48 protein-coding genes (1 of these 48 running past the window's edge) are annotated in these 57,671 nt (G+C 52.3%); 21 read left to right on the top strand and 27 right to left on the bottom strand.

The genetic code is table 11. From position 1 onward, the window contains the following. Window positions 1–422 carry the 3' portion of a hypothetical protein gene (locus tag HUF18_RS12170; RefSeq protein ID WP_145470668.1) on the top strand. Its footprint begins 208 nt before the window's first position, so the window shows 422 of its 630 coding nt (coding positions 209–630); its start codon lies beyond the left edge, outside the window; the stop codon is at window positions 420–422. Window positions 423–478: 56 nt separating this feature from the next. Beyond that, window positions 479–2,029, top strand: coding sequence for a Dyp-type peroxidase (locus tag HUF18_RS12165; protein WP_225692387.1), 1,551 nt, complete (start codon window positions 479–481; stop codon window positions 2,027–2,029). Between the two features lie 556 nt (window positions 2,030–2,585). On the opposite strand, the gene HUF18_RS12160 is transcribed toward HUF18_RS12165, so the two are convergent. The 6 genes from HUF18_RS12160 to HUF18_RS12135 all read right to left on the bottom strand — a co-directional run bounded on the left by HUF18_RS12160 (window position 2,586) and on the right by HUF18_RS12135 (window position 6,441). Next, the gene (locus HUF18_RS12160) at window positions 2,586–2,849 is read right to left on the bottom strand and encodes a hypothetical protein (protein WP_225692386.1); all 264 of its coding nucleotides are present in this window, start codon (window positions 2,847–2,849) and stop codon (window positions 2,586–2,588) included. A 64-nt stretch (window positions 2,850–2,913) separates the two neighbouring features. After that, complete coding sequence (locus tag HUF18_RS12155) at window positions 2,914–3,297, bottom strand: YciI family protein (protein ID WP_145470663.1); 384 nt, start codon at window positions 3,295–3,297, stop codon at window positions 2,914–2,916. A 55-nt stretch (window positions 3,298–3,352) separates the two neighbouring features. Next, window positions 3,353–4,216 (bottom strand): YciI family protein, encoded by an 864-nt coding sequence (locus tag HUF18_RS12150; RefSeq protein ID WP_225692385.1) that lies wholly within the window; start codon window positions 4,214–4,216, stop codon window positions 3,353–3,355. A gap of 86 nt (window positions 4,217–4,302) precedes the next feature. Next, complete coding sequence (locus HUF18_RS12145) at window positions 4,303–5,565, bottom strand: RNA polymerase sigma factor (protein ID WP_225692384.1); 1,263 nt, start codon at window positions 5,563–5,565, stop codon at window positions 4,303–4,305. 41 nt (window positions 5,566–5,606) lie between these two features. Next, on the bottom strand, window positions 5,607–5,825 hold the full coding sequence (locus tag HUF18_RS12140; RefSeq protein ID WP_225692383.1) for a DUF6500 family protein: 219 nt from the start codon (window positions 5,823–5,825) through the stop codon (window positions 5,607–5,609). A gap of 19 nt (window positions 5,826–5,844) precedes the next feature. Continuing rightward, window positions 5,845–6,441: a TetR/AcrR family transcriptional regulator gene (locus HUF18_RS12135; protein ID WP_186436024.1), complete on the bottom strand. Its 597-nt coding sequence runs from the start codon at window positions 6,439–6,441 to the stop codon at window positions 5,845–5,847. Between the two features lie 147 nt (window positions 6,442–6,588). Here HUF18_RS12135 and HUF18_RS12130 point away from each other — a divergent pair, with 147 nt between their 5' ends. The 11 genes from HUF18_RS12130 to HUF18_RS12080 all read left to right on the top strand — a co-directional run bounded on the left by HUF18_RS12130 (window position 6,589) and on the right by HUF18_RS12080 (window position 20,870). Continuing rightward, complete coding sequence (locus HUF18_RS12130; protein ID WP_225692382.1) at window positions 6,589–8,397, top strand: acyclic terpene utilization AtuA family protein; 1,809 nt, start codon at window positions 6,589–6,591, stop codon at window positions 8,395–8,397. A gap of 9 nt (window positions 8,398–8,406) precedes the next feature. After that, window positions 8,407–10,023: an acyl-CoA carboxylase subunit beta gene (locus HUF18_RS12125; RefSeq protein ID WP_225692381.1), complete on the top strand. Its 1,617-nt coding sequence runs from the start codon at window positions 8,407–8,409 to the stop codon at window positions 10,021–10,023. A gap of 24 nt (window positions 10,024–10,047) precedes the next feature. Continuing rightward, entirely contained in the window at window positions 10,048–11,208 is a 1,161-nt protein-coding gene (locus HUF18_RS12120) for an acyl-CoA dehydrogenase family protein (protein WP_145470655.1), read from the top strand. An 11-nt stretch (window positions 11,209–11,219) separates the two neighbouring features. After that, window positions 11,220–12,026 carry an enoyl-CoA hydratase/isomerase family protein gene (locus HUF18_RS12115; RefSeq protein ID WP_225692380.1) on the top strand — a complete coding sequence of 269 codons (807 nt, stop codon included), beginning with the start codon at window positions 11,220–11,222 and terminating at the stop codon, window positions 12,024–12,026. Then, window positions 12,023–13,972: an acetyl/propionyl/methylcrotonyl-CoA carboxylase subunit alpha gene (locus HUF18_RS12110; protein ID WP_225692379.1), complete on the top strand. Its 1,950-nt coding sequence runs from the start codon at window positions 12,023–12,025 to the stop codon at window positions 13,970–13,972. The genes HUF18_RS12115 and HUF18_RS12110 overlap by 4 nt, the downstream gene beginning before the upstream one ends. A gap of 33 nt (window positions 13,973–14,005) precedes the next feature. Continuing rightward, window positions 14,006–14,890, top strand: coding sequence for an SDR family oxidoreductase (locus tag HUF18_RS12105; RefSeq protein ID WP_225692378.1), 885 nt, complete (start codon window positions 14,006–14,008; stop codon window positions 14,888–14,890). A 12-nt stretch (window positions 14,891–14,902) separates the two neighbouring features. Continuing rightward, window positions 14,903–15,622, top strand: a complete 720-nt coding sequence (locus tag HUF18_RS12100) for an enoyl-CoA hydratase/isomerase family protein (RefSeq protein ID WP_145470649.1) — start codon at window positions 14,903–14,905, stop codon at window positions 15,620–15,622. Window positions 15,623–15,864: 242 nt separating this feature from the next. Then, the gene (locus HUF18_RS12095; RefSeq protein ID WP_145470648.1) at window positions 15,865–17,580 is read left to right on the top strand and encodes a peptidase inhibitor family I36 protein; all 1,716 of its coding nucleotides are present in this window, start codon (window positions 15,865–15,867) and stop codon (window positions 17,578–17,580) included. Window positions 17,581–17,702: 122 nt separating this feature from the next. Further along, a complete protein-coding gene (locus HUF18_RS12090; RefSeq protein WP_145470646.1) occupies window positions 17,703–18,563 on the top strand; it encodes a CLCA_X family protein in 861 nt (286 codons plus the stop codon). Window positions 18,564–18,735: 172 nt separating this feature from the next. Next, window positions 18,736–20,097, top strand: a complete 1,362-nt coding sequence (locus HUF18_RS12085) for a sensor histidine kinase (RefSeq protein ID WP_225692377.1) — start codon at window positions 18,736–18,738, stop codon at window positions 20,095–20,097. After that, a complete protein-coding gene (locus tag HUF18_RS12080; protein WP_145470643.1) occupies window positions 20,097–20,870 on the top strand; it encodes a response regulator transcription factor in 774 nt (257 codons plus the stop codon). The genes HUF18_RS12085 and HUF18_RS12080 overlap by 1 nt, the downstream gene beginning before the upstream one ends. A gap of 20 nt (window positions 20,871–20,890) precedes the next feature. On the opposite strand, the gene HUF18_RS12075 is transcribed toward HUF18_RS12080, so the two are convergent. The 7 genes from HUF18_RS12075 to HUF18_RS12045 all read right to left on the bottom strand — a co-directional run bounded on the left by HUF18_RS12075 (window position 20,891) and on the right by HUF18_RS12045 (window position 30,530). Further along, the gene (locus HUF18_RS12075) at window positions 20,891–21,571 is read right to left on the bottom strand and encodes a DNA-3-methyladenine glycosylase I (protein WP_225692376.1); all 681 of its coding nucleotides are present in this window, start codon (window positions 21,569–21,571) and stop codon (window positions 20,891–20,893) included. 379 nt (window positions 21,572–21,950) lie between these two features. After that, window positions 21,951–22,700, bottom strand: coding sequence for a 3'-5' exonuclease (locus HUF18_RS12070; RefSeq protein WP_225692375.1), 750 nt, complete (start codon window positions 22,698–22,700; stop codon window positions 21,951–21,953). Window positions 22,701–22,703: 3 nt separating this feature from the next. Beyond that, the gene (locus HUF18_RS12065; protein WP_225692374.1) at window positions 22,704–24,584 is read right to left on the bottom strand and encodes a DUF294 nucleotidyltransferase-like domain-containing protein; all 1,881 of its coding nucleotides are present in this window, start codon (window positions 24,582–24,584) and stop codon (window positions 22,704–22,706) included. Window positions 24,585–24,655: 71 nt separating this feature from the next. Then, window positions 24,656–26,287: a BCCT family transporter gene (locus tag HUF18_RS12060; protein WP_225692373.1), complete on the bottom strand. Its 1,632-nt coding sequence runs from the start codon at window positions 26,285–26,287 to the stop codon at window positions 24,656–24,658. 288 nt (window positions 26,288–26,575) lie between these two features. Further along, the gene (locus tag HUF18_RS12055) at window positions 26,576–27,439 is read right to left on the bottom strand and encodes an alpha/beta fold hydrolase (RefSeq protein WP_225692372.1); all 864 of its coding nucleotides are present in this window, start codon (window positions 27,437–27,439) and stop codon (window positions 26,576–26,578) included. Between the two features lie 49 nt (window positions 27,440–27,488). Then, window positions 27,489–29,480 carry a RecQ family ATP-dependent DNA helicase gene (locus HUF18_RS12050; protein WP_225692371.1) on the bottom strand — a complete coding sequence of 664 codons (1,992 nt, stop codon included), beginning with the start codon at window positions 29,478–29,480 and terminating at the stop codon, window positions 27,489–27,491. Window positions 29,481–29,486: 6 nt separating this feature from the next. Further along, complete coding sequence (locus tag HUF18_RS12045) at window positions 29,487–30,530, bottom strand: AraC family transcriptional regulator (RefSeq protein WP_225692370.1); 1,044 nt, start codon at window positions 30,528–30,530, stop codon at window positions 29,487–29,489. An 89-nt stretch (window positions 30,531–30,619) separates the two neighbouring features. Between HUF18_RS12045 and HUF18_RS12040 the strand changes: the two genes are divergently transcribed. Then, a complete protein-coding gene (locus HUF18_RS12040; RefSeq protein ID WP_225692369.1) occupies window positions 30,620–31,480 on the top strand; it encodes a sterol desaturase family protein in 861 nt (286 codons plus the stop codon). Window positions 31,481–31,591: 111 nt separating this feature from the next. On the opposite strand, the gene HUF18_RS12035 is transcribed toward HUF18_RS12040, so the two are convergent. Continuing rightward, window positions 31,592–32,671, bottom strand: a complete 1,080-nt coding sequence (locus tag HUF18_RS12035; protein WP_225692368.1) for a hypothetical protein — start codon at window positions 32,669–32,671, stop codon at window positions 31,592–31,594. A 1,060-nt stretch (window positions 32,672–33,731) separates the two neighbouring features. Between HUF18_RS12035 and HUF18_RS12030 the strand changes: the two genes are divergently transcribed. Beyond that, entirely contained in the window at window positions 33,732–35,060 is a 1,329-nt protein-coding gene (locus HUF18_RS12030) for a hypothetical protein (RefSeq protein ID WP_225692367.1), read from the top strand. A gap of 107 nt (window positions 35,061–35,167) precedes the next feature. Here HUF18_RS12030 and HUF18_RS12025 read toward each other — a convergent pair whose 3' ends face one another. From HUF18_RS12025 to HUF18_RS11990, 8 genes are all read right to left on the bottom strand, one after another. Next, window positions 35,168–36,280, bottom strand: a complete 1,113-nt coding sequence (locus HUF18_RS12025; RefSeq protein ID WP_225692366.1) for a sialidase family protein — start codon at window positions 36,278–36,280, stop codon at window positions 35,168–35,170. A 418-nt stretch (window positions 36,281–36,698) separates the two neighbouring features. Continuing rightward, window positions 36,699–38,162, bottom strand: a complete 1,464-nt coding sequence (locus HUF18_RS12020) for a hypothetical protein (RefSeq protein ID WP_225692365.1) — start codon at window positions 38,160–38,162, stop codon at window positions 36,699–36,701. A 492-nt stretch (window positions 38,163–38,654) separates the two neighbouring features. Continuing rightward, window positions 38,655–39,473, bottom strand: coding sequence for a DUF817 family protein (locus HUF18_RS12015; protein ID WP_225692364.1), 819 nt, complete (start codon window positions 39,471–39,473; stop codon window positions 38,655–38,657). Window positions 39,474–39,476: 3 nt separating this feature from the next. Then, the gene (locus HUF18_RS12010; protein WP_145470616.1) at window positions 39,477–40,013 is read right to left on the bottom strand and encodes an SPOR domain-containing protein; all 537 of its coding nucleotides are present in this window, start codon (window positions 40,011–40,013) and stop codon (window positions 39,477–39,479) included. 176 nt (window positions 40,014–40,189) lie between these two features. Next, window positions 40,190–41,875, bottom strand: coding sequence for an arginine--tRNA ligase (gene argS / locus HUF18_RS12005; RefSeq protein WP_225692363.1), 1,686 nt, complete (start codon window positions 41,873–41,875; stop codon window positions 40,190–40,192). A 553-nt stretch (window positions 41,876–42,428) separates the two neighbouring features. Continuing rightward, window positions 42,429–43,028, bottom strand: coding sequence for an FMN-dependent NADH-azoreductase (locus HUF18_RS12000; protein ID WP_145470612.1), 600 nt, complete (start codon window positions 43,026–43,028; stop codon window positions 42,429–42,431). 278 nt (window positions 43,029–43,306) lie between these two features. Further along, window positions 43,307–44,689, bottom strand: coding sequence for a ribonuclease J (locus HUF18_RS11995; RefSeq protein ID WP_225692362.1), 1,383 nt, complete (start codon window positions 44,687–44,689; stop codon window positions 43,307–43,309). Between the two features lie 66 nt (window positions 44,690–44,755). Continuing rightward, window positions 44,756–45,625: a hypothetical protein gene (locus HUF18_RS11990; RefSeq protein ID WP_225692361.1), complete on the bottom strand. Its 870-nt coding sequence runs from the start codon at window positions 45,623–45,625 to the stop codon at window positions 44,756–44,758. Between the two features lie 174 nt (window positions 45,626–45,799). Between HUF18_RS11990 and HUF18_RS11985 the strand changes: the two genes are divergently transcribed. Beyond that, the gene (locus HUF18_RS11985) at window positions 45,800–46,501 is read left to right on the top strand and encodes an AzlC family ABC transporter permease (RefSeq protein ID WP_225692360.1); all 702 of its coding nucleotides are present in this window, start codon (window positions 45,800–45,802) and stop codon (window positions 46,499–46,501) included. Further along, on the top strand, window positions 46,498–46,824 hold the full coding sequence (locus HUF18_RS11980) for a branched-chain amino acid transporter permease (RefSeq protein WP_145470606.1): 327 nt from the start codon (window positions 46,498–46,500) through the stop codon (window positions 46,822–46,824). The genes HUF18_RS11985 and HUF18_RS11980 overlap by 4 nt, the downstream gene beginning before the upstream one ends. A gap of 22 nt (window positions 46,825–46,846) precedes the next feature. Here the strand turns inward: HUF18_RS11980 and HUF18_RS11975 are convergent, their stop codons facing one another. Then, the gene (locus tag HUF18_RS11975; RefSeq protein ID WP_225692359.1) at window positions 46,847–47,557 is read right to left on the bottom strand and encodes an HNH endonuclease; all 711 of its coding nucleotides are present in this window, start codon (window positions 47,555–47,557) and stop codon (window positions 46,847–46,849) included. A 483-nt stretch (window positions 47,558–48,040) separates the two neighbouring features. Here HUF18_RS11975 and ilvD point away from each other — a divergent pair, with 483 nt between their 5' ends. Both ilvD and HUF18_RS11965 read left to right on the top strand, forming a co-directional pair. After that, the gene (gene ilvD / locus HUF18_RS11970; protein ID WP_225692358.1) at window positions 48,041–49,876 is read left to right on the top strand and encodes a dihydroxy-acid dehydratase; all 1,836 of its coding nucleotides are present in this window, start codon (window positions 48,041–48,043) and stop codon (window positions 49,874–49,876) included. 125 nt (window positions 49,877–50,001) lie between these two features. Continuing rightward, entirely contained in the window at window positions 50,002–51,273 is a 1,272-nt protein-coding gene (locus HUF18_RS11965; RefSeq protein ID WP_225692357.1) for a hypothetical protein, read from the top strand. A 44-nt stretch (window positions 51,274–51,317) separates the two neighbouring features. Here HUF18_RS11965 and HUF18_RS11960 read toward each other — a convergent pair whose 3' ends face one another. The 3 genes from HUF18_RS11960 to HUF18_RS11950 are packed head-to-tail and all read right to left on the bottom strand — an operon-like array spanning window position 51,318 to window position 54,449. Next, complete coding sequence (locus HUF18_RS11960; RefSeq protein WP_225692356.1) at window positions 51,318–52,607, bottom strand: HD-GYP domain-containing protein; 1,290 nt, start codon at window positions 52,605–52,607, stop codon at window positions 51,318–51,320. Window positions 52,608–52,663: 56 nt separating this feature from the next. Next, a complete protein-coding gene (gene modF / locus HUF18_RS11955) occupies window positions 52,664–54,097 on the bottom strand; it encodes a molybdate ABC transporter ATP-binding protein ModF (RefSeq protein ID WP_225692355.1) in 1,434 nt (477 codons plus the stop codon). 7 nt (window positions 54,098–54,104) lie between these two features. After that, on the bottom strand, window positions 54,105–54,449 hold the full coding sequence (locus HUF18_RS11950; protein WP_145470598.1) for a histidine triad nucleotide-binding protein: 345 nt from the start codon (window positions 54,447–54,449) through the stop codon (window positions 54,105–54,107). Window positions 54,450–54,647: 198 nt separating this feature from the next. Between HUF18_RS11950 and HUF18_RS11945 the strand changes: the two genes are divergently transcribed. After that, a complete protein-coding gene (locus HUF18_RS11945) occupies window positions 54,648–55,676 on the top strand; it encodes a hypothetical protein (protein ID WP_145470596.1) in 1,029 nt (342 codons plus the stop codon). A 63-nt stretch (window positions 55,677–55,739) separates the two neighbouring features. On the opposite strand, the gene HUF18_RS11940 is transcribed toward HUF18_RS11945, so the two are convergent. Next, window positions 55,740–56,510 carry a hypothetical protein gene (locus HUF18_RS11940; RefSeq protein ID WP_225692354.1) on the bottom strand — a complete coding sequence of 257 codons (771 nt, stop codon included), beginning with the start codon at window positions 56,508–56,510 and terminating at the stop codon, window positions 55,740–55,742. Between the two features lie 99 nt (window positions 56,511–56,609). Here HUF18_RS11940 and HUF18_RS11935 point away from each other — a divergent pair, with 99 nt between their 5' ends. Beyond that, entirely contained in the window at window positions 56,610–57,497 is an 888-nt protein-coding gene (locus HUF18_RS11935; protein WP_225692353.1) for a LysR substrate-binding domain-containing protein, read from the top strand. Window positions 57,498–57,671 lie beyond the last annotated feature (174 nt).

Here is a 57,671-nt window from a genome sequence, read left to right as displayed (position 1 = left end):
ACGACGTTGCCCGCGATCATCTGAAATCCAAGTACCTGGTATTTACCAGTAACTTCCACGGTGAGCTGGAACCCTATCTGAAAGGCATGTGGGATAACGCTGAAGCCGATGTGCGCAGCCTGTGGCAATATGCCGTCGCCTTTGACAAAGTGCAGAACGCCGATGATTTCATCGCCTATATCAAAAAGTGTCAGCTCACTACGACGCTGTTTTTTAACGGCTCGACCGATGTGTCATTAAAAGAGCAACTGAAAGCCCTGTATGTAAAACAGGTTTTCAGCGAATTTGCTCTCGCTCACCAGGGGCAGGATGCCGCAGCACTGCGTACAGCTTTTAATAACTTTATGGCAGAAATCAAACTGGCCGACCTGGACCAGCCAAGCTGGGCGCCCGGTCAGACCCGTCTGCAAAACATGTACTGAATTTCCCAGGGATTTATTCAGCGCGTGCGCGGCACGCCTGGCGACAAGGACTGATTATGAACCGACCTCTCGATCTGTACGATATTCAGGGCAATATCTGTAAAGGCTATGGCCGCTTTGGTTTCCCCAAGGCACGTTACTTTTTTCTCGAATTTCACGACTACGCCGGTGGCCGCAATTTTCTGCAGCAGTTAATTCCGCTGATCACCACCGCCGAACCCTGGAGTGAGAAAAAGCACCCGGATCAATCCGATAAGCCAGCAGCCACCACCAATATTGCCTTTACCTATCACGGTCTGTGCGCACTGGGCTTACCACGCCGCTCCCTCGACGGTTTTCCGCAGGAATTTAAAATGGGCATGAAACCCCGTGCCGCCATTCTGGGTGACAACGGCCCAAGCAGCCCACAGCACTGGGACCCGGTATGGCAGGGTGACACCGTACACGCCTGGGTTTCCATTAACGGTCAGACCCAGGAAGCGGTGGAACAACGCTTCGCCCAGATTGAAGAGCTGATGCAAAACGTACAGGGCAGCGTCAGCATCCGCCCTGGTCATAAAGGCCCGAACGGCAGCCTGCTGCCTTATCAGGATGCTTCCGCCGTTTTTGAAAACGGTAAAGCCACCCCCAAAGAACACTTTGGTTTTGTCGATGGTATCGGCAACCCTTACTTTGAAGGCTGCGGCCATGACCCGGAACGCCTGCCCGGTCGCGGTAAACTGAACCGTGATGGCAAGTGGGAGCCGCTGGCGACCGGTGAATTTATTCTCGGTCATATCGATGAAGCCAAAGAATACCCGCTGGCACCGGAACCGCACCTGCTGGCACGCAACGGTACCTACATGGTGTACCGCAAGCTGCACGAAAACGTAAAAACCTTTAACGACTATGTCGAAAATATGGCCAAAGATTTTGACGGCAGCCGCGAATTATTAATGGCTAAATTTTCCGGTCGCTGGCCGGATAACGGCGCCCCGCTGGTGCTGGCACCGGATGATAAAGCCAAAGCCGAACTCGACCGGAAAATGGCGGAATTACAGAAAAAAGCCGCTGAAGGTGATGCCTGCGCTATTGGTCAGTTAAAAGCTCTGGAAGAGCAGTGGATTAATTTCACCTATAACGACGATAAACACGGAGCAAAATGTCCGATTGGTGCTCATATCCGCCGCACCAATACCCGTGGCTCGCTGGAAACCGAAAAAGGAGCCTTTGACCGTCCGGGTGCACTGGTCGACCGCCGCCGTTTAATGCGCCGTGGACTGCCTTATGGCGGCCATGATGAGCTGACCAACGACAACAGCGAACAGGGCATTATTTTTATGTGCATCAGCGCCAGCCTCGAGCGTCAGTTCGAGTTTGTGCAGCAGCAGTGGGTGAATTACTCCAACGATTTTCATCTAGGTAACGACCGCGATGTATTAATCGGCGCCAACAACGGCAAACTGACCGACAAGCATATTGTTCAGGTGAATCCGAAAGATGGTAAAGCACCATTTTTCTGCACCCACCTGCCACGTATGGTCGAAACCCGTGGCGGCGATTACTTCTTTATCCCGAGCATTACCGCGCTGGATATGATCGCGCAGGGGATTATTGATCCGACCTGATGTTTGCTTTTTTGCAGTCATAAAAATGCCGCTTTAACAGCCACTGCTGTCCCACCGCTTGGAGTGACATCGTGTCACTCCAAACTTCAGCATTCACCGACTACTGTTTTTCAATCTGAAACGCCTTTCCGGGGCAAGCCCCTGGCCTCCTGTAAGGAGAGGTATCTCCTTACGATCCTCTCTTTTCGGCGCGTCCGGCTTCATCCAGCCAACTGCAACGATTCTGCGGCACGCAAAACAATTCGCCCCGGAACGACGCTTAAAAACACCAGCAATTTGTATCGTTCCGGGGCAGGGTTTTGCTCTGAAGGCCGCAGAATCATCTGGTTGTCTGGCGCCGCACGATCGCCGGTTTAAGTAACCCGCTCAGCCGCATTTCAAAGGAAACCGTGTTTGAGACATGAGACTTAAAAGAATACGTCTCACCTGGCTCCCACGCTCTGCGTGGTAGCCCTTGCTGGCACAGTTGCATTCCCAAGCTGCGCGTAGGAACGAGGAATAAAAATGCCGCTTTAACAGCGGCATTTTTTATTCCGGATGCTTAGCGCCTGTTTTTTTAACAGCAGTTCCGGCAACGGAATATCAGAATCCAGCGGTAAACCCTTAAACCCAGCGGTTGCCGGCATTTCGGACAACACAGGCGACCAGCCAACACCTCCACCGCCAGTGCGATTAAAAAGCCCACCGCCGCCCAGATCGCTGGCACAGAGATGCCAGGGTCAACAATCAGGCTGAGCAGCAAACAACAGGCAAGCCAGATCAACTCGGCACTTACCAGCAGCCACTTCAGCTGCCGGTAACGGGCTCTGACCTCATCCATAATATGTTCTCCGATCACTACGGTGCTGATAACTCAACTGCTTACGCAGACGGAGTATCAGACATTAATTAACCGCGTTATGGCCACTGTTTCCTTCTTCCTGCAATTCCCGCAGCGGCCGTATTTCCACACTGCCGTAACGGGCCGGCGGAATTTTCTGCGCCAGCTGAATGGCCTGATTCAGGTCATTGGCTTCCAGCAGATAATACCCTGCCAGCTGTTCTTTGGTTTCGGCAAAAGGACCGTCGGTTACCAGCAGTTTATCGTCGCGCACACGGATGGTGGTGGCCGACGGCGACTGCTCCAGCGGCGCACCATCGAGGAAATTCCCGCTCTGCTGCAGAGACCCCACGCAGGCGATGCACTCACGGTTAAGTGCATCCCATTCCTGTTGCGACATCTGGTTCATTGCTGATTCCTGGTAATACACCAGAGCCAGATATTTCATATTCTCTCCTGTTCTTATTTTCGCTCTTATTGCGGTTTTTTTATTGCCACTGCTATTACTGCGGTGCTTTAAAGCCGCTGTTAACCATCCACGGAATGCCCCAGGCATCGACCAGCATACCAAAACCTTCCGCCCAGAACGTTTCGCCAAATGGCATATGCACGCTGCCGCCTTCGCTTAACGCATTAAACACCCTGATCGCCTGCTGCATATCATCAATCTGCAGTTGCTGATAAAACCCCTGCGGTTGCTGATACTGGCCCGGCATCGCATCAGAGCCCATCAGTGTGCCCTTACCGTATGTAAGACAGGCATGCATGATTTTATCGCGGTCAGCATCAGTGATAACGCCGGCACAGCCATGTTCATCGGCGTTATTTTCTTCCGGCGGTAATGCTGCAAAGGTCTGCATCACATTAATTTCGCCGCCCAGCAGCTCAGCATAAAACTCAAAGGCTTCGCGGCAACGGCCATCAAAGGTCAGATAGGTCGCGCAGCTCTGCGGCTGACGGGTGATTTTCTCAAACACTTTATGGGTGTCGGCAATACCACTGCCCGGCTCAAAATCCGACAGTTCATACAACCGGCGCAGTTCCAGCTGAGCATTACCGCCGCCATCCAGTGCCGGCCAGCGTTTCATCCACTCAATGGCTTCGGCTTTATCTTTCACCTCAATCATGGTGAAACCCGCAACCAGCTCTTTGGTTTCGGTAAAGGGGCCATCAGTAACCAGCGCCTGACCGTTGCTGAAACTGATGCGGGCGCCCTCTTTACTGGGTTGCAGACCCGTCCCATCGATAAGCACACCGGCATTGGCCAGTTCATTATTAAAGGCTGCCATCTGCGCAATCAGCTCATTGCTCGGCATACAGCCCTGCTCGGTTTCGGCATCCGCCTTTCTGATCACCATAAAACGCATAGTACTTTCTCCATATAAGTTAACGCCTGTTGGCATTAACTAATCGAATGGTGAAAGACGAAATCGACAGACAGATGAAAATATTTTTAATTTTTTTTATCCGCCGCCTGACGGCACTCGTCGATACGCCGCTGCAGGAAACGCAGCTCACTGCCGGAGCTGGTCAGACTCAGCGCTTTTTCGTAGGCAGGCAGGGCTTCCGCCGGGCGCTGCAGACGCCTTAAGAAGTCGGCGCGGGCCGCATGCAGGAGGTGATAATCGTCCAGCTGGCCATGGCTCAGCAGCTCATCCACCAGAGTCAGCGCCACCTCAGGACCGCCGCCTTCGGTCATAATCGACACCGCCACCGCATGGTTCAGCGCCACGACCGGACTGGGTTCCTGTGTATAAAGACGCTGGTACAGTGCGGCAATCTGGCGCCAGTCGGTTGCGGCAAAATCGCGGGCTTCAGCATGCACGGCAGCAATGGCAGCCTGCAGGCTGTAACTGCCCACCGGCCCCAGCTGCAGCGCCCGAGTAATCCATTCCAGCCCTTCGCGGATCTGTGCGCGGTTCCACAAATCACGGTTCTGGTCTTCCAGCAGAATCAGTTCACCCTGCTCATCTATACGCGCCGCCCGGCGGGCATCCTGCAACAGTAATAAGGCGAGCAGCCCCATACTTTCGCTGTGCTCTTGCGGCAGCAGGGCGCAGAGTAAACGCGCCAGCCGGATCGCCTCAGAGCTTAAATCGTTGCGCAGTGATTCATCGCCACTGGCCGCCGAATAGCCTTCGTTAAACAGCAGGTAAATCACCTTCAGAACACCGTTTAAGCGCTCCGGCAACTGGTTCTGGGCGGGGATTTCGTAGGGAATATTGGCGTCACGGATTTTATTTTTTGCGCGCACAATACGCTGGGCGATGGCCGGCGCCTTGCTGACAAAGGCTCGTGCGATGGCTTCGGTCGTCAGGCCACAGACTTCGCGCAGTGTTAATGCCAGCTGTGCTTCCTGCGCCAGTGCCGGATGGCAGCAGGTAAAGATAAGCCGCAGCTGGTCATCGTGAATACTCAGCTCACGCTCAGGGTCAAAATCGTAAAAGCCGCTTTCCAGATCGGTCAGTTGCGGCAACAGGTTGTCATTGAAATGGCTGCGGCGACGCAGCTGGTCGATGGCTTTAAAACGCCCGGCCGAGATCAGCCAGGCAGCAGGATTATGCGGAATGCCATCATGCGGCCATTGTTCCAGCGCGCTCAGATAGGCGTCCTGCAGGGCATCCTCTGCCAGATCAAAGTCTTTCAGCAGGCGCACCAGTGTGGCAAACACCTGACGCGCGACCTGCTGATATATCTGCTCAATCCCTGTCTGCATCACGCATGCATCCTGTCAGCGCCCTGTCACCATAGCCGGCGTCAGTCGCCCGCCAGCACCATGGCTTTAATTTTTACCGCTTTTTCAAAATGATCGAGACAATGGGTTTTGATCCACCATTCGGCCGCTTCCATCAGCAGGTCCGGATCGTCATTTTTATTGGCGAAAAACGCATAAAAGGATACGCCGACATTATCGCCCTTGGCGGCTATTTTCTTGTCGCAAACCTGCACGACCTTAGCGCGTAGACTGGCTCTCACTGTATTTCTCCGCTGTGTTTCACTGTTTTATCGCCAGGGTCAGCGCGTATTCGGCCAGTTCATCCAGCGTCATATCACCATCGGGTTTATACCAGTTGGTGGTCCAGCTCAGTGCACCGGTTAAGAAACGGCGCAGAATAAAAGGTTCAATCGCCACCATGCCGGCAGCACGGGCTTCGGCCAGCGCATCCAGCCACAGCTGTTCATAAATATCACGCAACTTCAGGATGTGCTGCTGGCTGTCGGGTTTAAGCGAACGCCATTCATACACCAGCACACTCATGGCTTCGCCGGTTTCACCGAGAATGGATTGCAGCTCGCAACGGATCAGTGCCAGCACTTTACCGCGCGGGTCCTGCGCCTGTTGCAGCGCAATGCGCATCAGCGCGGTATTCAGCTGAATGGTCTCTTCCATCACCGCACGCAGAATATCTTCCTTACTGCGGTAATGGTGAAACAGGCTGCCCGACTGTATGCCGATTTCAGCAGCCAGATCACGCACGGTGGTGCGTTCGTACCCCTGCTGTTTAAACAGGCGCGCGGCGGCAGCCAGCAGGCGGCCACGGGCACTGCCCGGGTCGGTAATAACCCCTTCGGCAATCAGTTGTTCTATCACGGGTTTTCCTTATCTGAAGACGTCTGTATGACGAACAGGCCTATTGTAGGGGCAATCCCGGTCAGGCCGCAAAACTAAAAACCAAGCGCTTGCTTGGTTGCTCGATGATTGATAGTCTTAGGCAAACGCTAACAACAGGATTTCACCATGCAGGATACCGTCCGCATCGGCTGCGCCTCCGCCTTCTGGGGCGATACCGGCACCGCCGCCCACCAGCTGGTACAGCAGGGTCAGCTCGATTATCTGGTGTTCGATTATCTGGCCGAAGTCACCATGTCGATCATGGCCGGTGCACGCCTGAAAAATCCCGAAGCCGGTTTTGCCCCGGATTTCGTCCAGACGCTTAAGCCACTGCTGCCGGCCATCGCCTCCCAGGGCATTAAGGTGGTCAGTAACGCCGGTGGTATCAATGTTGAAGGCTGCGCCGCGGCGTTGCGCGCGTTAATCGCCGAAGCCGGGCTGAACCTCAGCGTCGGCACCGTACAGGGCGATAACCTCAGCGCCCGTCAGGCTGATTTTGCCGGCGTAAAAGATATGTTCAGCGACGAGCCGCTGCCCGGCCGCTGCCTGAGTGTTAATGCCTACCTCGGCGCTCCGGCCATCCGCGATGTCCTGGCCGCCGGTGCCGATATCGTCATCACCGGACGCGTGGTCGACAGCGCTGTGGTGCTGGGCCCGCTGATGCATGAATTTAACTGGAGCGAATCCGATTACGATCAGCTCGCGCAGGGTTCTCTGGCCGGCCATATCATTGAATGTGGTACGCAGTGTACCGGCGGTAATTTCACCGACTGGCAGCTGGTTGAAAGCGGCTACGCCAATATGGGCTTCCCCATTGTTGAATGCTCCGCCGACGGCAGCTTTGTGGTCAGTAAACCAGCGAAAACCGGCGGCCTGATTTCGCCTTTTACCGTGGGTGAACAGCTGTTGTATGAAATCGGCGATCCGGCCTGTTATTTATTGCCCGATGTCTGCTGCGATTTTACTCAGGTAAATATCGTCCAGAGCGGCGAGCAGCAGGTCCGCGTCAGCGGCGCCCGCGGTTATGCACCACCGGCCGACTATAAAGTCAGCGCTACCTGGATGGACGGCTTCCGCTGCACCGCGACCTTTATGATTGGCGGGCGCGATGCCGTGGCAAAAGGCCAGCGCGTGGCCGAAGCCATTCTGCAGCGCGTCAGCGTGCTGCATTCGGTACTGGGCATGGAGGCTTTTACTGCGCAGGATATTGAAATTCTCGGCTCTGAAACCACCTACGGCGCCAATGCCCGCGCTGCAGACAGCCGCGAAGTGATTGTTAAAATCGCCGTACGTCACGCCGATAAAAAAGCGCTGGAAGTGTTCGCCCGCGAAATTGCTCAGGCCGCCACTGCCATGGCACCGGGCTTAACCGGTATTGTCGGTGGCCGGCCAAAACCCAGCCCGAATATCCGCTTATTTTCTTTCCTCTGGCCGAAAGCCGATGTGCCCGTACAGATTCAGCTGGATGACAATAAAACAGCCGTGGCTATCGACTGCGCTGACCATGCTCCGCACTGGCCTTCAGCCAAAATTAATGCCGCCGCTGAAACACCCGACTCTGATATCAGCGTGCCGTTAATCAAACTGGCGGTAGCGCGCAGTGGCGATAAAGGTAATCACAGCAATATTGGTGTCATGGCGCGCGATGCGGATTACCTGCCTTTTATTCAAGCCGCACTGGCACCGGAAAATATCGGCCAGTGGTTTGCCCACGTGCTGGCCGATAACAGCGATGTTGAGCTGTTCGCCCTGCCCGGCTTAAACGCTTTTAATCTTTTATTGCGCAATTCCCTCGGCGGCGGTGGCATGGCCAGCCTGCGCATTGATCCGCAGGGTAAAGCCTTTGCTCAGCAGTTACTGGATTTACCGGTTGCGGTAACACCGGACATTGCTGCCCGGGCCGATGCTGAATATCAGCAGCTGCTGAATCGTTAAGGACACATCATGACCATTCTCACCTCAGAACTCGACAGCAACAGCGAACAGTTCCGCAATAACCAGCAGGCCATGCTGGCAGCGCTGGAAGAATTCCGTGCGGTCGAAGAAAAAGTGCGCGCCAAAGAACAGGAAGCGCAGGAAAAATTTCATAAACGCGGCAAATTACTGCCACGCGAACGTTTAAGTCTGCTGCTGGATGCCGGTTCCGAATTTATCGAACTGGGCTCACTGGTTGGCCATAAAATGCACGACGATAAAGACGGCAGCGGTGCCGGTGGTGGCATTATTGCCGGTATCGGCCGGGTTGCCGGTATCCGTTGTTTAATCGTGCTGAATAACAGTGCGATTAAAGGCGGCACCATTTCTCCCGGCGGTCTGGATAAAATCCTGCGTATTCAGGAAATTGCCCGCGACAACAAACTGCCGGTAGTGACTCTGGCGGAAAGTGGTGGCGCTAACCTCAATTACGCCACCGATGTATTTATTCCCGGAGCCAAAGCCTTTGCCAATCAGGCACGCATGAGTGCTGCCGGTATTCCGCAGGTAACGGTGGTGCATGGTAACGCTACCGCCGGTGGCGCCTATCAGCCCGGTTTATCCGATGTGGTGATTGCTGTACGCGGTAAAGCGAAAATGTTTCTCGCCGGGCCACCGCTGTTAAAAGCCGCCACCGGTGAAATTGCCACCGACGAAGAATTAGGTGGTGCCGAACTGCACGCCTGCGATGCCGGCACCGCCGAATATCTGGCCGAAGACGATGCCGATGGTATCCGCATTGCCCGTGATGTCATGGCTGCACTGCCGTGGAACGCCCAGCTGCCCTATCAGCCAGCCGCCGAATTTAAAGAGCCGCTGTACAGCGCTGACGAATTACTCGGTGTGGTTCCGGCCGAAGCCAAGCAGCCTTACGACGTGCGCGAAATTATTGCGCGTATCGCCGATGGTTCAGAATTTCAGGATTTTAAAAACGAATTTGACCAGCAAACCGTGTGTGGATTTTCCCGCATTGGTGGCTTCTCCTGCGGCATTATCGGCAATAACGGGCCGATAACTGCCAAAGGTGCAAACAAAGCGGCACAGTTTATTCAGCTGTGCGAGCAGAACAATATTGCCCTGCTGTTCCTGCATAACACTACCGGTTTTATGGTCGGCACTGAATCCGAACGCAACGGCATTATTAAACACGGTTCAAAAATGCTGCAGGCGGTCGCCAACGCTACCGTACCTAAGCTGTCGATTGTGGTCGGCGGTTCTTATGGCGCCGGTAATTATGCGATGTGTGGCCGTGGCCTTGATCCGCGTTTTATTTTCGCCTGGCCGAACAGCAAAACCGCGGTTATGGGTGGTGCTCAGGCCGGTAAGGTATTACGCATTGTCACCGAAGAAAAACAACGCAAGATGGGTGTTGAGCCCGATGAAAAAATGCTCACGCAGTTAGAGCAGATGACCGCCGCCAAACTGGAAATGGGCTCAACCGCCCTGTTCGGTACTGCCCGTCTGTGGGATGACGGCCTGATTGACCCGCGCGACACCCGCACTCTGCTGATGCATCTGTTAAGCATCTGCCACGAAGCGCAGCAGCGGCCGTTACGACCTAACACCTTTGGCATCGCCCGTTTTTAAACAATAATTTCAGGAAATTTTCTCATGCGTCTGACTCAGGAACATAAAGAACTTAAACGTACCGTTAAAAACTTCGTCGAAAACGAGATTAACCCGCATGTCGACGAATGGGAAAAAGAAGGTATTTTTCCTGCCCATGAACTGTTCAAGAAAATGGGTAACCTCGGCCTGCTGGGTATCAGCAAACCGGAAAGTGCCGGCGGTTTAGGTCTGGATTTTTCTTATGAAATGGCCGCCGCTGAAGAAATGGGCGGCATTGCCTGTGGCGGTGTGCCTATGGCCATTGGTGTGCAGACCTGCATGGCGACGCCGGCCATTGCCCGTTTTGGCAGTGACTATTTAAAAGAGAACTTCCTCGCCCCCGCCGTTGCCGGTGATATGGTTGCCAGTATCGGCGTCAGTGAGCCCGGTGCCGGCTCCGACGTTGCCGCAGTAAAAACCACGGCAAAGAAAGACGGTGACGATTACATTATTAACGGCACCAAAATGTGGATCACCAACTCCACCCAGGCCGATTTTATCTGCCTGCTGGCCAATACCTCAGACGACAAGCCACACTCGAATAAATCCCTGATTGTGGTACCGATGAATTCTCCCGGTATTACCCTGTCACCACGGCTGAACAAACTGGGTATGCGCTCATCCGATACCGCCCAGATTTTCTTCGATAACGTGCGCGTACCACAGCGCAACCGTATCGGTGCTGAAGGTGCTGGTTTTATGATGCAGATGCTGCAATTCCAGGAAGAGCGTATGTACGCCGCCGCCATGTCACTGGTCGGTATGGAAACCTGCATTAACCAGACCATTGATTACTGCCGTGAGCGCCATACCTTTGGTCAGCCACTGATTGATAACCAGGTGATTCATTTCCGCATGGCCGAATTACAGACCGAAGTCGAAGCACTGCGCGCCATGGTATATCAGGCCTGTGAAGGTTATCTGAACGGCGAAGATATGACCCGTCTGGCGTCGATGGCGAAATTAAAATCCGGCCGCCTGACCCGTGAAGTTTCCGACAGCTGTCTGCAGTACTGGGGTGGTATGGGCTTTATGTGGGATAACCAGGTCGCCCGTTTCTACCGCGATAACCGTCTGGGTTCTATTGGCGGTGGCGCTGACGAAATCATGCTCGGCATTATCTGCAAATACATGGGCATTCTGCCTAAGCGTAAAAAATCCTGAGCGGAGGCGGTATGGAATTTACAACCCTGCAACTTGAGCAGCAGCCCTCCGTCTGGCGTGTACGCCTTAACCGTCCGCAGCTCGCCAACGCCATGAGCCTGACCATGGTGGAAGAACTGCTGGCGCTGATGAACAGCGCCCAACAGGCAGACTGCCGTGTACTGGTGATTGAAGGTAATGGCGATCATTTCTGTGCCGGTGGCGATATTAAAGATATGCAGGCGGCCGGTGGCGACAGCGCCCGTCTGGCCGAATTTAATCGCGCCTTTGGTCATATGATCGAAACCGCCAACCGCTTACCGGCGGTGGTTATCTGTGCCTTAAAAGGCGCGGTGATGGGCGGCGGTTTTGGCCTGGCCTGCGTCAGCGATCTGGCCATCGCCAGCAGCACTGCCCGCTTTGCCTTGCCGGAAACCTCGCTGGGTATTTTACCGGCGCAGATTGCGCCTTTTGTGGTGCAGCGTATTGGTCTGACCCAGGCGCGCCGTCTGGCATTATTCGGCAACCGTATAAATGCTGAAGAAGCTCTGCGTTTAGGCATTGTTCATCAGTTGTGTGCCGACAACGACAGCCTTGAAGCTGAAGTAAATAACGCCATTCAGCAGGCGTTAAAATGCGCGCCCGCGGCCACTGCCAAAACCAAGGCACTGCTGCATGCGGTCGCCGATGCTGAACAACCGCTGGCGCAATTACTGGATCAGGCCGCACAGAATTTTGCCGCCGCCGTCATGGGCGAAGGACGGGAAGGCGCAATGGCCTTTATGCAGAAGCGTCCGGCCGCCTGGGCTCAGGCTGCTGTGCAGGAGGAAAAGGCATGAATAAAATTCTGGTCGCTAACCGTGGCGAAATTGCTGTGCGCGTATTACGCAGCGCCAAAGCCGCCGGTTACGAAACCGTTGCCGTTTACTCAGAAGCCGACCGCAACGCACCCCATGTACAACTGGCCGATCAGGCTGTGTGCATTGGTGCCGCCGCCGTTGGCGACAGCTATTTAAATGCCGCACGGATTATTGCCGCAGCACAACAGACCGGTGCCGACGCCATTCATCCGGGTTACGGTTTTTTATCTGAAAATGCCACCTTTGCCCGCAGCTGCGAGCAGGCCGGTATTATTTTTATCGGCCCGTCCGCCAGCGCCATTGAATTAATGGGCAGCAAACGTTTATCGAAAATTGCCATGATCGAAGCCGGTGTGCCCTGCATCCCCGGTTACGAAGGGGCAGATCAGAGTGACGAAGCTCTGCACAGCGCAGCGCTGGTGATTGGTTTGCCGGTAATGCTGAAAGCCTCTGCCGGTGGTGGTGGCCGGGGTATGCGTCTGGTGAATGATGCCGCGACCTTAAATGAACATATCCGCTCGGCCCGCTCCGAAGCGCAGAATGCTTTTGGCAGTGGCGAATTAATTATTGAAAAAGCGGTGCTGCAACCACGCCATATCGAAATTCAGGTATTCGGCGATCAGCACGGCAATGTGGTGTATCTGGGCGAACGCGATTGTTCGGTACAGCGCCGTCACCAGAAAGTAGTGGAAGAAGCACCATCGCCGTTTGTGAATGACAACCTGCGTCGGGCAATGGGCGAAGCTGCCGTAGCCGCCGCGAAAAGCTGCGGTTATTACGGTGCCGGTACGGTGGAATTTCTGGTCGATGCTGAGCAGAATTTTTATTTTCTGGAAATGAATACCCGTCTGCAGGTCGAGCATCCGGTGACTGAACTGGTTACCGGACTGGATCTGGTTGCGCTGCAATTACAGGTTGCACAGGGTGAGACGCTGGGCTTCACGCAACAGGATATTACCCTGCAGGGCCACGCCATTGAGGTGCGTTTATACGCCGAAGATCCGGCCAATAATTTCACCCCGCAAACCGGAAAACTATTACTCTGGCAGGCCGCCGATCAGCACAGCATTAACGATGGTATCCGTATCGACTCCGGTATTCAGCAAGGCCAAAAGGTTACCCCGCATTATGACCCGATGCTGGCCAAGCTGATTGCCTTCGGCCGCAACCGCGAAGAAGCACGGCGGCGTTTATTGCGCACCCTGCGTGAATCGCATTTGCTGGGCATTGCCGATAACCGCGCCTTTTTAGCCGCGATTCTGGCTCATCCGGCCTTTATTAACGGCGAGGCAACCACCGCATTTATCAGCGAGCACCTGAGCGACCACGCCAGCATGCAACCGCTGCAGCCTGAGCTTAATGATCTGGCACTGGCGGCGGCATTAATCGCTGCGCCTCAGGGTTTTACCAGCAGTCACAGTGCGGCACGGCCGCTGAAATTAAAACAGGGCGAAACGGTATTTACCCTCAGCATCCGCCGTGACGGCCAGCAATTGCTGGTTAACCATAACGGCGAAGAATGCGCCCTGCGCCTGCTGGAAAAAACCTCATACCTGCTGCGTTATGAAATTGATAATGTGCAACAAAGCATTGCCTGGGCGGAAGATAACGGCCAGCTCTGGCTGGACACGCCGCGTGGTAACCTGTGCTTCAGCGATGTCACGCTGGTCAGCAGCCGCGTCCAGAGCGCCGGTTCCGATCAGGTGCGCGCGGCGATGGACGGTGCCATTGTTACCGTACTGGCTGAAGTCGGCGAGCGCGTAACGAAAGGCCAGACACTGGCGGTACTGGAAGCCATGAAAATGGAACATCCGTTAAAAGCCGGTGTGGATGGCGTGGTGCAGGACATTCTGGTACAGGCCGGTGATCAGGTAAAAGGCCGCCAGTTGCTGATCCAATTACAGGCAGATGAAAGCGCCGAATAATTCTTACATATTAATAAAAAACAGGAGCTGAGCATGGCCAGCCTCAACAATAAAACCATTATTATTACCGGTGCCAGCCGTGGCATCGGGCGCGAAATTGCATTGGCCTGTGCCCGTGACGGCGCCAATATTGTGATTGCCGCCAAGTCCGACGAGCCGAACCCGAAACTCGAAGGCACCATTCATTCCGTTGCCCGCGAAGTGGAAGAAGCCGGCGGTCAGGCGCTGGCGATTAAAGTGGATGTGCGCAGCGAAGAAGACGTCGATAACCTGATTGCAAAAACCGTTGAGCGTTTTGGCGGCATCGATGCCATCATCAATAATGCCGGTGCCATCGCGCTGGCCGGTGTGGAAAGCACGCCGCTGAAAAAACTCGATCTGATGATGCAGGTAAACTTCCGCGCAGTGTTTCTGCTCAGCCAGAAAGCGTTGCCACATCTGAAAAAATCCGACAACCCGCATATTTTAAGCCTGTGTCCGCCACTGGATATGGACCGTCGCTGGCTGCGTAACCATTCGCCTTACACCCTGACCAAGTACGGCATGTCGATGCTGACACTGGGTATGTCGGATGAATTCAAACGCTATGGCATCAGCGTTAATGCATTATGGCCACGTACCGTTATTCACACCGCGGCAACCTCGTTTGGCGGTAAGCAGTCTTTTGACCGCGCACGTAATCCTCTGATTATGGCCGACGCCGCCCACACGCTGCTGCAAACCAGCGCACGTGAAGTCACCGGCCAGTTGCTGATCGATGAAGATTTTCTGCGCAGCCGTGGTGAAACCAATTTCGATCAGTACCGTGCCAACCCGGACAGCGACAAAACCGACTTAATGCCGGATTTATTTGTCCAGGCGCCGGACGCCTATGTGTATGGCGCACAGCCACCACTGGGCGGTTTAAGCGAAGAATAAGGCAGGATAAATATGAGTCTGATCAGTTTACGCAGCGATGACAGCGGTAAGGTTGCCATTATCTCTTTCGATAACGGTGCCAACACTCACAATCTGCAGTTTGCCCGGGAATTTGAGCAACACCTGCAGGCGGTGGAAGATAATATCGATTTTAAAGCGCTGGTAATTACCTCATCCGATGAAAAAAGCTGGAGCCAGGGTCTGGATGTGCCCTGGCTGATGGGCTCCATTCAGGGTGGTCAGCATGATGATGTGAAAGAATTTATGCACACCATGGATCGTTGTCATGCACGGCTGATGCAGCTTCCTGTGCCAGCGATTGCCGCCATTAACGGCCATACTTTTGGCAATGGCTGTGTGATTGCCTGTGCCTGTGATTTCCGTGTGATGCGCAGTGACCGTGGCTACTTCTGTTTTCCGGAAGTGGATATGAGCATTCCCTTTGTACCGGGTTTAATTGATGTGGTGCTGAAGAGTCTGCCGGCGTATCGCTACAACGACATGTTGCTGACCGGCCGCCGGGTTGGTGCAGCGGAATTGCTCGCCGATAACTTCCTCAGCGCTGCGTTTGAAGGCGGCGAAGCGGTACTGGAAGGCGCACTGGCCTTTGCCCGCACCTTTAATAAAAAACGCACTATTTTTGCCGAGCATAAAAAGCGCTTTCACAAGCCGGTACTGGATGCTTTGCGCGAGAAAAACCCGCCGTTTATTGATGCCATGAAACTGCTCTGAGCAGAGCGCTGAACCGCTGACGCGAACACCTGGCCAGCCGCTCTCTGCGGCTGGTTTCTTCTGACAATTTCATCAGTTTAAATTCTGCTAAAAAAACAAGACCATCGTCTCATATTGTCATACTCCCTTCACAACCACAGGTCTAAGATAGTTCCTGCATGGAAGCTTATCTCCGTTGAGTGATCTCACGCCGCCACCGGAGAGCAATAAAAATAACTCTCCACTCTCTCTGTGAGGTCGGTATGAAAAAACCTTCTGTGCGCGCGCTGACCGCCGCATTATTGCTGTCAGGCACTGCGCTGGCAGCCCAGGCCGAAGACAAAGTCTGTCTGTATGAACATGCAGAATATCAGGGCGCCGAATGGTGTTATGGCGTTGGTGATAACAGCTGGATCGGCTCTTCCCGCAACGACAAGGTGTCGTCCATTAAACTGTACGGCAACAGCTATATCGAAATTTTCGAGCACAGCAATTACGGCGGTAAACACAGCCGGGTGATGGCCAACACCTACAAAATGGGCAATATGAATGACGGCATCAGCTCGTTTAAAGTGCGTAACCGCAACAGCAATGATTTTGCCTGTTTATTTGAGCATCCGGGCTTTCGCGGTACACCACACTGCTTGCAGGCCGGTGAAGGTGAATCCGATCTGAATAATGTATTACTGGGCCGTAACAAAGCCTCTTCGCTGCTGGTTGCCGGTAAAGCCAATGTCGAGATTTTTAATTACCCCGGCTTTAACTACAGCAAAGAAAACCGCATCCTGACGCGCAGCACGTCCAATCTGGAAGAACGTCCGGCCGGTTGGGTTGAAGATAATATCGACTCTTTCCGCGTGACTTCACGCGCACCTACCGCTCAGGAAGCTGCGATCGATATTACCGAAGCCGCCGGTTTCCGCAGCCCTATCCGCGAAACCAATGCTCTGGCAGCCCACAACGCGTTTAACAGCACCGCGTATTTTGGCGGTCAGCTGATTCCCGGCCCGAACCATCGCCGTGCATTAATCGAGCAATTGCAGCTGGGTGTGCGTTTCTTTGAACTGGATGTCAGTAAAGGTGGCAGCTACACCAAGGTCTGTCACTCGGTTGATTGCGGCACCACCTTTACCACCACGCTGCGCCGCATGCTGGGTGAAGTGGACAGCTGGCTGAAAGGGGCCGACGCCAATGACGTGGTGTTCTTCTACCTGCAGGACGATATCAACGGTGACAGCAGTGGCTATCAACAGCTGCAGAACGACGTCGCCTGGCTGGGCGATATCGTCTACACCGCCGGTAGTTGTCAGACCCTTCCCTACGACCTGACCTTCGAGCAAATCCGCCAACAGGGAAAACGGGTCTTTATTTATAAAGATGATGGCAGCACCGGCTGTGATATTGCCAAAAGTGTTGCTGTTAACTTTGAGCAAAACAAAGGTGTCAGTGGCCTGAACGTTTATGAAAATCACTTTAACAGCAGCCGCTATGTACGCTCACAGGAATGCATTAACTATTTCTGTAACGACAACGTCAGCGCTGCAGATGCATTAACCGGCCTGCAGAACGGTATCAACGCTTTTGGTCTGGATATGATTGATGAAGGCGATATGGATAACAGCGGTGACCGCCTGAACAACCAGCTTTGGGCAGTCGGACCGGAAGGTGCAGGCTCAGCCTACAGCAATGGCCGCATTGCCCGTTTCCACGCCAGTGGCAATCGTTTTATGAGCGTTGCTGCCGACAACAGCCTGAACTATGCCTGCCGTAACAACAGCGGCCAGTGGGCCATCACTCAGGCGATGGGTAATGCCGCCAACGGTACCGCTGCATGTGCCGCTGAATATCCGGGCTATAGCTATACAACCCCGGCCAGTGCCTATGAAGCGCGCCTGCTGCGTAATGCCATCACCTCCGGCAGCGACGTGCATGTGAACTTTGCGGTCAGCAATGGTCAGTGGTTGCCGGATCGCTGGTAACAGCGTCTGCCGCTCGGCTCTGACCTTAAAATCCCGCGCCTGCGCGGGATTTTTTATTTCCGCTACAGCACAGAAAACTCTGCAGGCATAATGCTGTTTCCAAAGACAGCAGCCAACATCCGATGCGCAAATCAGGCAAGCCGACCACCGCATTAACTGAGCGCAGTTTTTATCGCGCCGGCCCCGACCATCGCAGCGTACTGGGTGGCGTCATTCCGGATTTTCTCACCATCCGTCAGCTGTTTGATTTTCGCGGTGTCGAAATTGGTCGCTGGGTAACACAGGATGAGCAGGAACATGCCGCGGCCTGTTTCTACGATGCATTGTGTGATTTAGCCCAGATTCTTGCCGGCCAGCCATTACCCACAGCAAAAGCCCTGCGCCTGCGGCGCGAGCTGATCTCGTTACGCGGCACGCTGGCATTGCAATATGGCCGTGGTGGCCGTCCTGGCGTATCGGCCCATTATTCGCCGCTGCAACGCAGTTTTGCTTTAGCCAAAAATGCCGGTCCCGGCAGCATTGCTCACGAATGGTTTCATGCCTTCGACCACTATATGGCCACCAAAGCTTTTACCGGCGCACCGGCTATGAGTTTTGCCTCGTCCCTCTGGCTACAGAATAAAAGCGCGACAGAGCATCCGCTGAATACCTTATTGGGCGACTGCTTTAAAGCCATTCTGCTCAGCGTTGATGGCAACGACCCCAGCCCGTTGTTTATTGCTTCAGCCGCGCAGGATAAAGCGCTGAATATCCACTACTACAGTCAGCCGGAAGAACTCTGCGCACGCGCTTTTGAGGCCTTTATTCAGGACGCCAGTATCAAAAATGTTTTTCTGGTAAAAGGCAGCAAAGCATCGGCGGAAGCGCAATCAGGCCTGTATCCACAAGATGAACAGCGCCGCACTATCAATCTGGCTTTCAGCCGCTACTTCTCCGCCCTGTGTCAGGCATTGCTGCGCCAGCCCACAGAATTCAACCGTTGACCTGAAGCATTTATAAAGCCATTTCTTGTAATCTGGCTGTTGTTGTCCGGTAAGATAAGCCTCAGGATATACGTCAGGCAGTGCACTGTCCGGCAATCCTCAAATGTAACGAGTTGAAAAATATTGTCTTTGGCGCTGGAACTTCTGCCAGAGCTGAGGCAAAGGTTACCCCATGTTATTCGATATCCGCACCCTGGTTGCCGTAATGGCAATCACCACCCTGGTCAGTGCCATCACCCTGTTTTTATTCTGGCGCCTGCTGCCGGAAGAGCGCGGCTTACGCCCTGCTGTATTTGGTGCTGCCTGCCAGTCGCTGGCCACCATACTGATTCTGCTTCGTGGTCAAATTGCCGATGTTTTATCCATCTTTGCGTCGAATATATTATTACTGCTGTCATACGCATTGCTGTATCAGACGATGCGTATTTTTTGCGGTAAGACGACCGAGTGGCGCTTGCCTGCAATCATTATTATTGCTCTTGCCCCGGTTTTCTTATTTTTTCCCGGCAATGAATATCTTGGCATGCGGGTAATCGCCAGCGCGATTGGTATTGGCTCGCTGTGTTTTCTGATTGCACTTGTTCTCTACCGTGAACGACAGCAGCAACTACCAGCCCGCCGCGGTGTCGCCATTGCCTTTGCCGGAGCGTCGGTCTGCAGCCTGATCCGCATTGTTGTGACACTGAAGTACCCGCCCGGCGATATTCATTTTCTCGATAAAAGCGACGATTCCCTGATTTTTATCTGGGGCATTATCCTGGCATTTATTTATGCGTTTTCCATCATCATGATGACGTCAGAGAGACTGCGGGAATCACTGAAACAAAAGCTTAATGATGAGCAGAAAGCACACCAGGTTGCCGAGCGGGCTCTGCAGGAACAGCGGGCTTTTGTCACTATGCTGTCACACGAATTCCGCACACCACTGGCTATTATCCGCGCCAATACCGACGCAATAACCCTGCTCTCTGATCATCAGAACAATGATATTGATACCTCGGTGGAACGGATCAATCGTGCCAATTTACGCCTTACCACGCTGGTTAATGGTTGTCTGAACAACGACCGTGTACAGAATCTTCTGACCGACAGCCAGGAAACCTTCAGTGACGTCAACCTGACCGGTGTATTGCAGGAAGTTGCCGATGAATATGACGTGCAGCTGCACGGTGATAACAGATCACCGATCGTCGTACAGGGTGACCGTGATCTGCTATTTATTCTTTTTTCTAACCTGATCAATAACGCGATCAAGCATTCAACCGACCGCAGAAATATTGAATTTTCCTGGTACCTGGATGCTCACGCCGTACATATCGATGTCACCGATGACGGCCCGGGCATTGCTGCAGAAGCCCGTGAAAAAATATTTGAAAAATACTTCCGCATTAACGCCGACAAGCGCACTCCCGGTACCGGTTTAGGATTGTATTTTGTGCGCGTTATCGCCGGACAACATCATGGAAAAGCAAGGCTGGTCGACGGGGACAGCACCCGTTTCCGCATAAGCCTGCCGTTAAAGGAGAACACATAATGAGCGACATCCGCGTATTGCTTGTGGATGATGAAGACGACTTCCGTGCACCGATCGCCATGATTCTGGCCAGTCAGGGCATGGATGTGTGCCAGGCAGATTCTGCCGAAGCGATGGACTATGTGCTGCAGAGTTATCAGCCTGATGTCATCGTACTGGACGTAAACCTGCCCGGAGAGAATGGCTTTGAAGCAGCCCGGCGCCTGAAACAAAAGAACAGCAGTAAAATTATTATGCTGACCGCTTACGGCGCACTGGAAGATCGCCTGCAAGGTCTGAGCTCTGGTGTCGATTATTACCTGCCCAAACCGGTCGACAGCCGCGAATTGCTGTTAATTATCAGGAACCTGGCCGGCAGACAACAACAGAGTATTCAGCTGCCGCCAGAGGTTCCGGTTCTGCACCAGGAGGCTCCGCTGACAATCCCGGCCGGTGAACAGGTCTGGCAACTTAATCTGCCGGAGTGGCAAATCATTCTGCCGCAAAAAACCACACAGAATCTGAATTTGTCGGAATTAAAATTATTGCTGAAGCTGGCCAAAACGCCGGGGACAGCAATCTCACGCAAAGAACTTTATGCCGCCCTCGGTTTTAAACAATATGCACCGGAAACCCGCAGTCTGGATGTGATGGTGTCACGCCTGCGTCGTCGCTGCAAAGCCGATGGCCAGGAAATGCCGATTAAAACCGTTCACAGTATCGGCTATTCCTTTAATGGTGCGATTGAGATTATCGGCAGCTCAGCCCTGGCCGAAGAAGTTGAGGGCATGTAGACCGCTACCGGCAAGCGGCCTCAGTTTCCGCCGGCAACCGATAGTGCCAGCAGCTGGCTGATTTCATTCAGCGAGCGTCCACTGTCGGCACGCCACTGATCAAACGCCTGCTGCACTGTCGCCCGCGCTTTGGCAGAACCCGGCATGCTGTTGGTAACACCTTCAAGCTTCAGTGCGGCCAATACATCGTTGGAATAGATCGGCATATCCACCCCCATACGCCGCAGCCACAGCTGTCCGGTTTTGCCACCAAGACGGGCACCGGATTTTTGCAGGGTGGCGATATTGGCGCAGATATCTTCCGGCTGCCAGGCGGCAAAGAATGCGGCAACCGAGCCATACTGTGCTTCCAGTCCGGCCAGATAATCGGCGTTACCCTGAATAGAACGGGTCTTGCTCCAGTGTTTGATCAGCCCGTCTTCCTTCATCATGGCTTCGAGCTGCTCGTCCGATAACTGACGGCAGTAGGCGAGATTAAATCCGCCGAATACCTGTTCAAAGCGCGGCCATTTATCGTCCACCACCTGCCAGCGGAAACCTGACTGAAACACCGCCCGCGAGGCTTCCGACAACCACTGCGGCGCCGGAATCTGCAACAGCTCTGCCGTGCTTTTGGGCTTCGTCAGGCGCGCTTTGACACTGGCTTCAGAATGACGCGACAGCGCACGTTGTTCGATTTCACTGAAATGGCGGAAAGACATAGCACCCCTCGTAACTGCGGTCAGAAAACCCGTTCAGACTACCAGCATCCGCCACCGTGCGCGCACAAAAAAGCCCGCACAGTGGCGGGCTGAAGCAGATGCAGGAGGAATTCACATGCTCAGGTAGGCAATAGCAAACAGTAATACCGAGCTGATCAGGGTTGCCCACATATGGATATGCAGCATTTCATGTTCGCTGAGCTCATGCTCAAAGGTTTCAGTATCGTCCACGACAATAATCTCAATTGGCCGTCTATGACCATTATTTTAGATCAGCTATGAACGGACGTTCTGTTTATTGCCGGAATTTTCGTAACCATCCTGTGCTGTTTTGTAATCCGGCCACGGAAACGGCTCATTACACGCCCGGCACAGCCATTCAGCACCATAAATCACTTAATGCTGTCTGGGGGCTGAAGTGATGTGCGATCTGCGCCTGTAACAGCTCAGCACAGGCGAGGGCATCGGTCTGCGCATGATGCGGGCGGTAAAACGGCAGATGGTAACGGCGGCGGCAATCGGCCAGTCGCACCGAGTCGGGTTTGCGGCCACGCAAACGCTGCCAGAACCCCGGCTCACGGCGCACGCGGTATGCCAGGGCCATGGTATCAATCACCGGAAATTCGATGCTTTCACCAATCCTTGCCTGCAGTGCATTGCTGAGAAAACGCCGCTCGATACTGCGGTGATGCGCCACCACCACGCGCCCGGCCAGCTGGGCCAGCAAGTCGTCCAGCACCTTGCTGAGATCCGGAGCTGCGGCAATATCGCTGTGGGTAATACCGTGCACGACAATGGATTCACTGGATAAGCGTGCCCGCGGCCGCACAATCCAGTGCCCAGCACCGGCGCAGGAGATCCGTGCCAGTGTCATGGGCACCAGCCCGATACTGACAATACCGCCCTGCTGCGGATCAAGACCGGTGGTTTCAAAGTCCATGGCCACCATAGGCACATCGGCAATGGCCGTGCTGCCAGCCGGTACGCCGGCCTGGTAATACTGTTGCAGGGCCGGGTGACGGGCGCTGGCGGCCAGTTCACGGAAACGGGCCGGCCAGTCGACCGCCGACAGATCTTCTCCGCTGAGACTGGATTCATTCTGCAACTGACTGCGGGGCAGATAAAACACGGCTTATACCGCCCGTCCGGGCTGATAACGAAACTTCAGAAACTTCTGCGCATTGCTGAGAATCTGGAAAGCGTCTTTCAGGTTTTTACGCTCAAAATCCGACAGATTTTCCGGCTCGATATTATTATCCGGCTCGGTTCCCGATTGCAGATCCAGCGCCTGATGCCGGATGCGCACCATGGCAATTAATTCCAGCGCGTCGCGCAAATCCGGGCCATTACCCGGCGGTAAAATACCGGCTTCGATGATATCTTCCAGGCGTTCAAACGAATTATGCGCAGCAGAGCCAACCGCCAGCGCATGCACACGGATCAGATCGGCCAGCGGCGCCGTGCCACGTCTTTTCATATTGATAGAATTGGTATGCTTACCATCGGTCTCCATCACAAAGCCTTTAAAAAATCCCAGTGGCGGCGTGCGCATTAATGCAGCGCGTGCCATACAGGCAAGAAAGCGCGAATTACTGCGTGCCTTACGCCGGATAAGGTCGTTCAGCATGTCGCTCCATTGGGTTTCGCCCCATACCCCTTCAAGATCAAAAAAGATGGCGCTGTTAAGCAGAAATTCCGGAGAGGGGCGTTCAATCCATTCGCTGAAATATTGTTCCCACACTTTTAATGGCTGGCGCCACTGGCGGTTGGTGGCCATCACTTTACCTTTGCAATAGGTATAACCACAGGCCGCCAGACCATCACACACAAAGGTCGCGAGATTGGAAAAGTATTCATCGTGTAATTGCGGATCAAAGCGGTTATCCAGAATCAGGGCATTATCCTGATCGGTAACAATTAACTGCTCTTCACGTGCCATGGAACCCAGCGCCAGAAAACAATAAGGCACCGGTGGCGGGCCGAATTTTTCTTCCGCCATTTCCAGCAGGCGCTGTTTAAAGCTGCGGCCAATCACCGCCATTGAGCCGCCAATCATGCGTGAATTAGCGTCCTCGGCCACCAGCCGGCTGAAGCAGGCGCGTACATCGCTGGCCAGTGCCGTCAACTCTTCCACCGTTTGTGCATTAAAAATACTGCGCACCACAAACAGGCTGTTCTGCGATTCATAACGGATAACATCCGCCAGCGCGATCACTCCCAGCGGTAATCCCTGTTTAATGACCGGCAGGTGATGCACGTTATACCGCAGCATTAATAAAATGGCTTCGAACACAAACTGATTGTGCTCTACCTTGGTTAATTCGGCGGTCATGATATCGGTTACCGGCGTATCGAATGGCAGGCCCGGCGTTACCAGCCGGTCGCGGATATCGCGGTCAGTCACAATGCCCACCAGACGTGACGCGGCCATCGGCTGATCATCCGAGGTGGTCACCACCAATAACGAGGAAACACCTTCTTCGGTCATACGGATAGCCGCTTCACGCGCCGTCGCAGCGGCCGGTAAGAGTACCGGTTCGCGACTGACCAGGGTTTCGATACGGGCCGTCATCAGCTCGTTGGCGTCTTCGCGCCGGGCAACGGCCTGACGCAGGCGGGTGCGGTCTTCCACCTCAACCTGATCAGCAAATTCTTCGTTATTATCAAATAATTCGGTAAATAAAGGCTCCGGAATCATATACACCAGCGTGTCTTCCAGCGCATAAACCGGAAAGCGCACACGCTTATTACGCAGCAAACCGAACTCGGCAAAAAAGCCGCCTTCGCTTAAGCGGTTATAAAGTTCGCCATTACGCCGGAACACTTCGACGGCGCCACTGCGGATCACATACCAGTCATTAATTTCGGCGCCGAATTCCAGAATCTGCTGTCCGGCTTTGAAATAGGCAATGCTGATCTGCACAGCGACCTGCTGCAAAACCTCATCACTCAGGCCGGTAAAAGGCTGGTGCTGACGCAGGAAATCAACAATTTCGATATGTTCTGCTTGCATGGCAATTCCGTAAAAAAACAACAGCACAGGAAACCCTGTGCTGTTGTTACTTATAGCCGCTTCAGGCCGCTTTAAGCCGGTTTAGGCTCAGAAGACAAACCTTTAATAATGGAAAAGGTTGCTACCAGTAAAACGATGGTAAAGGGTAATCCGCTCGACACCGCCATCGCCTGCAAAGCCACCAGCCCACCGCCGAGAATCAGGGCAATAGCCACCAGCCCTTCAAAGGTACACCAGAATACCCGTTGCGGGGTTGGCGCATCGACCTTGCCACCGGCAGAAATCACATCAATAACCAGTGAGCCGGAATCCGATGAGGTAACAAAAAACACGATCACCAGAATAATACCGATAAAGGACGTGATCTGCGCTAACGGCAATGCGTCCAGCATGGCAAATAACTGCAGCGGCAGTGCCGATTCTGCGGCGGTTTTGTAGCCGTCCTGAACGTACTGTTCAATTGCGGTGCCGCCAAATACCGTCATCCATAAAACACAGGCGGCCGATGGTACCAGCAATACCGACACCATAAATTCACGCACCGAACGGCCACGGGAAACACGGGCGATAAACATACCGACAAATGGTGACCAGGAAATCCACCAGGCCCAGTAGAAGGCCGTCCAGCCGGAGGTGAAATTCGCATCCTCCCGCCCAACCGGATTGGACAGCGCCGGCAAGTTCTGGAAATAGGCCAGCATATTGTCAAAAAAGCCGGTCACAATCGCCAGTGTCGGGCCAACGATAATCACAAACAGCAGCAACAGAATGGCCAGTATCATATTGATTTCAGACAGACGCTTAACCCCGGCGTCCAGACCGGCAACCACCGACATCATGGCAATGGCGGTAATACCAATCACCAGTACAACCTGCGTGGTATTGCCTTCCGGCAGGCCAAATAAATAATGCAGACCGGAGGCCGCCTGAGAAGCACCCAAACCCAGCGATGTGGCCAGACCAAACAATGTCGCCAGCACGGCGATAATATCAATGATATGCCCTGGCCAGCCCCAGACACGCTCGCCCAGCACCGGGTAAAACACCGAGCGGATGGTCAGGGGTAAACCTTTATTAAACGAAAATAACGCCAGCCCCAGCGCCATAATTGCGTAAATAGCCCAGGGATGAAGTGCCCAGTGATAAATGGTTGCCGCCATACCCAGACGGGCCGCCGCTTCGGCGTCACCCGCCGCAGCTCCCAGCGGAGCCCAGTCGGTGCGTACGCCATTTTCGGTGCTGATACCGGCAAAGGAACTGCCAAAGTGTGAAAGCGGCTCAGATACGCCGTAGAACATCAGGCCGATGCCCATACCGGCGGCAAACAGCATGGAGAACCAGGCGGTATAGCTGTAATCGGGGGTGGCTTCGGTTCCGCCTAAGCGAATGCGCCCCAGAGGCGAAACAATCAAACCAAGACAGACAATCACAAAAATATTACCGGCACTGAGGAAGAACCAGCTCAGGTTGGTGGTCAGCCAGCTGCGGATGCTGCCGAACAGTGGTTCAACCTGATTGTGAAACAGCAGCGTCAGCAGCACAAAAGCGATAACTGCCAGACCAGACACCGCAAACACGCGGTTGTGGATATCGAGCCCAAAAGGGCCAACATTGACAATGATGTTGTCCTGACCGACCTGATAATCAGTGTCGATCGGATTCACATCGCCATCGGGGATCATAGGATCATTTTTTTCAGCCATTGCGGCCAGCCTCCCGTGGTTTATTCAGACCTGCTTATTGCTTACGCGCAGGCTCGGATTTCAGGCGCCGATACACGATCGGGCAAGTGCATACCAGACTGCTTCACCGGGAAGAAATGCCTGCCAGGGCATCAGTCTGATACAGAAAATGGCCTGAACAGCCTAGCAAAAAGGAAGGTATTGGGCAAAAAACGCCCCTGAACTTTCAATAACCACGGCCATTCCAGCCGAAGTGAGGGCTAACAAATACGGGAGAGAGAGCAACAGCAGACAGTCAGAAAGGCAACCTCAGCGCGTCAGAAAATTCTGCACCGCGGTGATCTGATCACGTGCCATCAGCATCGGTGCATGGCCTATTCCGGGAAACTCAACCAGCTGGGTATCGTTATGCTGCAGCATGCTGCGCGCCGTTTCGGCCAGCAGTAAATCAGATTCGGCACCACGGATCACCAGCACCGGGCAGTGCACCGCACTCCAGACTGCCGATAAATCCACATCCCCGGTCACCGCGGCAAAGCCATCGGCAATGGCCGGGTCGTAACGCAGGCATAATCCATCGTCACAGCTCTCAGTGCCATGCAGCGCCAGATGCGCCCATTGCTCATCGGTCAGCGGGCCGAAAGGCTGTGCTACCTGACGCAAATACTGTTCGGCTTCGCCAACATGAGCAAAATGCGGCGCTTTGCCCACATACTGCCCCAGCCGTGCCAGCGCACTGTAAGAAATAAAAGGCCCGACATCATTCAGCACCAGCTTGCCGATGGTGTCGCCGGGAGCGGCAGCCAGCATCATGCCGATCAGTCCGCCCATCGAGGTGCCTACCCAGTCACAACGGCTGACAGCAAACTCGCTGAACAGATGCGCCAGCAATTGCTGCATCTGTGCGATATACAGCGGATAACCGTACAGCGCCGGCTGTTGCAGCCAGTCGCTGTCACCACGCCCTAATACATCCGGGCAGATTACGCGGTAATGCTCCGCCAGCTTTTCGGCGAGAAAATCAAAGTCGCGGCTGTTACGGGTCAGGCCATGAACACAGAGCAGCAAGGGCTGTTGTTCGTGCAGGCTGTTATGCCACTGCATATAGGCCATGCTGCGCGTCCCTTCCGGGGTCTGAATGTCCAGCCGGTGCTGGCTGTGCAGAATGCTCATAATCTCTCCCTGCCTGAAATAGCGGCAAATACCGCAGGCGCTGTCTGTGTCAGCTCAGGTTTTGTGTTAACCACTGCTGTACCTGGGCGTAGGGCTGCTGCTCAAGCCTGCCCATCGCGCCTAGCGAACGGGCTTTTATCTTGCTCAGCCAGGGCACATAAATACCACATAAATAGCGGGTTAACAGCTCGATGGAGGCCGGCTGGCCGAATTGCGCCTGAATAGCCTGTTGCACCGGAGCACAGAGCGCACGCGCATCCAGCCCGGCAAAATCTCCCTGCGTATTACGTACCGGCCACGGCTGATGTTCGCCACGACATACCGAGCAGCGACCGCAATCTTCACTCAGGTTATCGCTGAAATAACCGGCCAGCGTACGGCTGATACAACGCGGCTGACGGAACAGCTCCAGCATATGCTGTATACGCTGAATTTCGCTCTGCTGTTTGGCGGCAAAATGCTGATATAAATCATTGGCCAATGCCGGCTGCAATAATGCGGTATTTACCCGGTAAACATCAGTCATCTGTTTGCTTTCCAGCTGCAGCCAGCCTTTTTCCTGACAGTATTCCAGCGCCCGCAGTGCGCGCAGCCGTGGCGGTACATCGCTGCCTGTCTGAGTCTGAGCCAGCGCTTGCTCCAGTGCCGGAATATTCAGTGTGTACCAGCTACGGCCTTTATCGCTGCTGTTGAATACCGTGCGCAGAAACTGTTGCGGCTCCGGCTGAAAATGCGCCAGTAATTCTTCTTCATTGCTATTCAGGCGATATTTATATTCGGCAAAATAGCTGTATTGCGAGGTTAATACGCCGCGCATTTCCAGATTAACCAGCAGGGTTTTTAACGGTAATAAACGGATATTGCTGGCCGCCGACAGCGGTGTCATCAGCACTTCCCACTGACCATTCTGGGTTTGTGTACTGATCGTATGCAGCACCTGCTGAATACTGCTCAGCTCCGGCGTATCACCGTAGACAAAGTTTTCCAGCACCGTCAGGCCCGATTCATCACCGAGCATAATGCAGTCCGAGGCTTTGCCATCACGTCCGGCACGGCCGATTTCCTGACTGTAATTTTCGATGGATTTGGGCAGGTCGTAATGAATCACCTGACGGATATTGCTTTTATCCACGCCCATACCAAAGGCAATGGTGGCCACAATTACCGGCGTATTACCGCGCATAAAACGCTGCTGAATGGCATCGCGCTCTTCGTGACCAATACCGGCATGATAGGCTTCAACGGTAAAAGGCAGCTGAGCGTTGAGTGCGGCGGCGACTTCCTCAGCGGTATTCTGCAGGGTGACATAAATAACCGCAGCAAAATCCTCGTGTTTTTCTGCACTCTTTTTCGCCAGATAATTCAGCCAGGTGGCGCATTTGGTAACGCGCTCATGCTCTGCGGTTGGCTGGGCCAGTAAGCGTAAATTCGGCCGGTAAAAGCCGGTGCAGACCACATGCTCGGGTTTAATAGCAAAATGCTTTTGCATATCGGCAATCACAGCGGTGGTTGCCGTAGCCGTTAACAGCAACACCTGTGGAATAGCAAATTCACGGCAGTAATCGGGTAGTTTTAAATAATCCGGGCGGAAATTATGCCCCCACTCAGAAATACAGTGCGCCTCATCGACCACCAGCAACGAGATGGGAATCTGCTGAATAAACTGGCGGAAGCGTTCATTTTTAAGGCGCTCAACCGACACCATTAAAATTTTAATGCTGCCGCTGCGCACGCCGTTCATCACTTCCTGTGCTTCGTCGCGGTTCTGGGTAGAATCAATGGTCGCTGCAGCAATACCCTTGCTGCGTAAAAACTGCACCTGATCCTGCATTAATGCCAGCAGAGGCGAAATCACCAGCGTTAAATTTGGCAGTAATAAGGCCGGCAGCTGATAGCAGAGCGATTTACCTGAGCCAGTCGGAAAAATAGCCGCGGCCGAATGCCCGGCCAGTAAGGCCTCAACCACCGGCTGCTGACCGGGACGCAACGCTGAAAAGCCAAAGTGTTGCTGCAGTGCGGCCTGCCAGTTCATATTTTTCATCGTTAATTAATCCTTATGATCAGACGCATTTTTATGCATTTGATGTTTGCGGTAAGTCAGCGGACTGCAGTTTTGCCAGCGTTTAAAAGCTCGTGAAAAAGTGCCCTGATTGCGGTAGCCCAGCAGCATGGACACTTCCAGCAGACTGAGGCTGTTATCGGCCAGATACTGGCAGGCTAATTGTTCACGGGTGCGATCCAGTAACGCTTTCCAGCTCAGATTTTTTTCATCCAGCCGCCGCTGTAAGGTTCTTACTGAACAGTACAGCCGTGGCGCCAGCGATTCGATGGTCGCTTCTCCTTCCGGCAGCAGACGCACCACTTCCGCCTGCAGCTGACGCAGAAATTCATCCGGCTCCGGCACCGCACGCAACATCGACAGCGCCTGCTCTTCCAGCAGATGCCGCAACCCCGGCTCACCGCGCATTAATGGCAGGCTCAGAACATCAACACTGAATACCAGACGGATGCGGTCGCTTTCCATCACCACCGGACAGGCAAAAAAATCTTCCAGCGCCTGCAGCTGCTGCGGGTTACAGCGATGACTGAAGTGCACCTGCTGCAGGGCAACATCACGCACCAGATTCTGCCGGGTAATATGCACCAGCGCGGCAATGGCTGTTTCGTCCACCAGCGCCATCCCCGGTAACGGCTGCCAGGCGATTTCCACACACTGAGTGCTATCCACGCTGCGGCTGAGAATCTGCGCCACCGAAGCACCATAAAATAAACGCTCAAAGCGCTGATAACTCAGCAGCGCCTGACCGAGATTGTCGCAGGCCGCCGCGAGATAACCCAATACGCCGGTATGCTGAAGCGTCACCAGGCGTGCTAACGCCAGCGAGGCGGCCTGATCCTGCGGACGCAGGGCAAAAGCCGCTGCCAGCATCTGCGCCCAGTCGTTAATCGGCACATTATCGGTCGGCCCGTAGGCTGCAACCGCTGCGCGCAATGCCGGGGCATCCAGCCCGTTCTGATCAAGCCAGTCGGTAAGCAGCCGGATCCAGCTGCCGGTGACACGGACAATACCTGCATTCTGTGGAGTTGGCATGAAATGCTAAAAACCTGGCACGAGAAAGTCATTTTGCTTTTCAGTTTCCCGGTAGATTGGCCAGCATGTCAAACCCAGCGGAGAAAAAGATGGAAGACTTCTTACACGCCCTTGTGTTTATCGTTCTGGCCGGCCCGGTATTTTTTGCCGTCATGTTTGCCGAACGCGCCTGGCTGATACGTCAGGAAAAAACCGATGCCTACGACCTGAAAGAATCGGCGGCCAATATCGGCACCGGTCTGATTTATAAAGTGCTTGATGCACTGTCGATTATTTTTATTGGTTCCGTGATTTATCTGGCCGTACAGAGCTATGGCTTTCAGTGGCAGTCATCATCACCGCTGCTGAATTTTATTCTGCTGATGGTGCTGGTCGATTTTAATTTCTACTGGGTGCACCGCTTTATGCACAAAGTGCGCTACGGCTGGGCCGGGCACTGGGTACACCACAGCTCTGAGCGTTTTAATTTTTCCACCGCACTGCGACAGACGCCGGTTGTGTCCTTTAACGGTATTATGCTGGTTGCCATGCTGCCTGCGGCGGTGATTGGTTTCAGTCTCGAACAGGCGGTGATTGCTCTCGAACTTAACCTGTTTTTCCAGTTTTTTGTCCATACTGAAGTCGTGCGAAAACTGCCACACTGGTTTGAATTTGTATTTAATACACCGTCACACCACCGCGTGCATCATGGCAGTAACCCAAAACAGATCGATACTAATTTTGCCGGTGTGCTGATTATCTGGGATCGTTTATTCGGCACCTTTGTCGATGAAAAAGATGCCGGCGAAATCCGTTATGGCGTCGACTTCCGTCCGGCTAACAGCCTGAACCCGTTTCGGTTAGTGATCGCCGAGTTTGTCAGCATGTGGCGGGATATTCTGCACTATCGTGATATCCGCATTCTGTGGAAGCACCCATCCTGGGTAGAAGAGCATTACGGCCGAAAATAAGGCATTTAAGAGAAGGACTTGAAGAGAGGGACTTTAAGAGAAGGATTCAGGAATCCGGGTTCAATACGCTGCCTTGCAGCGTATTGAACAACGCCGGGATAACTCCGCGTGCTATTGCACCGAAGTCATCCCTTTCACCATAGACAACAGGCTTTCAGGATGAGCGTTGGATACTAATGTGTAACTGATGCCCTTATGGTCAAAGGCTAAATGCGCAAAGAGCGGAAACTGGCTGAGCAACACCGGCGTATTGCCAATGGTCAGCGGCACGGCGGGTACAGTTACCGGCTGGCTTCCCTCTGGTGTGGCAATCGCCAGCAGAAAGAATTTATCACCATAGTAATAAGCCGCACTGCTGTTGCTTTGCTGGTAAAACTTACGCTGCGAGAAACTCCAGGTATTATTTTTATCCTCCGGCCAGACAATGTTGTTAGCAGTCTTTTTACTCAGCTCTTTCTGCGACAGGGCTTTCTTACTTAAATCCAAAACTCTTACCTGAGTATTCTGCGGTAAGTTAATCTCCGGCAGCGTCAGGCCTTCTTTATTGAATTCGATGCTGTTGTTTCTGATGGTCGATTCAACACCATTGTTAAATACAAACCGGGCCTGCATAAACAGGGAGTGATGATAATCGACAAAGGCTTCTATCTTTCTGATTTCATCGCTTTCATCTCTGGCGACAAAATCGATACCGACCGCCAGACGGTCAGCAACGTGAATAGAGGGCGTAAAGGTCTGTTCGTAGTGCTCTTTGTTGAACAGATAGATATCTTTGATTGTCTCCAGAGAACCACCCGCCTGATAATCCTCAAGCCCTCTGACGATGAATGCCCGCTGGTTCGGCTTATCATGCAGGGTGATTACCCCGGCATGCTGGCTGACTTCAATACCGCTGAGAGAATCCGGCTGCAGTACCTGCTGATAAAAGCCATCCGGTTTTTTGAACATTACATCACTGATAACCGCAACACTACCGTCCGACTGCGTCTGCTCTGTTTGCGCCTGATAGTTATCAAACTTAGCCAGATTATCGTGCGTGCGGTTGATCCAGAAGCGGTCTTCACTGTTCGTACCGGCATTAATATCCGCCAGACTGTCAGGGCTTAAGACAGCAGCACCAAGACAGAGCATCAGCCCGCTGTTCTTGGCAAAACGAGTGACAAAACGAGAGATCAAAGAACGAACATCCATATTCCAGCCCTTAAGTGATTATCAGGATGCTCACCCTAGCATGATTTGTGGAGGAGGGAACATAGCTGCGTATATCAGGCTTTTTACCCCAGCCTCAACACGGTGATGGACTGCTTATACTAACGGAAATGCATTATCAGAGAGCGCCTTGATTTCAATCACAGCTAGAACTCTGAATCGACCATTCGTGCAAACAACAGTGGGCTATTTCCACAAGCCTAACTTCTGTTCTTCAGCAACTCGGGATTAATCAGAATCAGTAGTTCACTATGATGCAGCCGTTCAAACAGTGTTTCTGTACCTTTACAAGACAAGAGCAACATCTGACACCACTAGCGGGAAACCGGGTCACCAAATACCGCCGGCTTGGGTCTATGTAAAGTAGTGCAGGGCTAACTATCCCCTTTGTGAGCCAATTCATATTTCAGGATAAGGATAAGCCTAGGCCAAATCCTATCTAAAATAATCCAAAAGCTGAGTATCCTCGCCACAGGTCGTCAGAAATTATAAAAAATCCTCTCCATATTTCTTACATCTTGAATAAGCAGAGTCGAATTACTAATTTTTTGTTAAAAAACGGCGATTAAGATGGATATCCTTTTATCATTCCAACAATATTATGCTTATTTATCTACAGGGTGCCATCGACAGAGCCTCAGGCTATGTGCAAGTACAGAACAATATGAACAGCCTAGGTGATATAACGTGTACGAAAATCAGTTTAGTAACAGCCGTTATATGCATCCTCAGAAGTGTATTAACAACTTCTGCAACACTATGTCAGCACCGACGAAGTCTCGCTAAGTCTGAGCAAGGATGCCAATGCGTTTGGTTTGGATATGTTGGCAGAAGGTGACCTTAACAACCCCGATACCACCTGAATAAACAGCCTTGGACTACCAGATTTCTGGCAATAAACTGACCGTTTTCAGCAGATTTTTCTGCCTACGGATACCTGCTCTTTTTCATATTATATCCTGCGCAATTCTTTTGATTGATAATAGTATCAAGTCGGAATAGACTAAAGCCTCCCCCCAAATTACTCAGGATGAGTTCTGCTATGTATATAAATCGTATATTCCTCATATTGACTGCAGCTTCAACGCTGCTGATGCCAATATCTGTCAGCGCAATGTCAAATCCCATACTAATTACTCAGAAGCCTGATGAGGCACTAACCATCGGCTATGCAGGCTCCGGCGTACAGAACGGAACTTCGATAAAAGAGGGAGTACTGGGAGCTGTAAGGGATTTTGCTGAGCCCTGTGTTGACGCGAAAAAAATCATTTGTGTGACAAATCCAACGGATCCTATATGTACTGCATTCTCTAAAGATGAACTAACCAGCATATCGGTGGTCGAGGCCAGAGGTGCCGCACAGTGTATTGCAAGCATCTGGGCTTTCGGATCCGATAGCCTTGCCGCCACAATTTATTCGGCCGTTAATAGGGCAGGGATCGTTGTTGGTGTTGTTGGCTTTCTGGACAGCCCTTCCAAACAATATGATATTTATGCGGAATCTGTATTAATCCGCAAGAACGACAAGCCAGAGTTTTTCTATAATCAGACGAGCGGTAAATCTTTCAGCGAGACATCCAACCGGGCCCCAGCCTACGTCGATTTCAATGGTCGTATGTACATGGCCTTCGTTGATCCGGACTATAAGCTCAAGATATCTTCACGACAAGTAGGCGACACACCGCAATTTGGATGGAATATCCCTAAACAGATCAATAGCCACAAGTCAGGGGATAAGCCATCTTTGGCGGTATTTAATAATCAACTTTATGTTGCTTTTAAAGGTTCAGGCTCGAATGCGATCTATATTTCGCGTTCTTCCGATGGTGTTAGCTGGAGCGCGGCAAAACGAATCAATAGCCACCAGAGTGCTTACAGTCCAACATTGGCCGTCGTCAAAGTAAATGGGGCTGACCACTTGGTCGCTGGATTCCGTGGCTCAAGCAGCAAGCGTCTTTACTTTACTCATACGGTAGATGGCACAAACTGGATTTCTGCAGTTAAGAATTCAGAACAATCTTCAAATGCACCATATCTTGCAGAACATAATGGTGCCTTATTCGCAGCCTTCAAGGGAGCTTCCACCCGAGATCTTTATGTTATGAAATCTACCGACGCCGGCATGTCCTGGACGAATGCCATTTCACTATCCAATCGATACAGGTCCAACCGGGCTCCGGCCATAGCAAGTCATAACGGTAAACTGTATATGGTATTCAAAGGGATTAGTACCAATAACATTTACTGGACGTATTCCGTGGATGGACTGAATTCATTCACGGCACCAGTCGCATACTTACACGACAGTGTTAGTGGGGTTTCGAATAAGACATCCGGGAGCCTGACGCTGTACTCATCAGGTTTATTCTGACCGATCAGACCGAAAGGACATCCTAAATTTTAATTAATTATTATTCGCTACATCTACTGCTTTAAGCAGTAGATGTAAGCAGTTCAAGACCATCGTCTGAATAAATATTAGCGTAGATATCCATAATGAGTTTGCGTCAAACTTAAGCTTCCAGACGTCTTAGAGAATTCTTTGGATACTGGAGCACTCCAGTTTAACCCATCGATACTTTTCGAATACAAAACTTGGCTTGTACTAATATGTTTAAATGCTATGTACAACTCTCCTCCCATTACTGATGGAGCAATTGCAGGTCCCCGATTGCTTTTGATCGAGGACGGCAGCCGACGCTCGTTCGACCAGTTTACACCATCAACTGATGACAACATGTATAAGTTATTTGAGCTGGAGCCTTTATAGGCAAGATGAAGCTTACCATCGTAACTAGCAATATATGGAGTATTGGAGGTTTTGTGCTTACGTATACGTTTAGCGGCACTCCACACTCCACCACGCACAGACGTTTTATAGTAAATGTAATTAGTCGATGCCCCCCTAAATGCCAGATACATAGTATCACCAAGCACTGTTAGAGATGGACCACTGGCACTTTTATCTCCAGGCACAACTAAATCAGAACTCAGCCAATCCTTGCCATTATTGGACTTTGCAATATACAGACTTTTGCTCGACAGCCCACGAACAGCCAAATACAAATGATCACCGAAGCCTAAAAGAGCGGGACGTCCAGCTGAACGCAAAGTTAAAACACGTCCGCGATTATTATTAATCATTTGCCATGAATAACCATCATCATCACTATAAGCCATTCTTACTTCTTGCGTAGCACGATCTACATAGGCTGTATAAATACTTCCGTTAAAATAAGTAATTGCTGGCGCGTAGGCAGACAATAAAATATCTTCAACGACAAAAGAGTCATAACAACCTGAACCTGATGAGCAATTTGACCGACGATAAGACTCGTAAATCGGTGAAATCGCAACATGGTCTAATAATGGTGAGACATACTGCCTGTAAGCCCCTTTATAGGTTGAGTAATCAAGATTTTTCCAATCAATCGAGAACTTACAATCCGAACAGTAGCCAACACTGAAAGAGGTCATTGCTGTTTCAGTTCCACTTCCAGCAAAGCCAATCAGCAACTCTTCATCTGACCAGGCAGTATTTTGAATGATCAAACACGCAGCCAACATTATAACTTTAATAAAATTTCTCACTGATATTTCATCCTTTCAGCAACTTAAAGAAAATACCACTATACACAACCTCTACAAACTCAGTAATTAGAGTTCATCATAATCACCATCGCGAATCTCCAACCAAGAGTCATCGAAAAGCAAATTTGAACAGCAAAAATTCAATCCATCGCAACTTTAAATATCAATTGACCTTATACCGTACCGGTAGCATTGGGTTTAATCACTAACCCACCAATAGAAACCCAATTTGAAACTTAAATTTACTCCATATCGGTATGGTAGCAACTCTGACGAGTTCCATGCTAATCGCACTAAATGATTATAATAAAAGGAACCCTGAAAAACAGGGTTCCTTTGACAATCAGCAATACCGCTATCAATCGTTACATTCAATCAATGAAAGTTTTTAAAACCCAAATTGATAGCATTGGCATTTTCAATGCAAAATCGTATAGAAATAAGCTTTCAAACCATATAGATATATGTCAGAACTAAAATTAATACCGCCTTTACTTTTTACTGAAAAAGTTGTTTTGTCACAACGATAGCTGGTATTAACATGAGAATGTAAGTGATTCCTGTTGTTGGATGTACGATAGTAACCGCGATCTCCTCTCCCCACATCAAACATTACTCCATCAGGCAGACAAACATCAAACTCTCGGACATGAGTTCTACCAGAATTGAACTTCTTCGCATAACGCTTATGAATATCAGATTTTGACCACGACGGAATCAGATCACCATTTATTACATCACTACACGCAATTCCTTGCGACTGACAAGCAGATTCAACAGGGGCGTCACATTGAGAAAACTTATTAGCATCAGAACATTCACCCATTTTCAAATCTACCAAGCTTGCAGCAGCATAGCAGGAAGTGGTTATGTGATGCCCATTGTTTAATAGCGCATCCGCTAAAGCAGCTTGTTCAACATCATTATTAAATATAAAACAACGAGATTCTAGTTGATGAGCTACAGAAAGCCATGCATCAAACCGCGGTTTAACCGTCTGAATATCAGGCATGCTGAATTTATAATTATTCACGAAAGAATAAATTGGAACAGGACTGTAATACTTATCATTTTTAAGATCCGAAATAAGCTTAAGCAATCCATTGATATCCATTGCCAAAAGGTTTAATTCACTCTTGCCTTCAATCCCTGCGGTTACAATCACAGCCTCAAGCGAATAGCCTCTGTATTTTTCCACCAGCGTTTTGGTACTTTCTGAAGAACCACTTCCAGAGCCGTAGTTTTTTATATCTGCCTGAAGTGTAAGAGCTTGAGATTTTGTAACAGAAGTAGAACCATTGACGGCAGTAATGCGAAGTGAAAACTGAGCCATTGCCCCCATAATAACATTAGAGATATAGCCATCACCGCACCTATTACGAAAATCTGTAATACTTGAATGGTAAGTTGCTGCTGCGGATGGCTTTAAGTCTGACATCTCGCCCGAGCTTACTGCATTTAACATCGTCATTGACCGAACAAAAAGTCCGGCAATAGCGTAAGTATCTTTTTCGAAGTGCGTTTCTCTGGTGATCTGGCTAGAGTAACCCCCACTACCAGTAAATGAGCTATACGTCCCATTACCACTCACAGAATTATTAGATTTATAAAACTTACTTAACTCCTCATGACTAGAAACAACCTTAACGTCCCAGGCTGTTCTTACATAATTACTTTCATAAGAAAGCATCTCAGCAGGAGACAACTGCAAGCACCTTTCAGTTTTCGCCTCCTCTCGAATGTGATCAAATGATGCACCAAGTGCGACTAGGCCTCCATGAGCTGAACTGGCCTGCAAGGTTTTGACCATTGGGGAGCCAGAAGCTATCGAATAGCCGGACAATGAGACCAGACAGATCCCCGCCATTAGTACTTTTTTCATAATATTCCTTTATCAATTTTAACACCGCAAAAATACGGCAAGCGATCCTAACAAAAAAGTAAATATATTCAATTTATTTTTAAGATAGATAATCACAATTTCTAAAATTGGAAAAATCTCTCTACTGCCTTATCTAACTGACCAATTACCAACCAGATTTCAGATTAAGAACTACCACATCTTTGGCCGTTTCAATATGCCAAAGGACAGAAAATAAGATATGCACCAGCAAATATTATGACTAAAAATAATGCATCCATGCACAAAGAAACTACGAGAAAAAAATCGCACTTAGTAATTAGAAAATGGTAGAGGACGCCAAAGCCAGTACATCTGCAAGGTCTCGGAAATTTTCATTACGATGCTTCTTTTACTATTTTATTGGTAACAATCCTAGCATGATGCAGACTACTGAACTGTTAAATTTATTTGACAACAGCATTGCCACTTAATAGTCATTTACCTGAACAAGTCCCGCTGTGGCATACAGTCTCAGTTACCGGAACCATCCGGCCGTTGCTGCTGTACAGGTATCTCAATCCTGTTAATTAACGACACCAGCACAAAGCTCAGCAGCATCAGTAAATACCAGGAGGACAGCTTGGCCAGCGGCACCATTTGCCAGCCATTCTGTTGATTGGGGTAAATCCAGATATTGGTGTAGGTGGCGATATTTTCTGCCAGCCAGATAAACAGGGCCACTAGCAGCCAGCCAACCAGTAACGGCATATGGCGATGCTCGCGATGCATACGGAAATAAATATGGGTGCGGGCAAATAAAACGATGGTTGCGCCCAGCAGCAGCCAACGCAGATCCCAGATAAAATGATGACTGAAGAAATTCAGGTAAATCAGAACCACCAGAATAATGGTCCAGCGGCGGCGCGGGTAATACGAATAACGGAAATCGAATATCCGCCATACGCGGGCAATATAGCTGCCCACGGCGCTGTACATAAAGCCGGTAAACAGCGGCACATTGCCAATGCCAAATACATAATCTTCGGGGTAAACCCAGGAGCCGATGGCGTCTGAGGTTTTGAATAATTCCATCACGGTGGCCACCAGATGGAATACGACGATCACCCAGGCTTCGCGCAGGGTTTCCAGCTTAAAGGCCAGTAAAAGCAACTGAAAGACGATGGCGGCGAGAAAAATAAAATCGTAACGGTGCAGGGATTCAAGCGGATACCAGTAACGGGTAACAATCATTACCAGCAAAAGAAATCCGCCGAACAGGCAGGCATAGGCCTGCTTCAGACCAAATAACCAGAATTCGTGCAGCCAGTCCCTGGCGCGCTGATAGTGCACGGTTTATTTCTTAACCGGTTCTTTCAGCGCTAACGGACTGATATTACGGCTGACCAGCAAATCCTGTGCTTTGTTCATCTTTGAGCGGTCAGTAAAGGGGCCGACAAATACACGGTGCCAGGTGCTGCCATTAACGGTCGACTCCTGACGGTAGGCATTCAGGCCTTCGAGCAGCAGGCTGGCGCGCAGGCGCTCGGCATCGTCAGCAGAGCGGAAAGAACCAGCCTGTAAACGATAGGTGTAACTGACTTCGGCATCTTTGGGTGTCGATTTATACACATCGACTTTAGGTACTTCGACGGTCTGTTTTTCCAGCAACTGGTAAAATTCATAGCTGGGTTTGGCGACTTCTTTTGCCGCTTCTTCTTTGGCTTTTTCCACGCCCAGCTTCAGCGCTTTTTTGGCATCGCCTTTTACGGCTTCCAGTTCATCGCCGGCGGGAATAGTCGCCAGATACAGAATAAATCCGATAAAGGCGACTGCCAGTGTTGGCGTGGTTACCCACACCCACTTGGGAATACGACTTGCGCTGTCCGACATTTCGTTGTCCTGTTATGTAGTGCCCATTAACACTGATTAAAGGCGCTGATTTCTGGTGTAGCGTACGCCGTTAAGACAAGGCGAAGTCGGGCGAGAAAGCGGAGCCTACATATTCGTAAGTGAGCATTTCGAGCACGACTTCAACGCCGTATTAACAAGTACGGTAGCCAGAGCAGTTACATTTCCTGCGGCGCTGAAACGCCTAATAACCCCAAACCATTGCTGATCACCTGACGCACGGCTTCCGCCAGTGCCAGACGGGCATTACGCACATCGGCATCGTCCACCAGGGTTTTTTCTGAGTTGTAGTAGGTGTGGAAATCACCGGCCAGATCGCGCAGGTAATTCGCCACGCTGTGCGGCTCGTGATTATTGGCTGCCACTTTAACAATTTCCGGGAAGCGGCCCAGTTTTACAATCAGGTCTTTTTCGCTTTCCAGTTCCAGTTTTGGCAGTGCTGCCAGGCCTTCGGCCAGTGTCCAGCTCTGACCCGCTTCCGCCAGTTTACGGAAAATAGAGCATACACGGGCATGGGCGTACTGGATGTAGTAAACCGGGTTATCGGACGACTGTGAACGCGCCAGATCGATATCGAAGGTTAACTGGCTGTCGGCTTTACGCGCCGCCAGGAAGTAACGGGTGGCATCGCGGCCCACTTCGTCGATCAGATCGCGCAGGGTCACATAGCTGCCGGCACGCTTGGAAATTTTCACTTCTTCGCCGCCACGCATTACCGTCACCATCTGGTGCAGCACGTAGTCTGGCCAGCCTTTTGGAATACCGGCATTCAGCGCCTGCAGACCGGCGCGCACACGGGTAATGGTGCTGTGGTGGTCGGCGCCCTGCTCGTTCACCACACGCTCAAAACCACGCTGCCATTTGTCGAGGTGGTAGGCTACGTCCGGAACAAAGTAGGTGTAACCGCCGTCTTTTTTGCGCATTACGCGGTCTTTGTCATCACCGAAATCGGTGGTGCGCAGCCACAGTGCGCCGCCGTCTTCGTAGGTGTAGCCATTGTCGATCAGGGTTTTTACTGCGGCTTCGACTTTGCCTTCGCTGTACAGGGAAGACTCGAGGAAATACACATCGAAATCGACGGCAAAGGCTTTTAAATCCAGATCCTGTTCGCGACGCAGATAAGCCACGGCAAAGTGACGGATGGCTTCGAGGTCGTCGGCGTCTTTGGCTCCGGTAAAGCTCTGGTCGGCAGATTCAACGGTATCGCCGTTCATATAGCTGTTGGCCAGTTCGACGATGTAATCGCCACGATAGCCGTCTTCCGGCCAGCTGGCATCGTCCGGGGTCAGGCCTTTGCAGCGCGCCTGTACCGACAGCGCCAGATTGTTAATCTGCGCACCGGCATCGTTGTAATAAAATTCGCGGGTTACATCCCAGCCGGAGGCATCGAGCAGACGGCATATACAATCGCCAACGGCAGCACCACGGCCGTGACCGATATGCAGCGGTCCGGTCGGGTTGGCCGACACAAATTCCACCTGCACTTTGCGCCCGGCGCCATCGTTGTTGCGGCCGTAGGCTTCTTTCTGTTCCAGCACGGCTTTTACCAGACTGGCGGTCGAGGCATCGCTCAGATAGAAGTTAATAAAACCCGGGCCGGCAATTTCGACTTTTTCTACCAGCGTGTTGGCCGGCAGGGCATCCACCAGCAGCTGCGCCAGTTCGCGCGGATTTTTACCGGCAGGCTTGGCCAGCATCATCGCCAGGTTAGTGGCCAGATCGCCGTGGGCTTTGTCGCGGGCGTTGTCGATCTGGATGCGCGGTTCGAGATCAGCGGGAAGGGTTCCCTGGGCCTTAAGAGAGGCGACGGCAGCGGACAAAAGCTCAGCAATTTGCGGTTTCATAGAGGAAATCTGGCCTGATTAATTTGTGTTCAGAAGATGTTTTCAGAAAAGGGCGCGATTATCGCAAAAATGCCGGTTTGGGTGAAGGGCGCCGGGGAGATTTAACCAGCAACCCTAAACACCTGTTTTTACAGCAAAAATGCTGTTTGGCCCCAGCTTATACGCAACTTTCCCGCAGTTAACTCACAAAGTTATCCACATTTTATTTTTTGTAAACACCGGCGTAAACGCCGCGCCATAACACAGCAGCAACGCTCATCCTACTGATTTTTATTACAAAATTTTCTTGCCAGCGCTTGCCATCCGTGGCCTGCGGCTGAATTCGTACAGGCGTTTAAAATTCGCACGATCTGACAACAACGCCCGCATAAAGTGCCCTGCAGCCCCTTACCCCAAACTTTTCCACGATTTTATCCACAGAAACTCTGGATAACATTCACATCAGGCGCAGCAGGCTGATCGTTGTGGATACGGACCCTGAACAACAGGCATAAAAAAGCGGAAGCTGCTTTCGCACCTTCCGCTTTCGCTGTCGCACCAGCAGAGCCGGGAATTACGCCAGTGCGGCGATTTCCTGACCGGCAGCTTCCAGAGCAGCATTCTTGCTGTCGTCGCCCAGGTTCAGACCTTCGGCATAAACAAAGCGCACATCGCTCAGGCCGATAAAGGAGAAAATGGTGGTCAGGAACGGCGTCTGGGTATCGGCCGGTGTGCCCTTATACAGGCCACCGCGGGTAGCCAGAATATGCACCGGTTTGTTGTCGAGCAGACCAACGGCACCCGCTTCGGTGTACTTAAAGGTGATCCCGGCACGGCACAGGAAATCGAGGTAAGACTTCATCTGCGCCGGAATGGTGAAGTTGTACATAGGCACGCCCACCACCACTTCGTCGGCTGCTTTGATTTCGGCGATCAGGGCATCGGAGTAAGCCACAATGCTCTGCTGCTCAGTTGTGCGCTGTTCGGCCGGGGTCATAAAGGCACCAACGCTGTTGGCATCCAGATAAGGCGGAACGTCTGTGGCCAGATCGCGAATCACAACCTCGCCGTTCTGGTTAGCGGCTTTCCAGCCGGCGATGAATTTTTCGGCCAGCTGGCTGGACTGACCGTGGTCGCCGAAGATGCTGCCTTTGATGTACAGAAGTGTTGCCATGTTTGTGCTCCTCAATGTGCTGTTCGCAGGAATTGAGGGCATTTTGCTCCGGACGATTTCGATTAAAAATCGCAAAAATCCGTGGCTATCTTTCTAAAAAGTTGTTCTTTTGCTGAAAACAGCAGGCTGGAGCGCTGCTGTAACACTGTTTTTTCTCGTTCCTACGCTCTGCGTGGGAATGCAACTGTGCCAGCAGTGGCTACCACGCAGAGCGTGGGAGCCAGGTGAAAGCGATCGGGTTAATGATGCAGCAGCAGGCCCGCGGGGGATTCTTGCACTCAGACCACCCGCACCAGCGCGCCTTTTTCCCAGCCCAACCGTCCGGTGCGCACTTTCTGGCGCTGAATACCGGGTACCGGCGCCAGCATAAACAGGTCGCCATTGCGCCCGGTCAGAGTGCGCGGCACGCCGCAACCTTTAGCCAGGGCGGCGTGAGCTTTCATATGCACGTCTTCGCCGTGTACGGGAATGGCGATTTCCGGCTGCACCCAGCGGTACAGGGTTTCCAGCTCTTCCTGTGCCGGATGGCCGGAGGCGTGAATCGGCAGTTCGGCATCGTCGGCGGTAATCACCTCCACACCGATACTGTGCAGCTGGTCGATAATGCCCTGAATAGCTTCTTCGTTACCGGGAATGGCACGGGCGCTGAATATCACCCGGTCGCCGGGTTCCAGTTCAAAATCCGGATGGGTGCCTGCCGCCAGACGGCGCAACGCGGTATGCGGTTCGCCCTGGCTGCCGGTCGCCACCGCCAGCACTTCGTGGCGCGGTAAATAGCCCAGATGCCCGGTGTCCACCGAGCCGGCACTGAACGGCCACACGCCCGCCCGCTTGGCGCACTGATGCATATTGATCATCGAGCGGCCATAAAGGCCCATATAACGGCCGGTGTCGTCCGCCACATGGGAAAGGGTTAACAGGCGCGCAATATTGCTGCCGAAACAGGTAACGATAACCCGCCCCTTGGCACTTTCGATGTAATGGCGCAGGCCATCGTACAGATCGCCTTCCGAGGCGGAATGCCCGGCCACGGTGGCATTGGTGGAATCGCACACCATCGCCAGCACACCTTCCTGCGCCAGACGGGTAAAGGTTTCCTGTTTATAGCCGTGGCCCACCACCGGCTCGGGGTCGAGCTTCCAGTCGCCGGTATGAAACACATTGCCGGCGGCGGTGCGGATCATCAGCGCATTCGGGTCGGGCACCGAATGCGTTAAGGCTAAAAATTCCACCTCAAACGGGCCGATGGCCACACGCTCTCCGGTTTCCGGCACGATGATTTTTACCTGGTGCAGCAGGCCATGTTCGGCCAGTTTCTTTTTCAGCACTTCGGCGGTAAAGCGCGTGCAATACACCGGGCAGCGCAGCTTGTGCCACAGATAAGGCACCGCTCCGATATGGTCTTCGTGGGCGTGGGTGATGATTAAGCCGGCCAGCAGATCTTTACGCGCGGCAATAAATTCCGGGTCGGGCATTTGCGTATCCGGCTCGCCCGAATGATGCCGGGTGCCATCGGCACTGACCCGTCCCGGCTTGGGAAAAGTCACGCCGCAATCGACCATCAGCCACTGATCGTCGTGGCCGTAAAGATTCATATTCATGCCGATCTCACCGGTGCCGCCAAGGGGCAGGAAGAAGAGATCGTGTTCGCTGGGGCTCATGGTTATTCCGCTTTTGTGGCGAGTGATTGTAAATACAGCAAAGAACTGTTGCGGCGTTCGTGCCACTTACTGCGGCAGGCTGAACTCCACCGCACCGTTAAGCTCAACCGATTCCTCACCGCTAACGGCCAGTTCGAGCCGGATGTTGCCATTTTCCAGATGAGTCACCCGGTAGCTGCCACTGCGCAGATTCATACTCTGCATATTGGGGTAGGCAATATTCACGTATTCGCGATTGCCCAGATTACCACCGTTGCCGCTCAGGTCGAGGCTGCTGACGCCGACCACAAAGCCTGAGCCGTCTGGTTCATCGATGTATTTGCAGTCGGGGTAAGCACTGCAGTCGCGGCTGACAATATCAATGCTTCTGCGCAGACCACTGGCAAACTGCATGCTTGATATTTCAACCCGGTCAGCCTGCCACGGCGTCCCCATAATGCTGCCCTGCAGTGGCTGGTTTTTAAACTCATAGCAATGCTGGCGCAGGGGCTGTGGCGGCTGTAACGCTGATTTACGGATGTCTTCGCGCAGGGTACGACCGAATTCCACGTAATAACGCTGACCACGGGCAACCATGTAGATCTGAACGTCGCGCTCCGGATAACAGAACGACGAAAACCCCATCACCACGCCCTCATCATTCACAGCCTTCACCCGGAAACTGTCCGCCTTTAAGCTCCAGCCTTCTTTCAGGGCCAATACAGCATCCGGATCACTGACGTAATGTTTGGCGGCGTAATCAAAATTATATTTGGCCAGGGTCTGATACAGGTACATGGCGGTATCGGCTTTCCATTTTTCCTGCTGATCAGCCGGGCTGAATTCGGCTTCAGCCGCAGCCGCAGTATCAGTTGTTTTGGCACCTGCCGCATCGGCGGTCTGATCCTGACCACAGGCAACCAATAGCGCCAGCAAACACATGGTTATGAATCTCATTTTTTCTTCCTTAAAAGTCATCAGTGCTGCTCAGCGACAGCCCGGCGGCGATTCTAACGCCGCTCTCTGTTCTCCACCATCCGCCGTGCAGCATAACGGCGGCGCCACTGTACTTGTGGCCCATCATCACAATGCTTACACTGCCGCCCTGCTTATCTGACCCCTGTTCTGTTTATGTCCCTCTCTCCACTGAATGCACTGGTACTGCGCACCTCGCTACCGGTGATGTTTGGCTATTTGCCCTTAGGTGCGGCCTTCGGCGTGCTGTTCAGCGAGCTCGACTACCACTGGCTGTACGCCACGGCGATGGGGCTATTTATTTACGCCGGTGCCGGACAATTTCTGGCGGTGGGATTACTGGCTAATCAGGCAACGCTGACCGAAATGGCGGTGGCCACCCTGCTGATTAACTCGCGCCATATTTTTTACGGCCTGTCATTAATCAGCCGTATGCCCAACCGTGGCTGGCGGCGCCTGTATCAGATTTTTGGCCTCACCGATGAAACCTACTCGCTGATTACTGCCACCCACCTGCCGGCGAATATAGACCGCGGCCAGTTCCAGCTGCGCATTACTGCAGTGAACCAGCTGTACTGGATAATTGGCTGCACCCTTGGGGCCTGGCTTGGCAGCCAACTGGAATTCAACACCGATGGTATCGCCTTTGTGTTACCGGCGCTGTTTATGGTGCTGACCATCGAACAGTACAAACACCTGCGCGATATCCGCCCTTTTGTTGCCGCCCTGCTGATTGGCTTCGGCACATTGCTGCTGATCAGCCGCGAACAGATGCTGCTGATTGCCATCCTGCTCAGCCTCAGCGTACTGATGATGCAATACGCCGCGCGCCGCACACATAAGAGGCCTGAAGCATGAACGAATTCTGGTATCTGAGCAGTGTGATTGCGCTGCTGGCAGGCGTTACCTTCCTGACCCGCGCCCTGCCTTTTATGGTACTCGGACGGGTGGCCGACCACCCGCTGCTGGAACACCTCGGCCGTTTTCTGCCGCCCATCGTCATGGTGCTGCTGGTAATTTATTCGTTTAAAAACGACGTGGCATTCTCGCTGGATTTTCTGCCCGAACTGGGCTGCCTGCTGCTGGTAACGGCGCTGCACCTGGCGTTCCGCCAGGCGCTGATCAGTATTGTCGGAGGGACGGCGATGTATATGCTGCTGGTGCAGATGGGGGTGGGTTAATTAGCCTGAGCTTTAAACGACGTTAATACGGTGCTTTGCGAAAAACACAGTCGCGATGAAACTCTAAAAAGACTAAATGTTGCTGCGCGAGGTGTATATTCATATCGCTTCGAATGCCCAACACATCCGGGTGAGATAACTGTGGTGAAAGAACAATATCACCGTTATTTTTAAAACTAATAAATCCACCATCGAACGCTTTATCCAGCGTAGGTAAAAGAAGCAAGCCATTAAAGTGATCAAGCTTTTCCACATTGCTAGACACACGCCAAGGTTTAATATGCGATGCGACCAAAAAGCTAACATCTTGATAGCCCGTCACCGCACACCCTTGCCAATAGCCGATAAGCCTTGTGCGAAAATCCCCCTGCCCTATGCGAGTTTTAACGAGACGACTTTTTTCGGTTTCACTGATATTAGGTTGTCGAAAAATATCATCAATGTCAGCTTCTATATCCGAGTCAAACCCCGCTTTTAAATAATCAGCAAAGCGATTCAAAGCACTGCTGTACATCGAATTACCAACCGTGTTGCGCTCAATAAAAATTGGTAATTGCTTCAGCTGCTCTGCCACAACATGAAATTGAGCAAGACCAGAAATAGAAGTCAGAGGACCATCGACCAAACCCGCACTTTGCGCCCATTCAGACATAACGCCCTGTACACTCGACAGGTATTTTTTAACTGAAGAGTCCGATAGCCCTTGTGCTCGCATCCATTCATCAAAGGTCATGCAGTGATTCCTAAATCAGGTGACATCGGCAATCTACTCTCTAGAGTGGGTTCTATCAATTAATCGTACAGGTTGAACCATGCCAGCCGAGAAGTTTTCCTCAACCAATAACCAACTTACCCCCAACTTTATCCACAAAACTACCAATCAATAACTTACCTAATCCCCTTGACACCCTGTCTTATCTTTTTCAACTAACCCCCTGAATCTGTTACAAAAAATTTGCACAAAAGCCTTGCTGCATCAGGCTTTTTCTGAGTTTCCGGCTTTTCTGCCCAGGCGTTCAAACTTTCATCAATCTGTTACGCTGGCCCGGTTTGTCTTACCTGTAGCCATTCATCCCAAAGTTAGTCACAAAGTTATCCACTGAAGATGGGGGTAACTTATGGCTCTGTCAGCTGAAAATAGGCAGATGAGCTATTGCGCCGCGGCTGATACAATATGTGCCTTTATTTTTCAGCCGTTGATCAGACGAGGGACACCATGCCTGAATACCGTTCCAAGACCTCCACTGCAGGTCGCAATATGGCCGGAGCCCGTGCGCTGTGGCGCGCTACCGGGATGAAAGATGACGATTTCCAGAAGCCGATCATTGCTGTCGCGAACTCCTTTACCCAGTTCGTACCTGGTCATGTGCACCTGAAAGACCTGGGTCAGCTGGTTGCGCGCGAGATCGAGAAAGCCGGTGGTGTAGCGAAAGAGTTCAACACCATTGCTGTGGATGACGGTATCGCCATGGGTCACGACGGTATGCTGTACAGCCTGCCATCGCGTGAAGTGATCGCCGATTCGGTTGAGTACATGGTGAACGCGCACTGTGCCGATGCCATCGTCTGTATTTCCAACTGCGACAAGATCACTCCGGGAATGCTGCTGGCGTCGCTGCGTCTGAACATTCCGGTGATCTTTGTTTCCGGTGGTCCGATGGAAGCCGGTAAAACCAGACTGTCTGAGCACAAGCTGGATCTGGTTGATGCCATGGTTATCGCCGCCGACGATTCTGCCAGCGATGAGAAAGTGGCCGAATACGAGCGCAGCGCCTGCCCGACCTGTGGTTCCTGCTCCGGTATGTTTACAGCAAACTCAATGAACTGCTTAACCGAAGCGCTGGGTCTGGCGCTGCCGGGTAACGGCTCGCTGCTGGCGACTCACGCCGACCGCGAACAGCTGTTCCTTGAAGCCGGTCGCCGCATCGTGGAAATCACCAAGCGTTACTACGAAGAGAACGATGAGTCGGTTCTGCCACGTTCTATCGCCAGCTTTAAAGCGTTCGAAAACGCGATGACGCTGGATATCGTGATGGGTGGTTCAACCAACACCATTCTGCACTTGCTGGCTGCCGCTCAGGAAGCTGAGTGCGACTTCGACCTGAAAGACATCGACCGTCTGTCACGGGTGGTTCCGCAGCTGTGTAAAGTGGCGCCAAACTCGCCGCTGTACCATATGGAAGACGTACACCGTGCCGGTGGCATCATGGGTATCCTGGGTGAAATCGACCGCGCCGGTCTGCTGCACAGCGACCTGCCGACCGTACACAGCAAGACCATGAAAGAAGCGCTGGATAAGTGGGACATCATGCGCAGCCCAAGCGAAGAGGTGGTGAAGTTCTACAAAGCCGGTCCGGCCGGCATCCCGACCCAGACGGCATTCAGCCAGAGCACCCGTTGGCCAACGCTGGACGGCGACCGTGAGAACGGCTGTATCCGTAATCTGGAACACGCCTATTCGAAAGAAGGCGGCCTGGCGGTTCTGTACGGCAACATCGCCCTCGATGGTTGTGTGGTAAAAACCGCCGGTGTGGATGAATCCATTCTGGTATTCCAGGGCAAAGCGAAAATCTTCGAAAGCCAGGACGATGCGGTAAAAGGCATTCTGGCCGATGAAGTGGTTGCCGGTGATATCGTCATTATCCGCTACGAAGGTCCGAAAGGCGGCCCGGGTATGCAGGAAATGCTGTACCCGACCTCTTACCTGAAGTCTAAGGGTCTGGGCAAAGCCTGTGCGCTGCTGACCGATGGCCGCTTCTCCGGCGGTACTTCTGGTCTGTCGATTGGTCACTGCTCTCCGGAAGCCGCAGCCGGCGGTGCTATTGGCCTGCTGCAGGACGGGGATATCATCAATATTGATATCCCGAACCGTTCTATTAATGTCGATCTGAGTGCTGAAGAACTCGCACATCGTCGTCATGAGCAGGACAAAAAAGGCTGGAAACCAGCGGCCGAGCGCCCACGTAAAGTGAGCACTGCGCTGAAGGTTTACGCTAAGTTCGCCACCAGCGCCGATAAAGGTGCGGTACGCGATAAGAGCCTGCTCGACTGAGCCTGTTCTGACTCCGGCCGGAAATTGACCTGCGGGACGATCTTCGGCCAGTTATAATGCCTGCACTCATTACTGTTATGGTGCGGGCATTTTTATATACGCCAGCCGCGATTCAGGAATTATTCATGCTGCGTTTTGCTTTTAACTCTTTTTCTTTTTCCACCCCACTGCTCACCGGTTTACTCAGCCTGTCACTGTTGAGTGGCTGCGCCGCTCAGCGCATTGCCAACGAAGACAGCGTGTCGCAGGCCACCACCGAAAAGGTCAGTGAGTTAGGCAACGATTCCGAGCGGGCGCTGAGTCAGGCCGAAGCCGCTTATGCAACAGCCAGCAGCGAAGATCTGAGTTTTTATGCACCACTGCATATGGAGCAGATTCAGCAGGCATTAAAGCAGGCGCGCAGCCATGAACTGGCCGGTGATGCGCAGGCCAGTATTGAATCTTCTGCGCGGGTGCTGAGCCTGCTCGACAGTGCTCTTAAGAATAAAGCGCGGGCGCAATCAGCGTTATCTCCGCTGTTTGCTCAGAAGGCGGTATTGGATGAAATCAAAGCCGGCAGCGTAATGAGTGCGCGCTATCAGCGTGAAATGAAAGAGCTGCGCAGTCTGATCAGCATGATCGAAGCCGGGGAGAGCGACAAAGTCATCGATAAATCCGCAGGCGTTCTGAAATCCCTGCAGCAGCTGGAGCTGGATACCATGCTGCGCCTGCACTGGCAGCCAGCCAACGAAACGCTGGAAAAAGCCGATGACGAGGATGCCGATACTCATGCGCCAGCAACCTTCAGCGATGCCGAATTACAGGTAGAAAAAGCGGCGCAAACCATTCGCCGTCATTATCAGGATCGTGCCCTGACGGAAAGCACGGGTAAAGAAGCTTTGCGCGCCGCACAACATGCCCTGTATATCGCCCGTGAAGCCAAAAATATTACCCGGCTGGACTCCGCTCAGGCAGAACAGGCGGCTCTGGAATTTGAAGGTTATCTGCACCAGTTAAGCATGACCTTAGGAGCCGGGGATATGCGTCATATGGCCCTGAAAGATCAGACGCTGGCTATCGTTCAGTATGCTGAAGAGCAGGCGCGTCGTAACGCGGCACAGCAAGCCACGTCACCAAACAACAGCGCAACGGCTATACCGGAGACGGCTTCTCCTGTTGTTGTTGAGCAACCGGACGCAGAAGCAGCACCGGCAGATGAGCAGCAACAGAACCCTGCCGAAGACACGACAGCTCCTGAAGAAGCTGCGCCTGAAAAGGAGAGCACCGCGGAGCCTGTCACTGTGCCTGCGGCAACGGAAACCAGCGCGGTAACAACAGAGAGTGCTGAAGAGGGTGCTGAAGAGAGCGCCGAAAAAGAAGAAATAAAGCCTGCAGAAAAACCGCAGGCCGAAGATTAATATCCACAGCTAAACCCGCCGCAGAAATCTTCTGCGCGGGTTTATCAATCTCCCGTCATCGCATATTCAAAACCCTTAATCCGCAAACCGCGGTTGATGTAATCATTTACATGCACGCCAAAGCAGCCACTGCGGAATACGCCCTGAGGTTGATACGGAACACCACAATCATCCGCCGGCGCCATGGATAAATTCACAATGCGTTCCGGTTGTGGCTGCTTATCGGGGCCGAGAATCATAATAACTTTAGGCTTCAGCTGGTAACCGGGATCAGCGGATAAAATAATACCCACCTCACCGTTACTCATTTCCAGCAAATACCCCGGCGGGTACAGCCCAATCATGGAAATAAATTTTCTTACCAGCTCTTCATCAAACTGGGTACCACGGTTACGGTTCAGTATCCGCATCGCATCCAGCGATGACATGCCCGGCTTATAACAACGGTCACTGGTCATGGCATCATAAGCATCAGCAACGGTAACAATACGGGTAAACAGCGATAATTTAGTGCTGTCGATACCGCGCGGATAGCCTTTGCCATCCAAACGCTCATGATGGCTGTATGCCACATCCACTGCCCCCGGATAAATATCCGAACGGCCCATTAATAATTGTTTGGCGTAAAGCGTATGCCGTGCCATCTCGGCAAATTCTTCCGGATCAAGCGGACCGGGTTTATTCAGAATTTCTGTTGGCACTTTCATCTTGCCGATATCGTGCATTAATCCGCAGATACCGAGATTTTCCAGCTCATAGGGTGCCAGATCCATTTGTTTACCTAACGCAATGGATAACAGGCAAACGTTAACAGAATGCTCGGCGGTATATTCGTCCTGGTGTTTTAAACGGGTCAGCCAGAGAATCGCGTTAGGATTATTTACAACGCGTTCGACGCAATCTTTAACCGCTCTCTGTGCTTCCTGAAGATTAAATGCCTGCCCCAGCTGAGCACTGGCCAGCAGACGTTTAATCTGCAGTTTGGTCGCCTGGTAGGTGCGGTTGGCAGCACTCAGCTGCTGCGCCATTTCCTGTTTTTCAACATAGCGGGTGCGTTTTTGCGGCGCACTTTTCCCTTTCTCATCCAGCTCATTCCATTCTTCCTCGACAACATCGACGAATACCCACTTGCATAGGGTTTGAATAAGCAATAAATCATCATCGTTTTCCAGCAGGAATCCCTGAAAAAGAAAAGGTGACTCCGTCCATGGCCGGTCCAGTTCAACAATGTACATCCCGGCTGTAAGTTCCGACACGTCCATTCGCTTGCGCGTGTGTCGTTTATTGATCTGAAACTTGCGGCCATTACGTGTTGTTGTAATGGATCCGATCATTGATAAATACCTTTGTTATTATTGTTATTTTAAAGGTAGTGGCTCTGTCTGGCACTTTATTCTCTGCAGGAGATTTGTAGCTGGTTTTTGCCGTCTTTTGTTTCAAACTGCAACCGGTTAGCAATGGCGTCCGGAATTTCTGTGGGGTGATGGGTCACATACAGCAAGGTAGTGTCATGCTGTTCTGCCAGACGATTAATAAAGGCCAGAACCAGCATACGGCTGGGGTCATCCAATCCCTGACAAGGCTCATCCAGAATCAGTAATGGCGGCTGTTTGATTAATGCCCGGGCAATCAGCACCAGGCGCTGTTCACCATAGGAGAGATGCTGCAGGCTCTGGTTGGCTTTATGACGCAGACCGATAATATCCAGCCACTGCAGCGCCAGCTGCTTATCGTCATCACCGGTTGCCTGATACAGGCCGATGCTGTCATACAGGCCTGAAATAACGGTACTCAGCACATTGGTGGTCGCGCGGTATTCCCACTGCAGCGAAGCCGACACCAGACCGATGTGCTTTTTAATATCCCAGATGCTTTCACCGCGTCCGCGTTGCATACCGAACAGGCGCAGGTCGTTGCGGTAACACTGTGGATTATCACCGGTGATCAATTGCAGCAGGCTGGTTTTGCCACTGCCGTTCGGTCCCTGAATGGCCCAGTGCTCGCCGGCTTCAACACGCCAGTTAAGGCCACTGAACAGTTCACGTTCGTCATAGCGGATGGCAACGTCTTTCATACCGACCAGAGGTTCACCTTCAGCCAGCTGCAGCGCTGAACGCCCGGCTGCAGGGAAATCCGGCAGCGGCCGGTCAAAGTGCATCAGGCCGCGCAGTTCCGGCTGCGCCAGTACATCGTCTTTTGTACCCTGATACAGCAGGCGGGCATCGTGCATAAAAGCAACGTGTGTGATCCAGCCGGGTAATTCATCCAGACGGTTGGCAACCCACAACATGGCCTGCCCCTTCTGCTGCAATTCATTCAGCGCGTCACTGACGGCTTCACGGCTGATCTGATCCAGCCCCTCCAGCGGTTCATCCAGCACCAGCAGGTTGGGTTTATGGCGCAGAGCGTTAATCAGCAGCACTTTGCGGCTTTCGCCGGTCGATAACGAGCGGAAGCCCTGATTCAGCAGGTGGCGGATGCTCAGACGATCAACCCAGCTTTCCACTTCAGCCAGAGGGGCAAGAAAATCACAGATTAATGTGCCTTTATCCGGCGCATCATTCAGATCACTCTCGTCGTCATGGCGCTCCTGCTCAATCTGCGCGGCCTGTGCCTCCAGCGAGACGTAGGCCACCGACTCTGGCAAATCGCAGGCTTCGCCATGACTGAGCACCACCTGATCACCGGCCAGCGCCGACAGCACGGTTTTACCGCTGCCGTTGGTGCCGGTAATCGCCCAGTATTCACCCGGGTTCAGCTGCCACTGATCAACCTCTAAATGACGGCCATCGTGCAGACGTGCCTGAATTGCAGAAAAACGCATGGAAACCTCAGCCCGGAGGCCAGCTCAGCGAGCGACCGCCAATAATGTGCAGATGCAGATGGAAAACCGATTGGCCGGCTCCGGCACCATTGTTTACAACCAGACGATAGGCATCACCCAGTCCTTCCTGAGCAGCAATTTTACTGGCGGTCAGCATCAGGTGGCCGAGCAGCGCCTGATCTTCGGGCTCCGAATCACACAGACGCGGAATCGGCTTACGCGGAATCAGCAGGATGTGCATAGGTGCCGCCGGATAAAGATCGCGGAAGGCCAGACAATGCTCATCTTCATAAACCATGGTTGCTGGTAACTCACCACGGGCGATCTTGCCGAAAATCGTATCCTCAGACATGGGTAACTCCTTTACTGGAAAGCAGCAACCATAGGAAAAATTGATGAATATGACAATGACCAGACATTCAGTTAACGCGTCCTTTGGTTTCAGATCTGGTTGGTTTCAGATTCAGCCCGGCCTCTTATGACCATGACAGCATGGCGGGGCTTGGGTACGATGGTATCAATAAAATAAAAATCACCACAGGAACCTAACATGACCCCGATACTGCGCATCTTTGCTGCAGGGCTGCTGGCTTTGTCTGCGCTGTGCCAGGCTGACACCAGCGATAACCCGGTAACCGCCTTTGAGTGGCAGGCCTTTCCCTATGAACAAGCACCTTATGACTATGCCGGCGAGCGGCTGAACGAATACTGGTTTCAGCTTAACCGCGCAACGGATTACCCCTTCCCCAATGCAGATTATTTATCAGCCGTACTGAGCAGTAACTCCGAGCTGAGACTGGCGACCCCGGAATTTGAATCGGTGGAACAACTGGCGGAAAAACTTCAGCAGGCCTGGCGAGAATTTTATAAAGGCAATTTTCAGGCGGCCGCCAGACAGGGTTACGCGATAGGACCACTGGGACACGGTGTGGCATTTTATTCTCAGGCAACTTATGGCCTGCGTCTGGAAAATGATAAAGACAAACGTCATGCCCTGTGGGAAGACATTATTGCCCGCCATGAAAAGACCGCAGCATTAACGCAGCATGACATTATGGCCCGCTATTTTGCCTTTTATGCCATGGCCCGTCTGAGTGAAGAAATTTCTTCTCCCACCGTGCTCAGCCGCGGTTATATGGACACCATGACCAGCGAACTGAACACGATGGCAGAAGCCGAACCCTACAATGTGTTTGTGCTGGCTGCCAAAGGCTCAATGGATGCCGGCATCGTGCGTAAAATGGGGCATTTTATGGGGCGCATGGCCTACGGTGCAGATGATCAGGTGGTAGAGAACTATTACAACGCCGCACTCGCCCAGAACCGTTTAATTGCCAATGTTCATCTGGAAGCGGCGCAGAGCCTGCTTTATATCTACAAACAGAAAGCGCTCGACCGCGCCCTTGAACAGATGCGTATAGCCGCAGGTATTGCCCCCATTTCGGCGATGGAAGCACTGGACAGCTTCCATGCGAAAAAGCTGCTGAAAGAGCTGGAAGAAATAAAACAGGATAACGGCATCGGACTGCGTGATTATATTAAACGCGGTACGGAGTCTGGCAAAAACTACTACCTCTGATAAAACAGCTTGTGCTGTGATGATAAAAAGCCTGCAAATGCAGGCTTTTTATTTATCTCCGGGTTACAGCGACAAAGGCAACTCCAGATAGTTCTGGTAGATAAAGTCGCGATGCTCAAGCAGCCTTTCATCCAGTGCAGCGAGAATACGCTCATCAAGAGCAGAAAAGGCACTGCGGATTGGCGCAGGCATCGGGCACACCTCTTCCGCTAACGGACGGAACAGCGCCATAAAACAGGCCGCATAAATATCCACTGCGCTGAGCTGCTCACCATAATAAAACCGGCTGCCCTGTTGCTGCTGTTCCTGCAGGCGTTTACTCAGTTTATTCAGCAGCCTGACAATCTCCGGCACATACTGCCCGGCATTAGCGGCATCATAACCGTATTTTTTACCAAGATAACCGGCTACCGGTGGTGGAAATCCCTCAAGCCCCTGCAGGCCACGGTGCACGGCATCCAGACGGCGGAACCAGCCCAGACCATTCACTCCACAGATTTCCGCACAGAGCGTCAGCACTTCCGTTCTGTGCGGATCTTCTGCAGGTAATAATGCCGGCTCCGGGCTCAGACGCTCTGCCAGCAGCAGAATTTCCTGCCAGTCGCTGCGTGGTGCTTCGTCATTCAGCATGAGCACCGGCGCATTTCTGCAACCGGTCCAGGCAGCCATCACATCATCGCGCTGATCCAGACGAACCGCGAGCCAATCGAGACCTTTAATCTTCAGAATGCCCTTCGCAGCTTCACCCCAGGGACTGGGAATGCCGCCAACCACAACCATGCGCAGCCCATCAGCCTGACGTGCCTGCTCTAATCCAACATAATTTACCGGCATCAGAAATCCTTATGTATTTTATATTTAAAGGAATAATGTTTTACGCAGCACGGTACTTCAAACGACAATCTCTGAAGTCGGATTCAGAATTTCTTAACTATGAAACCATATCGTAAAGCACCACCACTGCAGTATCTGCCGGCTTTTGTTAAATCGGCACAGTTGCGCAGCTTCAAGCATGCCGCCAGGCAGCTGAATATCACGCCGTCAGCAATCAGCCAGCAGATCAAAGCACTGGAGGAAAATATTGGCCTGAGTCTGTTTAAACGCAGCCAGCGGGAGCTGCAACTCACACAGGCCGGTGCGAGTTTTTACGAAACCGCAGCCAGAGCACTCAGCGCGTACGAGAGTGGCTGGGAGGAGTTCTGCGGCCAATATATTTCAGCGACCATCCACCTGAGCATGATCTCCTATGTCGCCAATGAGATTGTTATTCCCCGTCTCGCAGAATTCCGCCAGGCATATCCGCAGATTGATCTGATTATTCACACCAGCATGGCCACAGAAAACCTGCAGGATAAAACCCTGGATGCGGCGATACGCTTCGGCACACCACCCTGGGCCGGTCACGATGCGCAGCTGATCTGCCCGGCCTACGCCGTGCCTGTCGCCAGCAGCGAATATGTGCAACAGAACAAAGAGAAAGATAAAAACTGGCAGCAGCACAGCCTGATTCATGGCCGTAACGGCTTTGACGACTGGCAGGCATATGGCGAAGCGACAGCGAGTGCGGTCACCAGCAGCCGGCAGCTGTTCTTCGACAGCTACGACGCCGGTCTGTGCGCGGCCAGAGCGGGCCTTGGAGTTGCGCTTGCCATCTTACCGATCTCAGCCCATGAACTGCGTTCAGGACGCTTACAGGCGTTTGCCGATCAACCGCTGGAGTGCAGGGCGGGATTCTATTTCGTCAGTAAACCGAACGACCATAAACGGAAGGGCTATGAGCGTGTGAATAGGTGGTTGTGCGGAGTCTTTGCTGCGCTGTGAGTTTATCTGGCGCGTTATTTTTCTATTTTTCAGACAAAGACTGAACGGCCGGGTGTTGTTCAGCAGATAGCCATCGATATTTCTTACGGGCAAAGAAAAACCCCCGCCAGCTCAGCTGACGGGGGTTTAGAATAAGAGCTTGACGATGACCTACTCTCACATGGGGAAGCCCCA

The organism is Thalassolituus sp. ST750PaO-4, assembly GCF_020320405.1.
In the GTDB taxonomy this organism is placed as follows: domain Bacteria; phylum Pseudomonadota; class Gammaproteobacteria; order Pseudomonadales; family Oceanobacteraceae; genus Venatoribacter; species Venatoribacter alkanivorans.
This window is presented reverse-complemented; position numbering and strand designations above follow the sequence as displayed.

Bases quoted from the DNA above. Each gene is read 5' to 3' on its own strand.
- HUF18_RS12165 (WP_225692387.1), top strand. From the start codon at position 479: ATGAACCGACCTCTCGATCTGTACGATATTCAGGGCAATATCTGTAAA.
- HUF18_RS12160 (WP_225692386.1), bottom strand. From the start codon at position 2,849: ATGGATGAGGTCAGAGCCCGTTACCGGCAGCTGAAGTGGCTGCTGGTA.
- HUF18_RS12155 (WP_145470663.1), bottom strand. From the start codon at position 3,297: ATGAAATATCTGGCTCTGGTGTATTACCAGGAATCAGCAATGAACCAG.
- HUF18_RS12150 (WP_225692385.1), bottom strand. From the start codon at position 4,216: ATGCGTTTTATGGTGATCAGAAAGGCGGATGCCGAAACCGAGCAGGGC.
- HUF18_RS12145 (WP_225692384.1), bottom strand. From the start codon at position 5,565: ATGCAGACAGGGATTGAGCAGATATATCAGCAGGTCGCGCGTCAGGTG.
- HUF18_RS12130 (WP_225692382.1), top strand. From the start codon at position 6,589: ATGCAGGATACCGTCCGCATCGGCTGCGCCTCCGCCTTCTGGGGCGAT.
- HUF18_RS12125 (WP_225692381.1), top strand. From the start codon at position 8,407: ATGACCATTCTCACCTCAGAACTCGACAGCAACAGCGAACAGTTCCGC.
- HUF18_RS12120 (WP_145470655.1), top strand. From the start codon at position 10,048: ATGCGTCTGACTCAGGAACATAAAGAACTTAAACGTACCGTTAAAAAC.
- HUF18_RS12115 (WP_225692380.1), top strand. From the start codon at position 11,220: ATGGAATTTACAACCCTGCAACTTGAGCAGCAGCCCTCCGTCTGGCGT.
- HUF18_RS12110 (WP_225692379.1), top strand. From the start codon at position 12,023: ATGAATAAAATTCTGGTCGCTAACCGTGGCGAAATTGCTGTGCGCGTA.
- HUF18_RS12105 (WP_225692378.1), top strand. From the start codon at position 14,006: ATGGCCAGCCTCAACAATAAAACCATTATTATTACCGGTGCCAGCCGT.
- HUF18_RS12100 (WP_145470649.1), top strand. From the start codon at position 14,903: ATGAGTCTGATCAGTTTACGCAGCGATGACAGCGGTAAGGTTGCCATT.
- HUF18_RS12095 (WP_145470648.1), top strand. From the start codon at position 15,865: ATGAAAAAACCTTCTGTGCGCGCGCTGACCGCCGCATTATTGCTGTCA.
- HUF18_RS12090 (WP_145470646.1), top strand. From the start codon at position 17,703: ATGCGCAAATCAGGCAAGCCGACCACCGCATTAACTGAGCGCAGTTTT.
- HUF18_RS12085 (WP_225692377.1), top strand. From the start codon at position 18,736: ATGTTATTCGATATCCGCACCCTGGTTGCCGTAATGGCAATCACCACC.
- HUF18_RS12080 (WP_145470643.1), top strand. From the start codon at position 20,097: ATGAGCGACATCCGCGTATTGCTTGTGGATGATGAAGACGACTTCCGT.
- HUF18_RS12075 (WP_225692376.1), bottom strand. From the start codon at position 21,571: ATGTCTTTCCGCCATTTCAGTGAAATCGAACAACGTGCGCTGTCGCGT.
- HUF18_RS12065 (WP_225692374.1), bottom strand. From the start codon at position 24,584: ATGCAAGCAGAACATATCGAAATTGTTGATTTCCTGCGTCAGCACCAG.
- HUF18_RS12060 (WP_225692373.1), bottom strand. From the start codon at position 26,287: ATGGCTGAAAAAAATGATCCTATGATCCCCGATGGCGATGTGAATCCG.
- HUF18_RS12055 (WP_225692372.1), bottom strand. From the start codon at position 27,439: ATGAGCATTCTGCACAGCCAGCACCGGCTGGACATTCAGACCCCGGAA.
- HUF18_RS12050 (WP_225692371.1), bottom strand. From the start codon at position 29,480: ATGAAAAATATGAACTGGCAGGCCGCACTGCAGCAACACTTTGGCTTT.
- HUF18_RS12045 (WP_225692370.1), bottom strand. From the start codon at position 30,530: ATGCCAACTCCACAGAATGCAGGTATTGTCCGTGTCACCGGCAGCTGG.
- HUF18_RS12040 (WP_225692369.1), top strand. From the start codon at position 30,620: ATGGAAGACTTCTTACACGCCCTTGTGTTTATCGTTCTGGCCGGCCCG.
- HUF18_RS12035 (WP_225692368.1), bottom strand. From the start codon at position 32,671: ATGGATGTTCGTTCTTTGATCTCTCGTTTTGTCACTCGTTTTGCCAAG.
- HUF18_RS12030 (WP_225692367.1), top strand. From the start codon at position 33,732: ATGTATATAAATCGTATATTCCTCATATTGACTGCAGCTTCAACGCTG.
- HUF18_RS12020 (WP_225692365.1), bottom strand. From the start codon at position 38,162: ATGAAAAAAGTACTAATGGCGGGGATCTGTCTGGTCTCATTGTCCGGC.
- HUF18_RS12010 (WP_145470616.1), bottom strand. From the start codon at position 40,013: ATGTCGGACAGCGCAAGTCGTATTCCCAAGTGGGTGTGGGTAACCACG.
- argS (WP_225692363.1), bottom strand. From the start codon at position 41,875: ATGAAACCGCAAATTGCTGAGCTTTTGTCCGCTGCCGTCGCCTCTCTT.
- HUF18_RS12000 (WP_145470612.1), bottom strand. From the start codon at position 43,028: ATGGCAACACTTCTGTACATCAAAGGCAGCATCTTCGGCGACCACGGT.
- HUF18_RS11995 (WP_225692362.1), bottom strand. From the start codon at position 44,689: ATGAGCCCCAGCGAACACGATCTCTTCTTCCTGCCCCTTGGCGGCACC.
- HUF18_RS11990 (WP_225692361.1), bottom strand. From the start codon at position 45,625: ATGAGATTCATAACCATGTGTTTGCTGGCGCTATTGGTTGCCTGTGGT.
- HUF18_RS11985 (WP_225692360.1), top strand. From the start codon at position 45,800: ATGTCCCTCTCTCCACTGAATGCACTGGTACTGCGCACCTCGCTACCG.
- HUF18_RS11980 (WP_145470606.1), top strand. From the start codon at position 46,498: ATGAACGAATTCTGGTATCTGAGCAGTGTGATTGCGCTGCTGGCAGGC.
- HUF18_RS11975 (WP_225692359.1), bottom strand. From the start codon at position 47,557: ATGACCTTTGATGAATGGATGCGAGCACAAGGGCTATCGGACTCTTCA.
- ilvD (WP_225692358.1), top strand. From the start codon at position 48,041: ATGCCTGAATACCGTTCCAAGACCTCCACTGCAGGTCGCAATATGGCC.
- HUF18_RS11965 (WP_225692357.1), top strand. From the start codon at position 50,002: ATGCTGCGTTTTGCTTTTAACTCTTTTTCTTTTTCCACCCCACTGCTC.
- HUF18_RS11960 (WP_225692356.1), bottom strand. From the start codon at position 52,607: ATGATCGGATCCATTACAACAACACGTAATGGCCGCAAGTTTCAGATC.
- modF (WP_225692355.1), bottom strand. From the start codon at position 54,097: ATGCGTTTTTCTGCAATTCAGGCACGTCTGCACGATGGCCGTCATTTA.
- HUF18_RS11950 (WP_145470598.1), bottom strand. From the start codon at position 54,449: ATGTCTGAGGATACGATTTTCGGCAAGATCGCCCGTGGTGAGTTACCA.
- HUF18_RS11945 (WP_145470596.1), top strand. From the start codon at position 54,648: ATGACCCCGATACTGCGCATCTTTGCTGCAGGGCTGCTGGCTTTGTCT.
- HUF18_RS11940 (WP_225692354.1), bottom strand. From the start codon at position 56,510: ATGCCGGTAAATTATGTTGGATTAGAGCAGGCACGTCAGGCTGATGGG.
- HUF18_RS11935 (WP_225692353.1), top strand. From the start codon at position 56,610: ATGAAACCATATCGTAAAGCACCACCACTGCAGTATCTGCCGGCTTTT.